The organism is Sphingopyxis sp. NJF-3 (genome assembly GCF_053514865.1).
The window spans coordinates 925,531-980,905 of record NZ_CM130726.1 but is presented as its reverse complement, the minus strand read 5'-3'; the positions used below and the strand labels follow the sequence as shown (position 1 = coordinate 980,905).

52 protein-coding genes and 3 tRNA genes (1 of these 55 cut by a window edge) are annotated in these 55,375 nt (G+C 66.3%); 30 read left to right on the top strand and 25 right to left on the bottom strand.

Annotated features, from left to right (window positions below; translation table 11 throughout):
• Positions 1 to 185: 185 nt before the first annotated feature.
• From ACOTSS_RS04645 to ACOTSS_RS04615, 7 genes are all read right to left on the bottom strand, one after another.
• Positions 186 to 2,012 (bottom strand): ParB/RepB/Spo0J family partition protein, encoded by a 1,827-nt coding sequence (locus ACOTSS_RS04645; RefSeq protein WP_448690361.1) that lies wholly within the window; start codon positions 2,010 to 2,012, stop codon positions 186 to 188.
• Positions 2,013 to 2,099: 87 nt separating this feature from the next.
• The gene (locus ACOTSS_RS04640; protein WP_448690360.1) at positions 2,100 to 2,543 is read right to left on the bottom strand and encodes a DUF2958 domain-containing protein; all 444 of its coding nucleotides are present in this window, start codon (positions 2,541 to 2,543) and stop codon (positions 2,100 to 2,102) included.
• Positions 2,540 to 3,601, bottom strand: a complete 1,062-nt coding sequence (locus ACOTSS_RS04635) for an ArdC family protein (RefSeq protein WP_448690359.1) — start codon at positions 3,599 to 3,601, stop codon at positions 2,540 to 2,542. Before ACOTSS_RS04635 ends, ACOTSS_RS04640 begins: the two co-directional genes overlap by 4 nt.
• 900 nt (positions 3,602 to 4,501) lie before the next feature.
• Positions 4,502 to 4,939 (bottom strand): lytic transglycosylase domain-containing protein, encoded by a 438-nt coding sequence (locus ACOTSS_RS04630; RefSeq protein WP_448690358.1) that lies wholly within the window; start codon positions 4,937 to 4,939, stop codon positions 4,502 to 4,504.
• A 212-nt stretch (positions 4,940 to 5,151) separates the two neighbouring features.
• Positions 5,152 to 5,712: a S26 family signal peptidase gene (locus ACOTSS_RS04625; RefSeq protein ID WP_448690357.1), complete on the bottom strand. Its 561-nt coding sequence runs from the start codon at positions 5,710 to 5,712 to the stop codon at positions 5,152 to 5,154.
• The gene (locus ACOTSS_RS04620) at positions 5,705 to 5,920 is read right to left on the bottom strand and encodes a DNA-binding protein (RefSeq protein ID WP_448690356.1); all 216 of its coding nucleotides are present in this window, start codon (positions 5,918 to 5,920) and stop codon (positions 5,705 to 5,707) included. The genes ACOTSS_RS04625 and ACOTSS_RS04620 overlap by 8 nt, the downstream gene beginning before the upstream one ends.
• Positions 5,921 to 6,037: 117 nt before the next feature.
• Positions 6,038 to 6,805 carry a helix-turn-helix transcriptional regulator gene (locus tag ACOTSS_RS04615; RefSeq protein WP_448690355.1) on the bottom strand — a complete coding sequence of 256 codons (768 nt, stop codon included), beginning with the start codon at positions 6,803 to 6,805 and terminating at the stop codon, positions 6,038 to 6,040.
• Positions 6,806 to 7,084: 279 nt separating this feature from the next.
• Between ACOTSS_RS04615 and ACOTSS_RS04610 the strand changes: the two genes are divergently transcribed.
• The 10 genes from ACOTSS_RS04610 (at position 7,085) to ACOTSS_RS04565 (ending at position 17,801) form a co-directional block, all read left to right on the top strand.
• Positions 7,085 to 7,585 (top strand): sigma factor-like helix-turn-helix DNA-binding protein, encoded by a 501-nt coding sequence (locus tag ACOTSS_RS04610; protein WP_448690354.1) that lies wholly within the window; start codon positions 7,085 to 7,087, stop codon positions 7,583 to 7,585.
• 63 nt (positions 7,586 to 7,648) lie between these two features.
• Positions 7,649 to 7,981, top strand: coding sequence for a hypothetical protein (locus tag ACOTSS_RS04605; RefSeq protein WP_448690353.1), 333 nt, complete (start codon positions 7,649 to 7,651; stop codon positions 7,979 to 7,981).
• A gap of 43 nt (positions 7,982 to 8,024) precedes the next feature.
• A complete protein-coding gene (locus ACOTSS_RS04600; protein ID WP_448690352.1) occupies positions 8,025 to 8,498 on the top strand; it encodes a hypothetical protein in 474 nt (157 codons plus the stop codon).
• Complete coding sequence (locus tag ACOTSS_RS04595) at positions 8,462 to 9,460, top strand: JAB domain-containing protein (RefSeq protein WP_448690351.1); 999 nt, start codon at positions 8,462 to 8,464, stop codon at positions 9,458 to 9,460. The genes ACOTSS_RS04600 and ACOTSS_RS04595 overlap by 37 nt, the downstream gene beginning before the upstream one ends.
• Before the next feature lie 379 nt (positions 9,461 to 9,839).
• Positions 9,840 to 10,511: a LuxR family transcriptional regulator gene (locus ACOTSS_RS04590; RefSeq protein ID WP_448690350.1), complete on the top strand. Its 672-nt coding sequence runs from the start codon at positions 9,840 to 9,842 to the stop codon at positions 10,509 to 10,511.
• Positions 10,499 to 11,239 carry an acyl-homoserine-lactone synthase gene (locus ACOTSS_RS04585; protein ID WP_448690349.1) on the top strand — a complete coding sequence of 247 codons (741 nt, stop codon included), beginning with the start codon at positions 10,499 to 10,501 and terminating at the stop codon, positions 11,237 to 11,239. The genes ACOTSS_RS04590 and ACOTSS_RS04585 overlap by 13 nt, the downstream gene beginning before the upstream one ends.
• Complete coding sequence (locus ACOTSS_RS04580) at positions 11,236 to 12,117, top strand: phytanoyl-CoA dioxygenase family protein (RefSeq protein WP_448690348.1); 882 nt, start codon at positions 11,236 to 11,238, stop codon at positions 12,115 to 12,117. The genes ACOTSS_RS04585 and ACOTSS_RS04580 overlap by 4 nt, the downstream gene beginning before the upstream one ends.
• A 50-nt stretch (positions 12,118 to 12,167) precedes the next feature.
• Positions 12,168 to 12,722 (top strand): GntR family transcriptional regulator, encoded by a 555-nt coding sequence (locus ACOTSS_RS04575; protein WP_448690347.1) that lies wholly within the window; start codon positions 12,168 to 12,170, stop codon positions 12,720 to 12,722.
• A gap of 607 nt (positions 12,723 to 13,329) precedes the next feature.
• Complete coding sequence (locus tag ACOTSS_RS04570) at positions 13,330 to 15,687, top strand: TonB-dependent receptor plug domain-containing protein (protein ID WP_448690346.1); 2,358 nt, start codon at positions 13,330 to 13,332, stop codon at positions 15,685 to 15,687.
• Complete coding sequence (locus ACOTSS_RS04565) at positions 15,681 to 17,801, top strand: Atxe2 family lasso peptide isopeptidase (protein WP_448690345.1); 2,121 nt, start codon at positions 15,681 to 15,683, stop codon at positions 17,799 to 17,801. The genes ACOTSS_RS04570 and ACOTSS_RS04565 overlap by 7 nt, the downstream gene beginning before the upstream one ends.
• On the opposite strand, the gene ACOTSS_RS04560 is transcribed toward ACOTSS_RS04565, so the two are convergent.
• The 4 genes from ACOTSS_RS04560 to ACOTSS_RS04545 form a co-directional block, all read right to left on the bottom strand.
• Positions 17,766 to 19,532, bottom strand: coding sequence for an asparagine synthase-related protein (locus ACOTSS_RS04560; RefSeq protein WP_448690344.1), 1,767 nt, complete (start codon positions 19,530 to 19,532; stop codon positions 17,766 to 17,768). The two genes, ACOTSS_RS04565 and ACOTSS_RS04560, sit on opposite strands and share 36 nt — an antisense overlap.
• Entirely contained in the window at positions 19,529 to 20,185 is a 657-nt protein-coding gene (locus ACOTSS_RS04555; protein ID WP_448690343.1) for a lasso peptide biosynthesis B2 protein, read from the bottom strand. Before ACOTSS_RS04555 ends, ACOTSS_RS04560 begins: the two co-directional genes overlap by 4 nt.
• Positions 20,186 to 20,234: 49 nt before the next feature.
• Positions 20,235 to 20,372, bottom strand: coding sequence for a benenodin family lasso peptide (locus ACOTSS_RS04550; RefSeq protein ID WP_324075312.1), 138 nt, complete (start codon positions 20,370 to 20,372; stop codon positions 20,235 to 20,237).
• Positions 20,373 to 20,601: 229 nt separating this feature from the next.
• The gene (locus ACOTSS_RS04545) at positions 20,602 to 21,102 is read right to left on the bottom strand and encodes a phage integrase central domain-containing protein (protein WP_448690342.1); all 501 of its coding nucleotides are present in this window, start codon (positions 21,100 to 21,102) and stop codon (positions 20,602 to 20,604) included.
• A 144-nt stretch (positions 21,103 to 21,246) separates the two neighbouring features.
• Between ACOTSS_RS04545 and ACOTSS_RS04540 the strand changes: the two genes are divergently transcribed.
• From ACOTSS_RS04540 to ACOTSS_RS04530, 3 genes are all read left to right on the top strand, one after another.
• Complete coding sequence (locus ACOTSS_RS04540; RefSeq protein ID WP_448690341.1) at positions 21,247 to 21,846, top strand: helix-turn-helix domain-containing protein; 600 nt, start codon at positions 21,247 to 21,249, stop codon at positions 21,844 to 21,846.
• Positions 21,843 to 23,054: a type II toxin-antitoxin system HipA family toxin gene (locus tag ACOTSS_RS04535; protein WP_448690340.1), complete on the top strand. Its 1,212-nt coding sequence runs from the start codon at positions 21,843 to 21,845 to the stop codon at positions 23,052 to 23,054. The genes ACOTSS_RS04540 and ACOTSS_RS04535 overlap by 4 nt, the downstream gene beginning before the upstream one ends.
• Before the next feature lie 156 nt (positions 23,055 to 23,210).
• Entirely contained in the window at positions 23,211 to 23,525 is a 315-nt protein-coding gene (locus ACOTSS_RS04530) for a hypothetical protein (RefSeq protein WP_448690339.1), read from the top strand.
• Here the strand turns inward: ACOTSS_RS04530 and ACOTSS_RS04525 are convergent.
• Both ACOTSS_RS04525 and ACOTSS_RS04520 read right to left on the bottom strand, forming a co-directional pair.
• Positions 23,522 to 24,754 carry a tyrosine-type recombinase/integrase gene (locus ACOTSS_RS04525; RefSeq protein WP_448690338.1) on the bottom strand — a complete coding sequence of 411 codons (1,233 nt, stop codon included), beginning with the start codon at positions 24,752 to 24,754 and terminating at the stop codon, positions 23,522 to 23,524. The two genes, ACOTSS_RS04530 and ACOTSS_RS04525, sit on opposite strands and share 4 nt — an antisense overlap.
• 218 nt (positions 24,755 to 24,972) lie before the next feature.
• Positions 24,973 to 25,048, bottom strand: a tRNA-Trp gene (locus ACOTSS_RS04520).
• Positions 25,049 to 25,178: 130 nt separating this feature from the next.
• Between ACOTSS_RS04520 and ACOTSS_RS04515 the strand changes: the two genes are divergently transcribed.
• Together ACOTSS_RS04515 and ACOTSS_RS04510 are read left to right on the top strand one after the other, a co-directional pair.
• Positions 25,179 to 26,111 (top strand): DMT family transporter, encoded by a 933-nt coding sequence (locus ACOTSS_RS04515; protein ID WP_448690337.1) that lies wholly within the window; start codon positions 25,179 to 25,181, stop codon positions 26,109 to 26,111.
• Positions 26,108 to 26,740 carry a glutathione S-transferase family protein gene (locus ACOTSS_RS04510; RefSeq protein ID WP_448690336.1) on the top strand — a complete coding sequence of 211 codons (633 nt, stop codon included), beginning with the start codon at positions 26,108 to 26,110 and terminating at the stop codon, positions 26,738 to 26,740. Before ACOTSS_RS04515 ends, ACOTSS_RS04510 begins: the two co-directional genes overlap by 4 nt.
• 49 nt (positions 26,741 to 26,789) lie before the next feature.
• Here the strand turns inward: ACOTSS_RS04510 and rpoZ are convergent, their stop codons facing one another.
• Positions 26,790 to 27,134, bottom strand: a complete 345-nt coding sequence (gene rpoZ / locus ACOTSS_RS04505; protein WP_448690335.1) for a DNA-directed RNA polymerase subunit omega — start codon at positions 27,132 to 27,134, stop codon at positions 26,790 to 26,792.
• Positions 27,135 to 27,439: 305 nt separating this feature from the next.
• Here rpoZ and ACOTSS_RS04500 point away from each other — a divergent pair, with 305 nt between their 5' ends.
• Positions 27,440 to 28,630 carry a phospholipase D-like domain-containing protein gene (locus ACOTSS_RS04500; RefSeq protein WP_448690334.1) on the top strand — a complete coding sequence of 397 codons (1,191 nt, stop codon included), beginning with the start codon at positions 27,440 to 27,442 and terminating at the stop codon, positions 28,628 to 28,630.
• Positions 28,631 to 28,642: 12 nt separating this feature from the next.
• On the opposite strand, the gene ACOTSS_RS04495 is transcribed toward ACOTSS_RS04500, so the two are convergent.
• Positions 28,643 to 29,281 (bottom strand): class I SAM-dependent methyltransferase, encoded by a 639-nt coding sequence (locus ACOTSS_RS04495; protein ID WP_448690333.1) that lies wholly within the window; start codon positions 29,279 to 29,281, stop codon positions 28,643 to 28,645.
• A 140-nt stretch (positions 29,282 to 29,421) separates the two neighbouring features.
• Between ACOTSS_RS04495 and ACOTSS_RS04490 the strand changes: the two genes are divergently transcribed.
• Positions 29,422 to 30,723 (top strand): MFS transporter, encoded by a 1,302-nt coding sequence (locus ACOTSS_RS04490; protein ID WP_448690332.1) that lies wholly within the window; start codon positions 29,422 to 29,424, stop codon positions 30,721 to 30,723.
• Here ACOTSS_RS04490 and ACOTSS_RS04485 read toward each other — a convergent pair.
• Positions 30,720 to 33,044 (bottom strand): CDC48 family AAA ATPase, encoded by a 2,325-nt coding sequence (locus ACOTSS_RS04485; RefSeq protein ID WP_448690331.1) that lies wholly within the window; start codon positions 33,042 to 33,044, stop codon positions 30,720 to 30,722. The genes ACOTSS_RS04490 and ACOTSS_RS04485 overlap by 4 nt on opposite strands.
• A gap of 164 nt (positions 33,045 to 33,208) precedes the next feature.
• Here ACOTSS_RS04485 and ACOTSS_RS04480 point away from each other — a divergent pair, with 164 nt between their 5' ends.
• Together ACOTSS_RS04480 and ACOTSS_RS04475 are read left to right on the top strand one after the other, a co-directional pair.
• On the top strand, positions 33,209 to 34,087 hold the full coding sequence (locus tag ACOTSS_RS04480; protein WP_448690330.1) for a LysR substrate-binding domain-containing protein: 879 nt from the start codon (positions 33,209 to 33,211) through the stop codon (positions 34,085 to 34,087).
• 112 nt (positions 34,088 to 34,199) lie between these two features.
• A complete protein-coding gene (locus ACOTSS_RS04475; protein WP_448690329.1) occupies positions 34,200 to 34,826 on the top strand; it encodes a NeuD/PglB/VioB family sugar acetyltransferase in 627 nt (208 codons plus the stop codon).
• A gap of 123 nt (positions 34,827 to 34,949) precedes the next feature.
• Here ACOTSS_RS04475 and ACOTSS_RS04470 read toward each other — a convergent pair.
• Positions 34,950 to 35,024, bottom strand: a tRNA-Thr gene (locus tag ACOTSS_RS04470).
• A 116-nt stretch (positions 35,025 to 35,140) separates the two neighbouring features.
• On the opposite strand from ACOTSS_RS04470, the gene ACOTSS_RS04465 reads away from it, so the two are divergent.
• Positions 35,141 to 35,269, top strand: a complete 129-nt coding sequence (locus ACOTSS_RS04465) for a hypothetical protein (RefSeq protein ID WP_448690328.1) — start codon at positions 35,141 to 35,143, stop codon at positions 35,267 to 35,269.
• Here ACOTSS_RS04465 and ACOTSS_RS04460 read toward each other — a convergent pair.
• On the bottom strand, positions 35,259 to 35,573 hold the full coding sequence (locus ACOTSS_RS04460; RefSeq protein ID WP_448690327.1) for a DUF1905 domain-containing protein: 315 nt from the start codon (positions 35,571 to 35,573) through the stop codon (positions 35,259 to 35,261). The two genes, ACOTSS_RS04465 and ACOTSS_RS04460, sit on opposite strands and share 11 nt — an antisense overlap.
• 3 nt (positions 35,574 to 35,576) lie before the next feature.
• Positions 35,577 to 36,554, bottom strand: coding sequence for a peptidylprolyl isomerase (locus ACOTSS_RS04455; protein ID WP_448690326.1), 978 nt, complete (start codon positions 36,552 to 36,554; stop codon positions 35,577 to 35,579).
• A 77-nt stretch (positions 36,555 to 36,631) separates the two neighbouring features.
• Here ACOTSS_RS04455 and ACOTSS_RS04450 point away from each other — a divergent pair.
• Together ACOTSS_RS04450 and ACOTSS_RS04445 are read left to right on the top strand one after the other, a co-directional pair.
• Positions 36,632 to 36,722, top strand: a tRNA-Ser gene (locus tag ACOTSS_RS04450).
• 121 nt (positions 36,723 to 36,843) lie between these two features.
• On the top strand, positions 36,844 to 38,601 hold the full coding sequence (locus ACOTSS_RS04445) for a diguanylate cyclase domain-containing protein (RefSeq protein WP_448690325.1): 1,758 nt from the start codon (positions 36,844 to 36,846) through the stop codon (positions 38,599 to 38,601).
• Positions 38,602 to 38,610: 9 nt separating this feature from the next.
• On the opposite strand, the gene sciP is transcribed toward ACOTSS_RS04445, so the two are convergent.
• From sciP to ACOTSS_RS04430, 3 genes are all read right to left on the bottom strand, one after another.
• On the bottom strand, positions 38,611 to 38,898 hold the full coding sequence (sciP, locus tag ACOTSS_RS04440) for a CtrA inhibitor SciP (protein WP_448690324.1): 288 nt from the start codon (positions 38,896 to 38,898) through the stop codon (positions 38,611 to 38,613).
• 146 nt (positions 38,899 to 39,044) lie between these two features.
• On the bottom strand, positions 39,045 to 40,268 hold the full coding sequence (locus ACOTSS_RS04435) for an NAD(P)/FAD-dependent oxidoreductase (protein WP_448690323.1): 1,224 nt from the start codon (positions 40,266 to 40,268) through the stop codon (positions 39,045 to 39,047).
• A gap of 81 nt (positions 40,269 to 40,349) precedes the next feature.
• Positions 40,350 to 41,090 carry a helix-turn-helix domain-containing protein gene (locus ACOTSS_RS04430; RefSeq protein WP_448690322.1) on the bottom strand — a complete coding sequence of 247 codons (741 nt, stop codon included), beginning with the start codon at positions 41,088 to 41,090 and terminating at the stop codon, positions 40,350 to 40,352.
• A gap of 110 nt (positions 41,091 to 41,200) precedes the next feature.
• On the opposite strand from ACOTSS_RS04430, the gene ACOTSS_RS04425 reads away from it, so the two are divergent.
• The 4 genes from ACOTSS_RS04425 (at position 41,201) to ACOTSS_RS04410 (ending at position 46,775) form a co-directional block, all read left to right on the top strand.
• Positions 41,201 to 42,370 carry an acyl-CoA dehydrogenase family protein gene (locus ACOTSS_RS04425; RefSeq protein ID WP_448690321.1) on the top strand — a complete coding sequence of 390 codons (1,170 nt, stop codon included), beginning with the start codon at positions 41,201 to 41,203 and terminating at the stop codon, positions 42,368 to 42,370.
• Between the two features lie 148 nt (positions 42,371 to 42,518).
• Positions 42,519 to 43,715 carry a CoA transferase gene (locus ACOTSS_RS04420; RefSeq protein WP_448690320.1) on the top strand — a complete coding sequence of 399 codons (1,197 nt, stop codon included), beginning with the start codon at positions 42,519 to 42,521 and terminating at the stop codon, positions 43,713 to 43,715.
• 132 nt (positions 43,716 to 43,847) lie between these two features.
• Positions 43,848 to 45,062, top strand: a complete 1,215-nt coding sequence (locus ACOTSS_RS04415) for an acetyl-CoA C-acetyltransferase (protein WP_448690319.1) — start codon at positions 43,848 to 43,850, stop codon at positions 45,060 to 45,062.
• A 117-nt stretch (positions 45,063 to 45,179) separates the two neighbouring features.
• A complete protein-coding gene (locus ACOTSS_RS04410; RefSeq protein ID WP_448691288.1) occupies positions 45,180 to 46,775 on the top strand; it encodes an acyl-CoA dehydrogenase family protein in 1,596 nt (531 codons plus the stop codon).
• Between the two features lie 9 nt (positions 46,776 to 46,784).
• Here ACOTSS_RS04410 and ACOTSS_RS04405 read toward each other — a convergent pair whose 3' ends face one another.
• Together ACOTSS_RS04405 and ACOTSS_RS04400 are read right to left on the bottom strand one after the other, a co-directional pair.
• Complete coding sequence (locus tag ACOTSS_RS04405) at positions 46,785 to 48,806, bottom strand: transglycosylase domain-containing protein (RefSeq protein WP_448690318.1); 2,022 nt, start codon at positions 48,804 to 48,806, stop codon at positions 46,785 to 46,787.
• 202 nt (positions 48,807 to 49,008) lie between these two features.
• Positions 49,009 to 49,635 carry a TetR/AcrR family transcriptional regulator gene (locus ACOTSS_RS04400; protein WP_448690317.1) on the bottom strand — a complete coding sequence of 209 codons (627 nt, stop codon included), beginning with the start codon at positions 49,633 to 49,635 and terminating at the stop codon, positions 49,009 to 49,011.
• Between the two features lie 149 nt (positions 49,636 to 49,784).
• Between ACOTSS_RS04400 and ACOTSS_RS04395 the strand changes: the two genes are divergently transcribed.
• Both ACOTSS_RS04395 and ACOTSS_RS04390 read left to right on the top strand, forming a co-directional pair.
• Positions 49,785 to 51,998, top strand: a complete 2,214-nt coding sequence (locus tag ACOTSS_RS04395; RefSeq protein WP_448690316.1) for a TonB-dependent receptor — start codon at positions 49,785 to 49,787, stop codon at positions 51,996 to 51,998.
• Between the two features lie 59 nt (positions 51,999 to 52,057).
• On the top strand, positions 52,058 to 52,915 hold the full coding sequence (locus ACOTSS_RS04390; protein ID WP_448690315.1) for a tyrosine-protein phosphatase: 858 nt from the start codon (positions 52,058 to 52,060) through the stop codon (positions 52,913 to 52,915).
• Positions 52,916 to 53,033: 118 nt separating this feature from the next.
• Here the strand turns inward: ACOTSS_RS04390 and ACOTSS_RS04385 are convergent, their stop codons facing one another.
• A complete protein-coding gene (locus ACOTSS_RS04385; RefSeq protein ID WP_448690314.1) occupies positions 53,034 to 53,798 on the bottom strand; it encodes an SDR family oxidoreductase in 765 nt (254 codons plus the stop codon).
• A gap of 132 nt (positions 53,799 to 53,930) precedes the next feature.
• Here ACOTSS_RS04385 and ACOTSS_RS04380 point away from each other — a divergent pair, with 132 nt between their 5' ends.
• Both ACOTSS_RS04380 and ACOTSS_RS04375 read left to right on the top strand, forming a co-directional pair.
• The gene (locus tag ACOTSS_RS04380) at positions 53,931 to 54,806 is read left to right on the top strand and encodes a CoA transferase subunit A (protein WP_448690313.1); all 876 of its coding nucleotides are present in this window, start codon (positions 53,931 to 53,933) and stop codon (positions 54,804 to 54,806) included.
• A gap of 13 nt (positions 54,807 to 54,819) precedes the next feature.
• Positions 54,820 to 55,375, top strand: the 5' portion of a protein-coding gene (locus ACOTSS_RS04375) for a CoA-transferase subunit beta (protein ID WP_448690312.1). It continues 245 nt past the right edge of the window; the window shows 556 of its 801 coding nt (coding positions 1–556); it begins with the start codon at positions 54,820 to 54,822; its stop codon lies beyond the right edge, outside the window.

Sequence of the window (55,375 nt, the reverse complement as noted above, 5' to 3'; positions counted from 1 at the left end):
CGATCCGCACGCCGCTTCTTTCCTTCTGCAATTTCGCGCGCCGAGGCCGCTCACGGCCGAGGCGCGCGCAACGAAAAAGGCCATCGCGCCGATCCGAGCCGCAGCGCGGCGAGGGACGGCGCGATGGCCGTTCGGGATCGAATGCGGCGGAAAAAAGGGCGGGCGGCGAGCCGCCCGCCCTTTCCTCAAGCCGCGAGCGGCGGGGCCTCGGCTTCGGCCTGGCTGCAGTTCCCGGCATCGCCATCGGCATCCATGTCCAGACCGGCGGGACCACCATAGGCCATTTCGGCCTCGATCATCGCTTCGAGATCGGCGCCCCAGCGCGCATGCGCGCGGACACTGCCAACACCGCCGCGCGGCGTATATGCCGCAGGCGGAAAGTTCATCCATCCGGGGACCCACGGCGCGACCTGCGCGCGCCCGTTGGTGCCGTCCAGATGATCGGCGATGATCGCTTTCAGCGCCTTCGCCTTCTCCTTTTCGTTCGCATTCGCGACCTCGGCGCCCGCGACTTCGCCGACGATGGCGAGCAGCACCTCGCGGTCGCGAAGCTGATCGAAGAAGGCCGCGTCGGCGTGCCAGTGCCTGCGCATATCGGTGCCGAGATGGAGCCCGATCGCCTCGACCGCGAGGCTTCCCGCCTGCAATGTTTCGCCCATGACGATCGCGACGACCTCGATCACCACGGGATCGGGAAGTTCGAGCAGACGCGCGAATACGCTGGCGAAGACCGGCCGATCATAGCCCGACCCGGTGACCGTCGGCGCCTCGGGATCGAAGCCGAGGACGCCAAGCACCGCGCGCCGCTGCGCATCGAAGGCGGCCTCGGCGGCAGAGCTTTCGACGCTCTCGGCGATATCCTCCTTCGGCGCGCGCTGGCTCTCGACATCGACGCGGTAATGATCCGTGCCCGCGATGACATGCGCGACCATCGCCCGCAGCGCGACCCCGCCATGGCGCGCGAGGTCGGCGCGAACGGCGGCGTGGCGATGGAGGTCGATATAGGCGTTCATCGCCGATGTGACCTCTGGCCGGGCCGCTTTGACGCTGTCGCCAGACCCGCTCGCGCTGGCGCCGCGCGCGGCTTCCTTCACCGTGACGAAGCCTTCGTGAAAGGTCACTTCGCCGCTGTCGCGGACCTCGACATAGACACGCCCGCCCTTGCGTTTCGAGGCATGGGCATGATCCCACGAGCGGAACCATTCGCCGCGCGCAAGTATGGCGACATCGCTCCAACCCGCGTCGATATAGGCGATCTTGCGCGCCTCGATCTCGGCCATTTGCGCGGTCCAGAAGACATCGCTGTCGGCGAAGAAACGCTCCTCGCCGAACAGGTCGGCGACGATGGCGGCGCCGCTCGCCTCGGCGTCGAACAGCGCATGCTGCACCGCAATCGCACTGCCGCCGAAAAGCCATGCTTTCAATTGATGACCGGTCGGACAATAGGCGTCCTTGTCGTCGTGCAACGCGAGCCAAGCGGTCTGCTGGCTCTTCGAGGCAAGGGTCAGATGGCGCACCGTCGCGGCGTCGATCTCGCCGCCGCGATAGAGAGTGCGAATGCGCGGAAGCAGCGCCCCCAATGCAAGGATGCGCTTCACCGCCGACACCTCGAAGCCGAAGATATCGGCGATTTCTTCGACATTGCGTCCCGCCTTGACCAGCGCGCCGAACGCCTCCCACTGGCTGACTTCGTCGGGCTTCACGCGCGCGAGATTTTCGAGCATCGATGCCTCGATGGCGGCGGCATCGTCGGCGTCGTCGAGAATTGCGCACGGCAGCGGCTTCACCGCCCCGCCTTCGCGCGCAACGGCATTCATGGCTGTGAAGCGGCGGCGCCCGGCGACGATCTCGAAATGACCGGCGGAACAGTTCGGCCGCACGAGCAGCGGCACGAGCACCCCGCGCGCGCGGATGCTCGGCAATATGTCCGCGACGTCGGGGTCCTTGCCCTTGCCGCGCATATTGGTTTTCGCAATCGACAGCTTGTCGAGATCGATAAAATCGAGTTTCATGATAGTTGCTCCGTGTGAGCGCCGGTTCCGTCTCGGGGGCTAGTGGGACGGAACCGGCTTAGATGACGGCGAAAACGCGCCGCCGCGTCAGCTGTCCTCCCCCTCCGCGCCCGGATCGGAGCGAGGGTCGGGTTCGGGCAGAAGCCGGTCGGCCTTGCGGCGCCTGAGCGCCGCTTCGGCGCGCGTGATCGAGCCGAGCCGCTGCGCGGTCTCGGTCCAGACCGAGAGCGGCGCGAGCGGGTCGAAGGTGCGGTCGCGCTCGATGGCGAGGCCGAACGGAAGCCGCACCGCTTTGATTTCGCCGAGCGAAAAGCAGCCAAGTTCGGGGCAGCCGAAGCCGAGATCGGCGAGGCCGAAGAGCGTGTCGCCATCCTCGGCGAGTTCGGTGGCGATCCATGTCGCCGCGCCCACGGGGCTGAAGAATTTGACGACGGGCCACGGGTCGAAGCGCTCATCCCGCGCGGCGTGGATGCGGCTCGTAAGGCCGTTCGCGTGGAGCGCGAAGGCGAGGCTGTGGGGAAGCAGGTTCATTGCCCCTCCCCCGCCGTATCCGCGCCGCGCGCGGCGCGCGCCGCTTCGGGTGCAAAGGTCATGAGATAGTCCGCCGCCTTGCTCGCGAGGCTCGCGGCCTTGAAGATCGCGCGCGTATCGGCGCGCAGGATCGCGAGCCACGCGCCGATATAATCGGCGTGGCGGACCGTCGGTTTGATCCCGAGCGCGGCGCAGAGGAAGGCGCTCGCGAGCTCGGCGCAAAGTTCCTCGCGGCCATAGGCGGCGCTCGCGAAGGCCCCCGACTGGTCGCGGTCCAGCCGCGATGGATGCCCGGTCCAGTGGCCGAGTTCGTGCAGCGCGGTGCGATAATAATCGATCTGGCTGTGGAATGCCTGTTGCGGCGGCACCGCGACAAAATCGTGCGAGGGCGAATAATAGGCTTCATGGCCGCCGATGCGGAAATCGGCGCCGCTCGCCGCGATCAGCGCCTCGGCGATGGGCATTGTTTCGCGCGGCGGGAGCGCCATGTCGGTCAGCAGGCAACGCGGCGGCAGTCCTTCGCACTGATCGACGTTAAAGACAGTGAAGCGCTTGAGAAACGGGACCCCGCGCTCGCCTCCCCGCGCATCGCCGCCGCTGCCGCCGCCGATATCGCCGCTGCTCGCAGCGCGCGCTGCGCCCGGTGCATGCGGCGCGCTCGCGCCGTCTCCTCCGCCGCCTTTCGGCGTGAAGCGCGCGGCATAAAAGATCGTCGTGCCCTTTTCGCCCCGGCGCACCGCGCCGCCCGCGCCAAGCGCCTGACGGAACGTCAGCCAGCGCTGCGCGGCAAAGCCGCGCGCCGCCGCCTCGCTCCAGAGGATCAGGATGTTGATGCCCGAATAGCTGCGCCCGCTATCGGCGTTGCGGGGCAGCCCCGGCGCGAAGGCGGCGGCATCCCATGGCTGAACCCATGGGACGCGCCCGGCTTCCAGCTCGCCGACGATGCGCGCGGTGACCTCGTCGTAGAGCGACGCGCGCGTTGCCGCCGCGTCTCGCTCGCTACGGACCGCCGCGCGACGCCCGCGCCTTTTGGACCTGCGGACCTGAGCGGCATTCATCGGCATTGGCGTTGGAGCCAGTGTCGGCACCGCACCCGATGCGGTTTTTCGTGTCGACGTCGGCGTCAGTGTCGATGCCGCTGTCCCCGACATCTCAGGGCTGTTCGAAAGCGCCTCGCGGCCATCGGCCAAGGCTTGCGGATCATAAACCATCGGTGCGGGTCCTCCTGACCAAAAACCGCCGCGGCCGGCCCCGGACGGCGGGGCGGGCGGCAGATCAGGACAAGGGGGTCGCCCCCGGAGGCGGGTCCGCACCCGCAGGGCCGAAGCGAAGCGGAGGAGCCGGAAGAATGACGGTTTGCGGAACCGCCGGGCGGCCCCATGGCCCTGCGCCGCCCGAACCGCCGTTCCGGTGCGCCGCTTCACAAAGCGCCGCCGCGCGCCGCCAGGCGCGCGGCGTCATCAGAGCGATGCTGTCGCCCGACCCCTTTGTCGTTTCACACCCTCGGTCGGACATGACAGACGACGGGGAATCGAAATGAACCCGGTGGAATGAACCCGGTCGGCCGACGCCGGGATCAAGCAAAGCCCGGCGCAAGCGCCTCCCGATGATCGCCGGCGCGGCGGCCCGTCAGGGCGGCCGCGCCGGCCGGAGCGATAATGGCGCCCTTGGCGAGCCGCAGGCGGAGCGGCGTGCGCACGGATGCGGCGGGTCGGCCGTGGCGCCGCCATGGCCGGAACAGCGCGGCAGCGCTGTTTACCCGCCGCGAGACGTGCGCCGCCGCTGCGTCAAGACAGCGAGCCCAAGAGCGCGTGCGCGGTCGAAAAAGCAAGCGCGCGACCTCTGGCGGCGGCCCGCGCCGCCAGTGTGCGCCCATTTCCCGCCGCGCTCATTTTCAGCCGCACGCAATCGACGACATAACATGCCGGTCGCCTGTTTCCTTCCTGAAACGCGGCCGATCAGCGCCTGATGAAGAAGATGTCGTTCGGGACGGCTGGGGGTTGGTTATCCGGCGATTTCGGCTTGGCCCCGATGACGGCGCGCGCCGGAGTTCCGCGTGGGGGCGGCGGTACGTCGCTCCTCGCGACCCTGCGCAGATAGTCGCGCGTTTCGCCGGGAAGCGCGCGGCGGCCCTCAAGATAGGCCGCGTACCGCGCCGGTCCCGCATTATAGGCGCCAAACAGGCCGGGATAGCCGAAACGATCGTACATCAGGCGCAGATAGAGAGTGCCGGCAAGGATATTGTCGCGCGGCGCATGCGGATCCTGGCCGAGCCCCAAGCGAAGTCGCATCTCGGCCCAGGTGGCCGGCATCAGCTGCATCAATCCCATGGCGCCGGCATGACTGACGGTCGGGCGACCGTGCCAAAGCGTTCGTCCGCCGCTTTCGGCGACCATGACGCGTTCGATCCATGGCACCGGAACGCCAAATCGCCTCGAGGCTTCCTCGATGTGCGACCGCCAAGGCGCCGCCCCGCTTGCCGCTTCGGGCGCTGGCGCGGCGAGCGCGGGCTGTGTCTCCGCCGTTGCCGGCCCCGCCGAAGCCGCCGTTGCAGCCATGGCTGCGGTCGCAGCCACTGCCGCCGCGCCTTTCGTGAGGCCGAGAAGCCTCAGCGCGCCCACAGCAACTGGACCTTGCCGACGATATCGCTCTCAGCGGTCGGACCGAAATAGCGCCCGTCGAACGACGCAGAACCCGGCATGAGCAGCAGATACTCGCCGCGGCGGAGGACGATGCAGCCCGACCAATGCGGCATTGGCCGTCCCGCGCCGTCAAAATCGAGCCGGCGCGCGGCGCGCAGACCGTTGACCGCGATATCGGCGCCGACCGCACAAACACGGTCGCCTGCCGCTGCCGCTACGCGTTTGATCAGCGGGACGTTGGCAGGAATATAGCGGCGCTCGCTGCCCAGGATGCGCCAGCGCGGCTCCAGCCTTGCCGCCACCAGATCGCCCCGGGCAAGGGGCGCCCTGCCCACCGCATAGAGACCGATGGCCGCGCTTTCGGAGACGTTCCAGATAAGCAATGGCCCGGGCGGGTCGAGCAACGTTGCGACGACCGCGGCGCCAACGCATGCGGCGGTGACCGTCAAACAGGATTTCCGGCGAAGGACGGCCGAATTGCGCAGCGGCAGGAGCCCCAGCAATCTCGCGGAGCGGCCGTCACGCATCGCGTTCTCGCTGCGCGATCGTATCGCGGGACCAGGCATCGAGATCCTCGGCGCAATAGAAGACGAGGCGGCCGTGCCTGCGAAAGCGCGGTCCCTGCCCGCTGACGCGCAATTTTCTGAGTTTTCGCCAGCCGATGCAGAGATAGGCGGCGGCCGCGTGGGTGTTCATGAACGGACGGATGTCAGCCATGGCGGCAAATCCCGCCATCGGCATTCCGTCGCGCGGCGCGGCGGCAATGAAGTGCGAAAGGGTGTTCCATGGTCGACTCCAGGCTTGTTGAGCAACAAGTCGACCAGCAATGCGGAACGCTGGGCATCCCCAGATCTAGGGAATAATCTCGTCGACGCCGATCAGCCCATGTCGCTGCGCGATCCGCGCGAGCTGCGTGCGACTGCGGACGGCGTAAGTGTGGCGCAGATATTTCATATGCGTGAGCACGGTTGAGAGCGCGACGCCCATGCGCTGTGCAATCTCGGCGTCGCTGTGCCCCAGGGCCGCGAGGCGAAGGCATTCGAGGCGGCGCGGACTGAGGGGCGGTGGACCGTCTTCGTCGGGGGCGGGATAGCCGTAGATGCGGCGCACTTCAGCGAACGCTTCGTCGACGATCCATGCGGCAGCGCGGCAATAATCGCGTGGAGGAAGCTCGGTGGCTTGGGTGGCGAGCGATCCGCTGCCAGGCGGCTCGCCGGGAACGCCTATGGGAACGGTGATACCCAGGCACAGTCCGTGGCGCGCGGCCTCGTCGAGGATCGGCCGATGAACGCGGCTTCGCCCGAGGATCGAGCCGAGTTCGCTCCATGCGAAACATCGGTTCGTTCGCAGCGAGGCGAGGTGAACCGGATCGCGGCGATAATAATGACGCGCGATGAAGATGTCGTGCCATTCGCCATAATTGTCGAGGCAGAAATAAGCAGGCTCCTGGCGAACGAACCAGACCATCTGAACGAGCGCCACGCGGTCGAAGCCGAGTTCGCCTACAGCATCGACGGTATCGGTCAGGACATCGCGGTCGCGCCGCGCGGCGCGAACCGATTTACGGTGCTGCTCGATCAGCCGCTCGATCGGCACGAGGGAAACGGGCGAAGATCGCACGCACCATCGCCGGGAGGGTGCCCCGACGCATAGACCGAAACGCTGCGCCCGCTATGCCGGGGCCCTATTCGGCAGCCTGGTTCGCGCGCGACCTGCATCTGCCCTCCTCTGGAATGACGACCGACAGGTCTCGACCAGAAGAGCCGCCTCCGCCATCCCAAGAAAAGGGGTGCGAACGGCGGAATTTTTGGGAAGCGTGCCGAGCCCGATTCCGCTCCGGCCGCATCGCCGGCAGCGCATGATCCTTGCCACGGGCGTCTTTTTGACAAGAGTGTAAACATGCTCGATTCGCATGATCTTCTAGCTGAGGACGCCGAGCGCTGGGCGCGACTGACCGCGAAGCATCGCGCCTGCCTCGACCTGCTTCTCGAGCATCGGACGTCCAAACAGATTGCTCGGATACTGGACATTTCGAAGCCGACGGTCGACCAGCGCATCGCGGCGGCGCGGGTCATCCTCGGCGCAAGCGATCGCGGCGATGCCGCTTTGCGCTATGCCCGGCTCAAGGCGATATATGATCAAATCATATATGATCCGATACAGCTTCCCCAGAGCCGCAAGCTTGTGTCATCCGACTTTGCGAACGGTGACCCAGCCAGGACGACAGCGCCCGAAGAACGCGCCTCGCTCCTCGCACAGCCGTTCGGGGATTTTTGGAGGCCCGACCACCCTCCGACGACGCGAGGTACGATAACCGCTGTCATATTGGTCCTGACAGTCTTTCTCGTTCTCGCCGGCCTGGTGATCGGCGACGTCCTGACGCGGCTGATCTCCGGCTGACCCCTCCCACCAACCGCAACCAGCATCGGGGGTCCGTCTGCCGGTCCCCGGAAAGGAGAAGCTATGTCCAGTTCCATCGCAAGCACAGCCGCCCGCCTCCAGCGCGACGTACCCGCCACCGAATTTCGGATCGACGACGCGCTGCTCGCCGTATCCTCGCTCATGACGACGATCGTGACCGCGCGGCGCGACATCGACAACATTCCTGCCGTAGCGGGCCAGGCGACGATCCAGCGCCTCGCAAAGGCGCAGCTCGCGCTCGTCGGCGTGAGCGGGGACGTCTTGCGGGTCCATGGCGAACTCGCGCGCATCGCCACGGAAACCGCGGGGTACGATCTTCACGAATGTCCCGAGGCAGCCCCGTCGGCGGGGCTCCCGCTTCGGAGCGTTGCATAGCGCCATATTGACCCCGGAGCAGCCAGCGTGGAAAAAAGTCCTGATGCGAACCGCCTTGTTTCTGGCTTTCTTGCTGGCTGCGATTGGGTTCGCCGCCTGGCGGGGGGGCGGTCCCGAACGCGCGATGGCCGCAATTGCGCTCGGACTGGTGGGCGCGGACGGGATTCTGCACCGATATATTCCGGTGGAGTTTGCGACGCTCGACGTGGGACATCTGGCGATCGATGTTTTTGGCGTAGCCGCTACCGCAACGCTCGCGCTCTGTGCGCATCGCTTCTGGCCGATGATCGCGGCCGTCCTCCATATCCTCCCACTCATGGCGCACATGAGCCGGGCGCTCGACATGACGCTGCATCCGGCGGCCTATCTCACGATGCAGGTGGCGGCGTCGTGGCTGGTGCCACCCCTGCTCATCCTCGCAACCTGGCGTCACCAGCGGCGCTTGCGGCGGCGGGGCAGCGATCCGTCCTGGCACGCCTGGTGGCGTGCGTCGAACCGGGCAACGCCGAGATCGTAGCGGCGCGGCTCATCACCGAGTTTCGAAGTCTCGCCCGCCTGCTATCGCAAAGCCCGGACGCGATCGCGCGGGTCGTGGGCCGCGACAGTGCGATCATCCCGCTGCTGCTCGCGTCGCGCGACGCCATGAGCGAGGCGATGCGCGGTGAACTGCATGACAGGCGGATTACCGCGTCGAGCCGCAGACTGACCGATTATCTGAAGATTTCGATGGGCGGCCTGCCCGACGAGACGCTGCGCATTCTGTTCCTGGACGCGCGGCACAGATTGATCGCCGACGAGCAGATGCAGCGGGGAACGATCGATCAGGTCGTGCTCTATCCGCGGATCATTCTGCGCCGCGCGATCGAGCTCGATGCGGAGGGGGTCATTCTTGTCCACAATCACCCGAGCGGCGACCCGACCCCGAGCTCCGCCGATCTCTCGGTCACCGAACGGCTCGCCGCAATGGCGCGATCGCTCGATATCGCCGTCGTGGACCACATTGTGGTCACGGCGACATCGCATCGAAGCATCGTGCAACCGAGCGGCGCATCCGGCGACAAAATAGGACAGGCCTTCGGCCTGCGCTCGGGTGGGGACAATTTGCCGCGCGGTGACGGCGCCGGTAGCACCCTCGGCGCCGCCTTGTCGGACGCACTTGCAAACGCGCGGCGATCGGTCCGACGTCTCCTGCTGCGCCGGCAGTTGCTGGATGCCGACAGGCTGTTCGGCGATCCGGCGTGGGATATGCTCGTCGAACTCTTCATCGCTCATTGCGAAGGCGCGGCGGTCCCGACGGGAGCGCTTGGCATCGGTTCCGGACTTTCATCGAGCAGCGCGCAGCGCCTGGTCCAGCGGTTGGTCGACGCAGGGCTCATAGTGCGCGCCCCCGATCCCGACGATGGACGACGCCATTTCGTCAGCCTGGCGCCGGACATCGCGCACCGTCTGACAGCCTATTTCGTCGCGCACGACGAGTAAAAGCCCGCGCACCCCGGGGATGGTCCGGCTATTATAGGAATTGGTTCAAGCAGCTGAATTAGAACCAGTTTCGGGATCGATTTTTCATGGCGGCCCCTTCAATTGCCGGGCTTCATCGGCTACTATTTGGGCGCCGGTTGTCATCTGGCGAAACGGTAGCGGCAAAAGCCGGCCTTGAGATGACAGGACCAATCGCGCGATCGTTCAGCGAGGCCGGACCGGGAGAGGAACCCGGAAAAGCGCCATTGAGGAGCGGCTGCCGGGCGAAGGGTCCGGAACCCGTCGGCGGCCGACGATCCCCACCATGCATAACCGACTGATACAAAAGCTTGCGTCCGGTATCGCTTCATCGGCGACCGAGGACCAACTTTACGGCGCCTTGTCGAGCGCCGCCTCACGGCTCGGCTTCGATCATTTCGCGCTGGCCTACGACCGCCGCGGCGCCAGCGGGCCAGCCTCGCTGCTGATCCACGACTATCCGGAGCACTGGGCCCAGCTATATGTCAAACTCGACCTCGGCGGCATCGATCCGGTCCGGCGCGCCGCCGAGCGATCGATGACCGGTTTCGGCTGGCACGCCCTCGACCAGTATATTCCGCTGACCAAGGGCGATCGCAGGATGCTCGAGGTCGGCCGCGAACATGGGGTGAGCGACGGCTTTACGGTCCCGCGGCATCTCCCCGGCGAAGCGAGCGGGGCCTGTTCTTTCGCGGTCGGTCCCCAAAAGCAGATGCCGTGCGGCATGTTCATGGCCGCCGAGATTATCGGCGCCGTCGCCCTCACTGCCGCGCGGAGCCTGATGGGCGCGCCGAGGCCGAATGATCGGCCAAGGCTCAGCGAGCGGCAACGCGAATGCGTCCTGTGGATCGCACGCGGAAAAACGGCAGGCGAAACGGCCGCGATCCTCGGCATCAGCGAGGAAACCGTTGTCCAGCATCTCAAGGTCGCGCGCGACCGCTACGACGTCCATTGTCGCCAGATGCTGATTCTTTGCGCGCTGTTCGACGGCCTAATCGGCTTTTCGGACATTTACGACTGGTGGCACGACTGACGGATAACCGGGGGTGGCGAGGCGCAAACCATCCCCATTTCTTGGTATCGCCGAAATCCGCCGGACATGGTCTGATTCCGCCTCTCACCAAGCGAGGAAAAGTCATGACCGATCAGCTCACGCGGGCGCAGCAGGCGCCCGGGAATGCGGCGATGCGCGCGATGTTTACGGCCCGGAAGCGGGTCTTTGTCGACATGTTACGGTGGGATCTACCAGTTCTCGAGGACATGTACGAAATCGACCAGTTCGATACGCCCGACGCCGAATATCTCATCCTGCTTGGCGACGGAGGCGACCATCGCGCCTCGGCGCGCCTTCTTCCGACCACTGCGCCGCATCTTCTGGGCGACCTCTATCCCTGGCTGTGCGACGAAGCGGTGCCGCGAGGCCCCTCGATCTGGGAGATCAGCCGGTTTTGCATCGACCCCGGCCAGCCCGCGTCCGAACGCCGCAGCGCGCGCGACGAGCTAGTCAGCGCGCTCGCCGACTATGCGCTGCGCCACGATATCAGCGATTATACCGGCGTTGCCGAGTGGAACTGGTTCCAGAAGATCATGCGCTTCGGCTGGTCTTGCCGACCGCTGGGTCATGCGACCGACGAAGGCGCCTCAAAGCTTGTCGCGCTTCGCATCCGGATCGACGCCGATACCAAAGCCGGCCTGGAAGGTGCCGGAACCTATGTGCCGTCGGGACTTGTCCACTATGAGAGCGGGGAGACGGCCCAATGAAACGCGATCTCTCACCGGACGTGGCCGCGGCAAAACTTGTTCTGGAGCTTTGGGCCAAGGGCTATGCCATCATCAAAAGCTGCAGACCCCCGAAGTTCCTGACCAGCCTCGGCGACGACCTCGGTCCGCTGTTCGCCAAAACGCCCTTTTGCAAAGGGCCATTCTACGGCAACCGGACAAAGCGGATCGGGGGCGTGCTCAAGCGGTCGTCGCGCGTGCGATATCTGGTGCAGGACCCCGTCATCCTGCCCGCGGTCCAGCGAATTCTCGGCGGCGGCTGCGACCGCATCCAGCTCAACGTCGCGCAGGCCATCGAAATCCACCCGGGCGAAGTCCGGCAGTTTCCGCATCGAGATCATGACATGTGGCCGTGCGTCAAGGGCGAGCAGGAATTTCTCGTCAATGTCATCTGGCCGCTGACGCCGTTCACCGCGGACAATGGCGCAACCCAGATTTACCCGAACAGCCACGGCCTCGACGGGATGGAGAAAGCCGATCTCGGATCTCCGGTCGTCGCCGCGTGCGAACCTGGATCGGCGATTTGCTTTCTCGGTTCGACCGCGCATGGTGCGGGATCGAATCTCAGCGCGGACGTCAGACGCGGCCTCGTGATCGGCTACAGTCTCGGCTGGCTCAAGCCCTATGAAAATCCCTGGCTCGCCTACCCGCCCGAGGTGGCCCGGACCTTCAACCCCCAGCTCGCAGCCCTTGCGGGCTACGCGCAGCACCGGCCCAACCTCGGTAATTACGAAGGCAGGTGCCCCTCGGTGCTGCTCGGAGACCATGTGCCCCGCCATTTGGGAGCGATCGATGCGCTTCGCCCTGACCAGGCGTCGGCGGTGGCCGCCTTCGCCGCCGCCGAGCGGCGCGCGCGATGAGTCCCGCGCACGTCATCGAGCCGACCTACGAGGCGATCAAGCGGCGGCTGATGCGCGGCGAATGGGCCGGCGGCGCGCGCCTCGATTCGACCCGGATCGCGGAAACGCTCGGCGTCAGTGTCACCCCGGTGCGCGACAGCCTCTATCGGCTGGCGGGTGAGAGGATGGTCGACTTTACGCACGGCGAGGGTTTCCATGTCCATCGGCTCACCGAAACCGAACTCCGCGACATGCTCGAGCTTAACCTCATTCTGCTTCTCGCCGCGATTGCAACCGCTCGTGGGCAAGGGGAAGAGACGAATCCGGAGTTTGCGGACGATGCCGATCCCGCTGCGGTGCTGTTTGCGGCTGTCGCACTACGCTCCGGCAATGCCGAGATCTCCGCGGCGATCGCGGCGTTGAACGATCGGCTTCACGCAGCGCGCCGCCTGGACGCCGATATATTGGAAGAGGTGGCGACCGAGCATGAAGTGCTCGGCGCCGCACTCGCCGGCGAGATGTATCCAGACGGTTCAGCGCGGGGCATCGTGCTTCGTTATCATGAGCGCCGCGCGCGTGAAGCGGCCACTTATGCGCGTCGGCTCGCCGAACGGGCGAAATCCTGAAATCGCGCGTGGCTCTCGGCACGCGAAGCACGGGGAGGCTCCTGACTTAACCGGCGAACCTGCGCCCGGGACCGGAAAACGAAACAAAGTCGAGCCACGATGACGCAAGCGCCGGGGTCATCACCGTTCCCCTCCGGAGCCAACCTGGGATGGACCGCATCCCTGACCGCCCCCTGCCCGGCGCGACGCAGACCCAGGCGCGGAAACGCCTCGCTATGATTGGCGACCGCAAGGACATATCATCGCCGCCTCCGTACTGCGCGCGGCGTCGCCCCGGCAGCTCGCCGCTTGCGCGACGGACAACGAACGGCTGCACGAATATCCTTGGCCGTCTCAACAGTCGGCACCGGTAACCGTCGCGGGGCCGCATCGCCGATCATCCTCGACCAGACGCCGGCGCCGACCCCGGGGATTTCTCCGCAGCGTGCGGCAGCAAGCCGGATCGGCGGGATTGCGGTGTTTGATCGTCCGGATTTGCGCCGGCTGACGTTGCCGTCACCTTCGCTCAAAAAAAATTCCGCCCCAACTAAGGTAATCTCGCAGGACGCATCTTCCCTCCCCGAAGGTCGTGCGCCGAAAGCGCGGCCCAGACAGAGGGGGAGACCTTATGACGATTTCGAGAAGCCGTGCCGCGCTGGCGTTCCTTGGCAGCAGCGCCCTATCCGCCATGCCGGCGCATGCCGCCCTCCAGCCGTCCGAACCCGGTTACAGTTCCGATCAGCCGAGGCAAGAATCGTCGGAAGATGCCGGCGACGAGCCCATCGTCGTGACCGGTTCGCACATACGCGGCGCCGCAATAGCTTCGCCAGTCATCACCATCGGCCGCGACAGCATCGAAAAGGCGGGGCAGAACGATCTCGGCGAAGTGGTGCGCAACGTTCCCCAGAATTTCAGCGGTGGCCAGAATCCGGGGATCGGAACCGGAGGCGGCCTCGCCAACGGCAATCTCGATTCCTCGTCGCAGCTCAACCTTCGCGGCCTCGGACCCGATGCAACGCTCACCCTGCTCAACGGCCACCGCCTGCCCTATGGCGGCGCTTTCGCCGGGATCGACATCTCGGCGATTCCGGTCGCGGCGGTCGAACGACTCGAAATCGTCCCGGACGGCGCCTCGGCCCAATATGGCTCGGATGCCGTCGCGGGCGTCGCGAACATCATCCTGCGCCGCGACTTCGAAGGCATCACGACGACGGCTCGCCTCGGCGCCGCCTCCTCGGGCGGCCTTCTCCAGCAAGGTGCGGATGCGGTGGCCGGCACGGGCTGGTCGAGCGGCCATGTCATGCTCGCCTATCAGTTCGCGAAAAACAGCGCGATCACGGCCCGGCAGCGCGACTTCGCCGGATCCTTGCCGCAAGGCAATGATCTATATCCCGCCATCCGCCAGCACAGCGCCCTATTGAGCGGTCGCCAGACGCTCGGCGCGGGGGTCGAGTTCGATATCGACATCGTCTTCAGCGACCGTCGCTCGCTGACGGTCGGCGGCAACCTCACCGCCGCCGGGTGGCAGCGCCTGATCTTCTCGCCGACCGCGCGAAGTTTCAGTATCGCCCCAGAACTTGCGGTCGAACTCGGCGGCGACTGGATGGCGCGCGCGTCGATCGTGTATGGCAAAAGCGACAGTCGCTATCATAGCGCGTTCGAGCCGACCGCGGGGCCGCGCACCTTGACGACCGGCTGCTTCTGCAACAGCGCGCTCAACGCCGAACTCCTGTTCGACGGATCGCTGTTCGCGCTCCCCGGCGGCGATGTCCGCGTCGGGTTCGGCGGCGGGTATCGCTCGAACAAGCTGCGCTATTCGCAGGTCCGTGACGGGAGGTTGACCTCGGCTTTCGACGTCAACCGCGACAGCCATTTTGTCTTCGGCGAAGCGAATATCCCGCTCGTCGGCCCGGCGCAGCAGCTCGCGCTCGTCAACCGGCTGACGGTCAGCGCAGCCCTCCGTTACGAAGATTATCCCGGCATGGGCCGCGTCACGACACCGAAGCTCGGGCTGGTGTACGAACCCGTCCACGATATCGCGATCAAAGCGTCGTGGGGCCGATCATTCAAGGCGCCCACGCTCTACCAGCAATATGTTGGCTATGAGACCTATCTCCTACCGGCGAGCAACTATGGTGCCGCGCCCTCGGGCACGATATTGTACGCGAGCGGCGGCAATCCGGCGCTGCGGCCCGAACGGGCACGAAGCTGGTCGGCGGGGATCACCTTCGAGCCGACGCCCGCGCTCCGGCTCTGGGCCAGCTATTTCAACGTCCGCTATCGCGACCGCGTCGCCCAGCCGGTTCCCGGTTCGATCGCCTCGGCCTTCAGCGACCCCGGCTATGCCACGCTGATCGACCGCGATCCGTCGGCAGATCTGCTCACCGATCTCATCGAAGGCTCGATTTCCGGCCTCACCAATTTCACCGACGAAGCCTATGATCCGGCAGCGGTCGCTGCGCTCGTCGACAATCGCAACCGCAACATCGCGCGTCAGCATATCGAAGGCGTCGACCTCGGCGCCTCGTACCGCTTCGACGTCGATAGCGACCGGCGTTTCGATATCAGCGGATCGCTGACCTATCTTAAAAGCGAACAGCAGCTGGCCGACACGCTGCCGGGCAGCCAGCTGGCGGGAACGGTTTTCAACCCGCCGCACTGGCGCGGCCGAGCTGGCGTGTCGTGGCAAGGCTCGGGCTATACGATTTCGGCGTTCGGCAATTATACCGGTAAGCTCGCCGACCGGCGGTTCGCGACCCCGACGATCTTGCCGTCGGCGGTCACGCTCGACCTCACCGCGCAGATCGCCGTCAGCGCGGCGCCCGGCCGCCCGCCGGCCTTCGATCTCACTCTCGTCGTCAACAATCTCTTCAACGACCGGCCGCCGGCCATCGGCACCAATGGGTCGAGCGACACGCCCTATGACTCGACCAACTATTCTCCGATCGGCCGCTTCGTCGGCGTGAAAGTTTCGCGGACATGGTAGTGCTCGCTGTCACCATGTCCGCGGCGCTCGCGGCGCAGGTTCCCCTTGCTTCGGATCCCTGCGCCGCGTTTGCCGACGATAACCCACGCAGCGAGGCCGGGCGACCGGTCGGCGTGCACGACCTCGCCACCATCGCCGACATCGGCCAGGCAAGCCCGCACGATGTCGCGAACTCCCCGTTCGGCGTCTCGCCCGACGGTCGCTCGATTGCCTTCGTCGTGCGCCGCGCGAACCCGGAAACGAACAGCTACTGCCAGCGACTGCTGGTTGCACCGTTGACCGATGCGGGTGCGGTGCGCGAGCTCGACCGCGGCGGCGAATTTATCCGCATGCTCACCCCGGTGCGAAAATTCGCCGCGGTCGAATCGGGCGTCGCCGATGTGATCTCGCCGCGCTGGTCGCCCGACGGGCGGACGGTAGCCTATGCCAAACAGGTCGGCGGCGACGTCCAGATCTGGACCGCAGCGGCTTCGGGCGGTCCGGCGGTCCAGGCCACTAAACTCGACTTCCGGCCCGAAAATTTCACCTGGAGCTCCGACGGCGCGGGTTTCATCGTGGCCGGGCGTCCGGCGATCGCGGCCGAAAAGGCCAGGATCGATGCCGAAGGCCGCAAGGGATGGCTCTACGACGGACGTATCGCCCCGTTCGTGTCGAACCGGCCGCAGGTTCGGGGGACGTTCCCGATGGAATATTTCCATGTCGATGTCCGCACCGGGCAGCGCCGCCCTGCCCGTCCGGACGAGATCGCGCGGGTCGATCCCGAAGCCGATCCGGGCAAACCGGCAGGGGCCGGCCTTTTTGCTGCCGGCAAGTCCGGCGGCCAGACCTGGACCGAAGCCAAATCACCGGACAAGCTCCTCAGTCCCAAGAGGCTCCTCGTGCGATGGCGCGACGGTACCCGCAGCCTCTGCGACGACGATATTTGTTCGACCATTCGCAGGCTGGGATGGTCTGACGATGGCGCGACGATCTACTTCCTCGCGCGCCAGGGCTGGGCGAAATCGGCCACGTCGGTCTTCCAGTGGCGGATGGGCGCGCCGCGTCCGCGCGAACTGCTGTCGACCGAGGATGTGCTGATTGGCTGCGAAGGGCACGGACAAGAGCTGATCTGCGCGCGCGAGGGATCGCGCAGGCCGCGGCGCCTCGTCGCGATCGATCTCGCGAACGGCCAGGAGCGGGTGATCTTCGATCCCAATCCGCAGTTTGCCAACCTGCAGCTCGGCGAGGTGCGCCGCCTGCGCTACAAGACCGCGTTCGGAACCGAGGCCTTCGCCGACCTTGTCCTGCCGCCAGGCTCGAAACCGGGCGACAGGCATCCGCTCGTCGTCGTGCAATATAATAGCGAGGGCTTCCTGCGCGGCGGGACCGGCGACGAGGTGCCGGTCCATGTCCTTGCCGGGCGCGGCATTGCCGTCCTGAGCTTCGAGCGGCCGTTCGGCGCGCCGGGAACAGAGGAGGCGAAGACCGAACTGGAATATCGACAGCTCGTCCGCCGCAACTGGTTCGACCGCCGGAACGTCCAGTCCGCGATCGAGACAGCCATTGCAGGAGCCGTGGCGACCGGCCGGATCGATCCCGACAGGCTTGGCATAAGCGGTTTCAGTGAAGGCACGGCCGCGACCCAATGGGCGCTCATCAACAGCCGGTTGTTCAAGGTCGCCGCGCTCGGCATATGCTGCGAAGACAAGGTCGCAATCGCGATGAACGGCGGAATCGACTATGAGGATTTTTTGCGCGAGATGGGTCAGCCGATCTATTCCTATGAGAAGGAAGATTATTGGGCGCCGCTCTCGCTGATGCAGAATGCCGAACGGATCGACGCGCCGATCCTTGTCCAGAGCGGCGAATATCTTCTGGGCCTCGACGTGCTTGCGGAATTCCGGCGCCTGGGCAAGGTCATGGAGCTGCATGTTTTCGACAATGAGCCGCACGTCAAGTTCCAGCCGCAGCATCGGCTTGCCATGTACGACCGCGTCGTCGACTGGTTCACCTTCTGGTTGAAAGCGGAGCGCGACTGCAACGCGGAAAAGGCCGCGCGATATGAACGGTGGCTCGCGATGCCGGGCGCGCCGCCGACGCTATTGTGCGCCGGAGGAACCCCGCCCATCCCATGACCGTGCCCAGGCTTCAGCCTCGGAGAGTTCGAGCAGCCGGTACAGCAGCTGGCCGCGCGTAACCGCCGGATCATCGAGCGCCGCCTCCACGGCAGCAGCATCGATGATCCGGTTGTCGCGCAGCGCGCCACCCAGAAGGAGGTCGCGGAGGACCGGCCGTCCGAACTCGAAGACCTCCGCGGTCAGGCTTTCGGGTCCGGATTTGGAACGCCGAGCAATCACTGGGGCGGGAAGCGCAGTGCTGAACGCCTCGCGCGCGATAGCGCGGTTGATCCCGCCGCGGCACCAGTCCCACGTCGGGATACGCAGGCAGGTTTCGACGATCGGCTGGGCGAGCAGAACCGGAATGGCGGGCGGAAGGACTCCTCGATCATATCCCTCGAGATGGTTCTGGATCCCGACGATCAAGTCAATGTGAGCGCGTTTGCCGGGGAGGCGGGCAGTTTTGTCCTGACAACACATAACGTCTTCGAGCCAGGGCGTGAGTAGCGGAGACCACTCCATCCCCTGTCGATCGGCATCGATCAGGCGCAGATCGGGGTTCGGTCCGCGTGGCGACCGCCGAACGAGCAACGACAAGGTCGCGCGCATCATCGTTGCGAGATCGCATTGTGTCACCCGGCACATATCGACAAAGGTGCGGGCAACGCCGCGGCGCTCGCGCGCGCTGCGCAACCGGTCGACGATGGGCGCGGCGGAGTGCAGGTAGCAAAAGACATTGTCTCCACCGTTGCCGGTGAAGATGGCATCGAAGCCGTGCGCCCCCACCTCCGCGCGATAAGCGCGCTCGATTTCCTGCATGAACTGCCTGCCGACGGGGCGCGGCAAGTGCGTCGATCCCGACTTGGACAGATCGATCTGCTCAACCTCGTACCGATGCTCGAGCAAGGCCGCGCTGGTCTGTCTCGCGACCAGACGCGCATAAGCGCGCTCGTCGCCGCTCGGATCGTCGGTATACATTGTGAGCGCGGTGAAACGCTGTCCGCTGGCGGCAAGCGCCGCGCAGACGACCGAGGAATCCAGGCCGCCCGACATTCCCACGACGATATTGTCGAATCCGCTTCCGACAGCGGCGATGCTCGAGCAGACGCTGTCGCGCAGCGCAGCAACGGCTTGATCCGAGGATATCCGGCACGCCGCGCCCGTGAAGGTCCAAGGCGTCCAGAGGCGCCGCTCGGACCGCCCTTCTTTGCCGAAGCATGTCAGGACGCCGGGCGGCAGTTCTTCAATGCCTTCGATGCAGGTCGCGCGCCGCCGAATCCCCGGCGTCTGCAGAAATTCGGACAGACGATCCCAGTCGACTGTGCCTCGCGCTATCCGAGCCGCCTCGAGCGTGGCAATGTCCGAGGCCAGGAAGATGATGTCCCCGAACTGGCGGATGTAGCAAGGCATGAGTCCTGTTGGATCGCGCAATATTCGCCAGCCCTCCGCCCCGGAGACGAGCGCCAGATAAGACCCCCAAAAATCCTCGACAAGAATCGCGGGCGATGTGTCCACCCGCGCCGCAACGTTATCCGCTATCGCAGCGACTGGACGGGACCCGCTGCGGTCGAACAGCTGCCCGAGGACGACCGTGCGGCGATCTGACGCCCAGACCAGCGTCGATGCGTCGCTGCACCAGAGCGCCGGCGCAGCCGCGCGCGTCAGTTCGGAGCTGCCGACCAGCGAAATCGGCTTGCCGCCTTTTCCGGGGCGCCGCGGGAGTGCGAGCAGATAGCGAAACGCGCTCATGCAAAGAAGATCGGCGTGTAGCGCGCGACTTCATCGGGCGTCTCGTTCAGGACGATGTCACCCGACTGCACCCAGGCATGCGCGGCAAAAGGCTGGGCGCGAACGCCGATAACGAGCAGGGCATCGCATCGCAGGTCGGCAAGCCGGCGCGCCATCGCGAGCGAACGCGACAGACAGCGGTTTGCCGGCGCTCGAAAGAGCTTGGCCCTTTCATAGGCCCGCACGGCGCGAGCGGGCGCGTCATCCAGTAGCGGAGTCGCCAAGGTCCGCCCGACTTTCGCTTTTTCATAGGATGCAATGAGCGCCCCCAGCCGCCCCAGTCGCAATTGCTGCGACACGCCGATGTCCGAGACGAGGGCCCGTGCCACCTCGAAACCGCCCGGCCCTCCTGCGCCGAGCGCGTCGAGACCGGACGTGCCGGCGACGAGCCGCGGGCGGGACAGGCTCTGTCTGAAAATCGCCGGGCGCAGCAGCCCCGCTTCGATCAGCGGCGGTGCCGTCGATCCGGCAGAAAGGGGGTCGTCGACCAGATTGCGGAAATGATCCTCCAACCGGGCCGGAAGGCGAAAATAGCGATCCGTCTTGAGGTCGAGAAAGATGAAGGCTGAAGCCGCCTCGCAAAAATGGAGGCCGGGACGAAGCGCAAAGCCCATGTCGAAGCCAAGAACGGGCGCGCGCCGGTGAAACGCGCGCCCGATCCCCTCAGTCCTCGGCGATGCCCGAGACGAACTTCAGCAGGGTGCCGCCCGGATCCTGGTCGATCCGCCCCTGCCCCTTGGTTTCTTCCGAAGCGACCCCGAGTTCGATGAGGTCATCGTCACGATCATGGACATTCTGCATGGCATGTTTCCTTTCCAATCTGCGACCGGAATGAGTCGCAAGGAAAAGTTATGCCGAGGCAAAAGGGCATTCCATTTTATAAACTGTTTATTTTCTCGGTAGCCCATACCCGAAAAAGGTGACCGGGCTGAGAAAACACGCTTCCGGAGCGCGTACTGGCGCCTTTAGCGATAGGCTTGGACATTCGCGTCAGAACCCGGTCACGCTCCTTTACTGCAAAGGTGCTGTTTTAATGTGATGACGTAGCCGAACTACCGCAACCGAAACTGGACCCGTTGATGGGTCGATCTTGGGACGCGGCCGCTCCGGCGCATCGTGCGGCAACGACGATGCCGAATAGAACAAGCAGCGTAGGCTCGCTGTCGCAGCGCCCGTCGGGAATGGCGTAGCGAAAGGCCTCGCTGCCATCGTTCTTGATCCGGTACGCTATTTCGAGGGAAATGTGCGCCCGGATCGCCCGGAAGATGTCGAGCAGGTCGCACGGCGTGATTTCGCACATGTCCTTGTCGCCGATGATTGGGAACTCGTCCCATTCGAGAGGGCGGATGATATGCGCGGCATATTCGAGAACCCAGGCGAGCTGACGCGCGACCAGCCATTCGCGGGCGATCTCCTCGAAGCTGTTGCCGTCCGCTACGGGCGTGGCAGCGGCTTCCTTCAGCCGTTCTAATGGGCGGCTCGAACAGTTTCCCCGGCTTTTTGCGGCGCATTTGCAAGCCGAGCCTTCCATGACGGAAAGCCCGCGTATCAGAAATAATATATTTCAGTATATATTTTTACCAGTCCATATGCCTTAGCATATGTTTCTTGCCAAATGCTCACATATCATATATCCAGGCATATTCTTTGACGTGATTATATGTTAGAAAATATAATGAACGACGATCTGAGCTTTGCCGAGACCTTCAAACGGGCCCGGCGCGCGCGCGGACTGACGCAAGCCGAACTCGGCGCACGGGTCGGCATCCCACAGAGCCATATTTCAAAGATCGAAAAGGGCAGCGTCGACATCAAGCTGTCGAGTCTGACCGAAATCGCGCGCGCGCTCGATCTTGAAGTGACGCTCGTCCCGCGCCGCGCGCTCCCCGCGATCGAAAGCAGCGTGCGAGCACTCGGCGGCGCGGACGAAACCAGCCGTGCGATCGCCGCGCTGGATGAGCAACTCGATCTTGCCGAAAGGATCGAGCAGAAATTCCCGGAGCTTAGCGAAACCGAGAAGTTCGAGACCGCGGTCCGCAATCTCAAATATCTCTCCTACACCCCGCCGCTGTGGAAGGCGCTGAACGAGATCCTGCGCCCCTCCCGCGAAATCCGCAAGACGCTCGACGCGCTCGGGCATCCCGGGACGCTGGCACCCTATCTCAGCAGCACCACCGCCGCGCTGCGCTCGCTGCGCAACGAAGCCGCGCATCAGCCGGCCCTCCCCGCTCCCCAGCGTCCCGCGCACCGTCTCGACGACGAGGATGACGCATGATCGATGCCGCCGCCCTCGACATTCTCCTCCACGGCACGCGGATCGGTACGATCGCGCGGCTCGATGGCGACAGGAGCATCTTCTCGTTCGACGCGGCCTATGCTGTCGATCCCGAGCGCGCGACGCTATCGCTCGCCTATCGCGACACCCATGGCGCGCTCATCGACCAGCCGCGCGCCTATCAGACGCGGATCGAGCCCTTCTTCTCGAACCTCCTCCCCGAGGGAACGCTTCGCGATTATCTCGCGCGGCGCGCCGGCGTCAAAAGCCTCCGCGAATATCTCCTCCTCGCGCAACTGGGGGCCGATCTTCCGGGCGCGGTCACGGCGGTGCCGGTCGAGGGTTGGGATGCTCCGGGCGAGGCCAATGCGGAAGGTATCGCGGCTGAGGCCAGGCATGCGCTCCGCTTCTCGCTCGCCGGCGTGCAGCTCAAATTCTCGGCGGTGAAAAACCAGGGACGCGGCGGCGGTCTCACCATCCCGGTGACCGGCACCGGCGGCGACTGGATCATCAAGCTGCCCTCGGCGCGTTTCCCGAGCGTCCCCGAGAATGAATATGCCGCCATGCTGCTCGCGCGCCGCATCGGCATCCATGTTCCCGATGTCGACCTCGTCGCGATCGACAGCATCGCGGGCCTGCCCGAAGGCATCCACCGCTACGGCGCCACGGCCTTTGCGATCCGGCGCTTCGACCGCAGCCCCGACGGCCCGGTGCATATCGAGGATTTCGCGCAGGTCTTCGGCGTCTACGCCGACGATAAATATGAGAATGCGAGCTATCGCAGCATCCTCTCCGTGCTCGCGATCGAGAGCGATGAGGAAAGCGCCGTCCAATTCATTCGCCGCCTCACCTATTCGGTGCTGATCGGCAATGGCGACATGCATCTCAAGAACTGGTCGCTGATCTATCCCGACCGGCGGCGCCCGATCCTGGCGCCCGCCTATGATCTGCTTTCGACGCTGCCCTATACCGCCGACGAGGAGGCCGCGCTCAAATTCCATCGTTCGCGCGCATGGGAGAGCTTCACCTTCGGCGAGCTCGAGGCGATCGCCGGCAGGGCGCGACTCCCGGCGGCACTAATCGTCCGGACAGCGCAAGAAACGGCCGAGCATTTCGATGCGGTATGGAGCGAGGAGAAAGACCAACTTAGCTTCACGCCCGATGTCATCGAAGCGATCGAACGACACCGCAGGCGCCTTGCCATCTGACGGCCGGGCTCGCCGGGCGCTGGATCTGGCCCGGGATCCGAACACTTCCCGACGTGGGTGTCGCGGGCACCTGCCAAATCCCGCCGCCGCCTGGCCAGACCGGGGCCGATCCTCGATCGCCTTGGCGCCAACGGCGGCGCGCGGTAGGATCGCCATATGCACGGAACCAACCTCCCCGCCGAATTCGACGCCATCCGCGAGCGGCTCCAATATCGCGAGATCCTCACGATCCTCGACGAACAAGGCACGACCAACGACAAGCTCCTCTATCGCTGGCTGATCCATGTTGGCATTGCCGTACCCGCGCGAAAACTGGAGACGATGTTTGATCGCCTCGACAATGAGGGCCTGACCCGATCGCAGCGTATCGAGACGACAAGGGTGATCGAGATGACGCGCGAGGGCAAGGAAGTGGCCAGCGGCATCACGAACCTCGACTGGGTCGAGCCGCCCGAGCCGCCGGCCCTCTAGAGGCCGCGGCCGGACATGCCCTTTGCCTCGGCCTCGTCGAGATAGTCTGCCCACCATTGCATCATCGGGCGGCGATGCGCGAGATAGCGCGCCGAATTATAAGCCGCGCGTACGCCCTGGGGCTGGTGCGCGAGTTGCATCTCGATCCAGTCGGGCTCGAACAGGCCGCTTTCGTTGAGCACTGTGCTCGCGAGCGACCGGAACCCGTGCACGGTCGCTTTCCCGCGAAGGCCCATGCGGTACATGATGTCGAGCATGCGGTTCTCGCTGATCACGAGCGATTTTGAAATGGGGACCGGGAAGAGATAACGGCCGAGCCGCCTGTTGCCGGCGGCACGATAGACGTTGAGCTCTTGTATCTCATGATAGAGCGAGATCGCTTGCCGCGGCAGCGGCACCAGATGCTCGCTCCGCATCTTCATCCGCTCGGGCGAGATGCGCCACATCGCGTTGTCGCCATCCATATCCTCGAACTCTTCGAATTCGGCGAAACGCGTTTCCTGGGTGCGCACCATGGTCATGATGGTCCAGCGCAGCGCCAGATGACTGAGCCGCTCGCCGGTGTCGGCGTTGAACTTCACGAAGAAGTCCGGGAGATCCTTGGCCGCCACCTTCGAGTGGTGCCTGACCGGCTTTTTCTTCGCCATCGCCGGGCTGAGATCGCGACAGGGGTCGCTGTCGCAGCGCCCGTCGGGAATGGCGTAGCGAAAGACCTCGCTGCAGTAATTCTTGATCCGGTGTGCCGTCTCGAACGACCCCCGCGCCTGTATCGAGCGAAAGATGTCAAGCATCTCGCGCGGAGTGATCGCGGCGATGTCCTTGTCGCCAATGACGGGAAACACGTCATTCTCGAGGCGGCTCACGATCCGCGAGCCATATTTGGGGACCCAGGAGAGCATGCGCGCCTCCAGCCATTCACGCGCGACCTCTTCGAAGGTGCTACCCCGGGCAACGACAGCGGCAGCCGCTTCCTTTTTCCGCTCCTTGGACGGGTCGAGACCAAGGGCGAGTTGATGTTTCATCTTGTCGCGCCAGGCCCGGGCGTCGGCGAGCGTCGTCTGGGGATATCGTCCACCTGAAAGGAGCTTGGCTTTGCCCGCATGGCGATAGGCGAAGCGCCACAGCTTCGACCCATTGGCCTCGACGTAAATGAAGAGGCCGCCGCCGTCGGCCTTCTTGTATCGCTTCGCCTCCGGCCTCAGCGCCTTCAACGCAATATTGGTGAGCATGAACCTGTCTCCACACATGGGTGAAACCGGCTCGAATTTCCTACCCCAAAAAACTGGGGTAGGACCCGATTTCCTACCCCAAAAATGACAAAAACAGGCTTAGGCTGCAAGGGGGGCAGCTGGGACGAACTGGGACTAGCCCATTATGTAACCCGCTGATTTCCTTGTTTTTACGTGGGACGTCCTGGGTCCCTGTGGGCCCCCTTGGGACCCCGGCCTGGCAGGGGCAGCAGGATTCGAACCCGCGACCCTCGGTTTTGGAGACCGATGCTCTACCAGCTGAGCTATACCCCTAGGCCGGACGCCGCCCTTAGCCGCATCGGGGGCGGGTGCGCAAGGGGATTGCATCGGCACGTCACAATGCGCCGACCGGCAAGATCGATAGCTTGCAAAGCATTCTCAGGCTGATATGCGCTGGCCGCACATGACCGCCGCCCCGCATCCCGAGGTTCCGCAACATTATCTGGGCGGCATCGCGCTCCGCCTGCTCGCGATGGCGAGCCTGTCGGCCATGTTCGTGCTGGTGAAGATGGCCGCGGAGGCGGACATCCACATCGTCGAAAGCCTGTTCTGGCGGCAGGCCATCGTGCTCCCGCTACTCGTCGGCTGGGCGATGACGCATGGCGGGCTGTCGATGTTCCGCACCCACCGCCCCGGCACCCACGCGCGCCGCGCGATGATGGGGCTGACCGGCATGGCGCTCAATTTCGGCGGCATGATTTTTCTGCCGATGGCCGAGGCGACGACGATCAACCTGTCGGTGCCGATCTTCGCGGTGATCTTTGCCGCGCTGTTCCTCCGCGAGCCGACCGGCTGGCAGCGCTGGAGCGCCGTGCTCATCGGCTTTCTCGGCGTGCTCGTCGTGCTCAACCCGACCACGGTCGTCGCGAGCGGATTTCGCGGCGACCATGGCCTCGGCACGCTGATCGCGCTCGGCGGCGCGATCATGACCGCGCTCATCACCATCCAGGTCCGCGACCTCAGCCGCACCGAAAGCCCGATGTCGATCGTCTTCTGGTTCAGCCTGATCTCGCTCGTCCCGCTGAGCGTGGCGCTGCCCTTCGTGATGACGCCGCATAGCGCGTCCGAATGGGCGATACTGATCGGGCTCGGCCTGCTCGGCGCGGTCGTGCAGATGTCGCTGACCGGGGCGCTGCGGCTCGCCCCCGTGGCGGTGGTGACGCCGATGGACTATTCGAGCCTGCTGTGGGCAATCGCCTTCGGCTGGTATTTCTTCGGCACCTTCCCCGCCGACACGACCTGGGTGGGTGCGCCGTTGATCATCGCGAGCGGGCTGTTCATCGCCTGGCGCGAGCACCGGCTGCACATCGAACGGCAGAAGGACATCACCGCATGAACCCCGCGCCCATCCTCTATCATTGCCCCGACGCGCGGTCGCTGCGCTGCCTGTGGGCGGCCGAAGAGGCGGGGATGGAGATCGACCTTCGCGTCCTGCCCTTCCCGCCGCGCGCCTTCGCCCCCGACTATCGCGCGGTGAACCCGCTGATGACGGTGCCGGGCTGGGTCGAGAACGGGCGGCTGATGACCGAATCGGCGGCGATCTGCGAGCGCATCGCCGACGGGACGCCGCTCGAGGTGTGCCGAAACGAGGCCGATTACTGGGCCTATCGCAACTGGCTGCACCGGAGCGACGCGACGCTGACCTTCCCGCTCGCGATCATGATCCGCTACACGCGTGTCGAGCCCGAGCGACGCCGGCTCGCGCAGGCGGTCGAGGATTACAGGGCCTTCTTCGGCGGCCGGGCCAAAAGCATCGAGGCGGCGCTGGCCGACGGGCGCGAGTGGCTCGTCGCGGGGCGCTTCACCATCGCCGACATCGCGATCGGCTATGCGGTCTTCCTCGCGACCACGCTGGATGCCGAGGATATGCTGGGCGAAGCCACGAAGTCATGGCTGGCGCGCTGCATGGCGCGCGACGGCTTCGCGCGGGCGCGTGCGAGGCAGAACGTGGGCCAAGCGGAATGAAAAAGGGCCGCGGTTTCCCGCGGCCCTTCGATTTTCTCGTCGCCGACGCTTATTCGAAATCGGCGCCACCACCGGCCGGACTGCGCGGCGGAGCCGCGGCGGTCAGGCGCAGCGCTTCGGCCGACCGGCTGATCGAGCTGATTTCGTCGGGGGTGTCGTCGTCGTCGACCACGACCTTCTGCAGCGTGCCGACGAGCGATTCCTGCAGTTCCTTCGGGCGCACGGTCTGCTCGGCGATCTCGCGCAGCGCGACGACCGGATTCTTGTCGCGGTCGCGATCGACGGTCAGTTCCGAACCGCCCGAAATCTCGCGGGCGCGATGCGCCGAGAGCAAAACCAGATCGAAACGGTTGGACACTTTGTCGACGCAATCTTCGACGGTAACGCGGGCCATGGTAATTCCTTGATCGAGGAGAGGCCAGCACCCCTGTGGGTCTGGCGGCAAGCGCTGCGCGCTAGCAGCAGGCCCCGCAAATGTCAATCGAACCGCTCGCTTGGTGGTGACTCGGTTTGAAGGCAAGCGTGCGATTTTTCTTTCTTCGTCACCCCGGACTTGATCCGGGGTCCCGCTAAACGACGGGAAAGCGGGACCCCGGATCAAGTCCGGGGTGACGAGGCAGGGAACGGCGCCTTCCAAATCCAAACGGAGTCACCACCGCTCGCTTGCCCGCGCCGCGGCGCGCGGCCTATGAGCGGGACATGATCGACGCCGCTTCCGCTCCGCCGCCGCAAAGACTGACGGCCGACGTGGCGGGGCACCGGCTCGAGCTGCTTTTCGACGGCACCGACCGGCTGGCGCGGCTGCGCGCGCTGATCGACGGCGCGGCGCGCAGCATCGACATCATCATGTATATCTTCCACGACGATCCCGCCGGGCGCGAGATCGTCGATCGGCTGGTCGGTGCCGCAGAGCGCGGCGTGCGGGTACGCGCGGTGATCGACAGCTTCGGATCATCGAACACGCCCGACAGCCTGTTCGCGCCGCTCCGCGCCGCGGGCGGCGAGGTCATCTTCTTTTCGCGCCGCTGGCGATCGAGCTATCTGATCCGCAATCACCAGAAGCTGATCCTGTTCGACGGGCGGATCGCCGTCACCGGCGGCTTCAACATCGCCGAACATTATCTGGGCCCGCCGGGCCGGAAATGCTGGTTCGACCTCGGATTGGTGGTCGAAGGGCCGTCGGTCGCCAGGGCCGAGGCATGGTTCGAGCAGATCCACGCCTATACCGTGACGAAGGACGGCAAGCTCCTGGTGCTGCGCCGGATGATCCGCGAGTGGCCGGTCGCGAGCGGTCCGGTCGCATGGCTCGTCGGAGGGCCCACGCAGCGGCTTTCGCCCTGGGCGCGCGCGGTGCGGCGCGATCTCGACCAGGCCCGGCGGCTCGACATGGCGATGGCCTATTTCTCGCCCGGCCAGGGCATGCTCCGACGGCTCGGGCGCGTCGCGCGGCAGGGCCATGCCCGCTTCGTCATGGCCGGCAAGTCGGACAATGCCGCGACCGTCGGCGCGTCGCGGCTGCTCTACGGCTATCTGCTGCGCAAGCGGGCCGAGATCTGGGAATATCAGCCGTGCAAGCTGCACCTGAAGCTGATCGTGATCGACAATGTCACCTATATCGGATCGGCCAATTTCGACGCGCGCAGCCTGTTCGTAAACGTCGAGGTCATGCTGCGCATCGACGATGCCGAATTCGCCGCGACGATGCGCGATTTCGTCGCCGGGCTGGAACCCGATTGCGAGGTGATAACGCGCCAGTCGCACAAGGCCCGCGCTGGCTGGCTTACGCGACTGCGCTGGACGCTTGCCTGGTTCGTCGTCGGGGTTGCCGACTATACGGTGTCGCGCCGACTCAATTTCGGGCTCGCCGAACCCGACCTCGAAACGGTCTGAACCCTCGCGGTCCTAGTCTTTCCAGCCCCAGAAGAGGAAGCAGGGTGGGACATTCACCCACTCGAACGCATTGTCGATGCGCTGGAAATGCGCCGCGAGGAAATCGCGCGCGCGCGCGCGGAACTGATAGACGAGAAAGGCGCCGCCGGGGCGCAGGACGCGGTGCGTCGCCGATGCGATCGCCGGGCCGACGCCGGCAGGGAGGGTCGAGAAGGGCAGCCCCGAGAGGACATAGTCGGCCTGCTCGAAACCATGCGCCGCGATGATATCCTCGACGTCGGCCGCCGATCCATGAACCGCGATGAAGCGGCTGTCGCGAATGTCCTTGCGCAGATAGTCGATGAAATCCTCGTTGGTGTCGATCGCGATCAGCGTCGCGTCGCCGGGGAGCCGTTCGAGCACCGGGCGGCAGAAGGTTCCGACGCCGGGGCCATATTCGACGAACAATTTGGTGTTCTTCCAGTCGACCGGCCGCAGCATGTGCCGGATCAGCGTCGGCGAGGACGGGACGATCGAACCCACCATGACCGGATGCTTGATGAAGCCGCGGACGAACATGCCCCACGGCCCGAAAAAGCGTTTGAGCCGCTCGCGCACCCGGCGGGGCAGCGCGATCTTCGAGTCTTGGGCCTGCGCCCGCGGATTGGTCATGGTGGCTTTCGCGTTGTTGCGGTTTCCTCGTCGGTGGCAAAATCGGCGGCCCAGCGCAAGGAAAGATATGGGCTTGGCGCTGGACAGATCGCGCATCGCGTGTAGGGAGAGGCGGGTTTGCGGCGAACGGAAGGGGCGGCATGACGGCGATATCGCGTTCGATCCCCAGTGACCGGATGGCCGTCCTCTTCGCGATCATGCTCGTCGCGGCCGCGGGTAACACCGCGATGCAGTCGATCCTCCCCGCGATCGGCGCCAAGCTGCATATTCCCGACGTCTGGGTCAGCCTCGCCTTCAGCTGGTCGGCGCTGCTCTGGGTGCTCACCGCGCCGCATTGGGCGCGCCAGTCGGACAAGCGCGGGCGCAAGGCGCTGATGGCGCTCGGGCTGATCGGCTTCCTCTCGTCGATGGCGCTGTGCGGTCTGACCCTGTGGGCGGGCCTGTCGGGCTGGCTGGCTGGCGGCGCGACCTTCATCATCTTCGCGCTGTTCCGCAGCCTCTATGGCGGGTTCGGATCGGCCTCGCCGCCCGCGGTGCAGGCCTATGTCGCCGCCCGCACCGACCCCGAGGAACGCACGCAGGCGCTGTCGCTCGTCTCCTCATCCTTCGGGCTCGGGACGGTGATCGGCCCCGCGGTCGCGCCCTTCTTCATCCTGCCCGTCGTCGGGCTCGCCGGGCCGCTGCTCGTCTTCGCGCTGATCGGCCTCGCCGTCCTCGTCACTCTGCGCTGGCGGCTTCCCAACGACACGCCGCGCTTCGCCGCACGCGGGTCGATCGCGCCCTACCCTGCCTCGGGCCTCGCCGACACCGCGCGCCGCGACGAGGAAGAAGACGCCGACGAAGCGCCGCTGCCGCCGCTGCGCTGGACCGACCGCCGGGTGCGGCCGTGGCTGCTCGCCGGGCTGTTCGGCGGCCAGGCGCAGGCGATGATGCTCGGCGTCATCGGCTTCCTGATCCTCGACCGGCTGCATCTCAGGGCCAACCCCGACGAGGCCGCCGCGATCACCGGCATCGTGCTGATGGCAGGCGCCTTCGCGACCCTCCTCGCGCAATGGGGGCTGATCCCGCTGCTCAAGATGACACCGCGCGCCACCGTTCTGGTCGGCGCGGCGCTCGGCGCGGCGGGCACGGTGATGACCGGCCTCGCGCAGGACCTCCACGCGATCGTCATCGGCTTTGCGGCCGGATCGCTCGGCTTCGGCCTGTTCCGCCCCGGCTTCACCGCGGGCGCTTCGCTCGCGGTCACCGGGCGGCACCAGGGCGCGGTCGCGGGGATGACCGCATCGATCAACGGCTCGGCCTACATCGTCTCGCCGGCGATCGGCGTGCTGCTCTATAATTGGCACGCGATGGTCGCCTACGGCCTGATGGCCGGTTTCTGCGCCTGGCTGGTGGCGTGGGGCTGGTCCGCGCTCCGGCAGGACCAGCCCTCGCACTCCTAATCCTGCGGCTCGTCGCCGTGCTTCTGCTCGCGCACGGGCTTGAGCATGCCCGGCGCGAAAAAGCCGATCGGGTTGACGCTCATCGCCTGCTGCTTGATCTCGCCCTGGATCTTTTCATAGTCGCGCTCCATCGCCTCGGTCACCGAGGCGCGGGTATCCTTGAGCGCCGCTTCGAAATCCTCCATCGTCACGCTGTCGCTCGCCATCGAGCGCTTGAGCGCCGCGAGCCCCGCGCGGCGGACGAGATCTTCGAGATCGGCACCGGTGAAGCGGTCGGTGCGCCCGGCGAGCGCGTCAAGATCGACATCCTTCGCCAGCGGCATCTTCGCGGTGTGGATTTCGAGGATGCGCTTGCGGCCGCCCGCGTCGGGGACGGTCACATAGATCAGCTCGTCGAGCCGCCCGGGGCGGAGCAGCGCGGGGTCGATCAGGTTCGGCCGGTTGGTCGCCCCGATGACGACGACCGACTGCATCTCCTCGATCCCGTCCATCTCGGCGAGGATCGTGTTGACGACGCGCTCGGTCACCTGCGGCTCGCCCGCGGTGCCGCTGCCGCGCGCGGGCACCAGGCTGTCGAGTTCGTCGATGAAGACGATCGTCGGCGCCACCGCCCGCGCCCGCGCGAACAGCCGGGCGATCTGCTGCTCGCTCTCGCCATACCATTTGGAGAGCAGGTCCGACGATTTGATCGCGATGAAATTGGCGTCGGACTCGCGCGCCGCCGCCTTGGCGAGCAGCGTCTTGCCCGTGCCGGGCGGGCCATAGAGCAGAAAGCCCTTGGCCGGACGGATGCCGAGCCGGCGGAACGCCTCGGGATGCTTCAGGGGAAGCTCGATCCCCTCGATCATCTTGTCGCGCGCCGCGTCGAGCCCGCCGATGTCGCTCCACCGCGTCTTCGGCGCCTGCACCATCACCTCGCGCATCGCCGAGGGCTGGACGCGCTTCAGCGCATTGTTGAAGTCCTCGCGCGTGACGCGGAGTTCGTCGAGCACCTCGGGCGGGATCGTGCCCTCTTCCAGATTGAGCTTGGGCATGATCCGCCGCACCGCCTCGATCGCCGCCTCGCGGGTCAGCGCCGCCATGTCGGCGCCGACGAAGCCGAAGGTCGTGCGCGCCAGTTCCGCGAGGTCGACATCCTCGGCGAGCGGCATGCCGCGCGTATGGATGCCGAGGATTTCGCGCCGCCCGCTTTCGTCGGGCACGCCGATCACGATCTCGCGGTCGAAGCGGCCCGGACGCCGCAGCGCCTCGTCGATCGCGTCGGGGCGATTGGTCGCGGCGATGACGACGAGGTTGGTGCGCGGTTCGAGCCCGTCCATCAGCGTCAGGAGCTGCGCGACGAGGCGCTTTTCGGCCTCGCCCTGCACCTGCCCGCGTTTGGGCGCGATCGAATCGATCTCGTCGATGAACAGGATCGACGGCGCGGCCTTCGCCGCAGCCTCGAACACATCGCGCAGGCGCTTTTCGGATTCGCCATAGGCCGACCCCATGATCTCCGGGCCGTTGATCAGGAAGAATTGCGCCTCGCTCTCGTTCGCGACGGCGCGCGCCAGCCGCGTCTTGCCGGTTCCCGGCGGGCCGTGGAGCAGCACCCCGCGCGGCGGATCGACGCCCAGGCGGCGGAACAGTTCGGGGTAGCGGAGCGGCAGTTCGACCATCTCGCGGAGCTGGTCGATCGTCTCGCCGAGCCCGCCGAGATCGTCGTAGGTGACGTCGGTGCGCCGCGTATCCTGCGGTTCCTGATATTCGGGGAGCAGCTCGACCTCGGTATTCTCGTCGATGAAGACGACGCCCTTGGGGCTCGCCGACACGACGCTGAGCCGCACTTCCGCGAGCGCATAGGCGGGCGCGTTGAGCATCTGGCGAAGCTGCGGCGGCATGTCGCCCGCCGACACGCGCTGCTGTCCCGCGGTCGCGACGGTATCGCCGGCGACCAGCGGGCGGCCGAAGAAGCTCCGCTTGAGCGCATTCGCAGAACCCTGCAGCCGCAGATTCTCCTGCGCCGGCGCAAACACGACGCGCGTCGCGGGGCGCGTCTCGACGCGGTTCAGCATCACCATGTCGCCCGCGCCGGCGCCGGCATTGGCGCGCTGAAGGCCGTCGAGGCGGACGACTTCAAGTCCCTCGTCCTCGGCATAGGGCGCCATGACGCGCGACGCCGTCGCCCGCTTGCCGCTGATCTGGATCACGTCGCCCTCGGTCACCCCGAGCTCGGCCATCGCCGAGCGCGGGATACGGGCGATCCCGCCCCCGCTTTCCTCGGCCCTCGCATTCGCCACCTGGAGCTTGACTTGCTTTTCTTTAACCGGTGCGTCGGCCAAGGCGTGTCTCCCGCAAAATAGTCAGAATGCCGAAGATAGGGCGGTCGTTCCGTGATTTCGACCCCCCACCGCTCGAACGCAATATAGAAGCGTTTCATACCGCACTGCACAAATGCCTCTGGCGCGCGCGGCGGTCTCATGCCATCACACCGGCGAGAGACATCATGGCACGCCTCCCTCCCCTCAGCAGCATGGAAGCCTTTCTGGAGGTCGCCCGTCACGGCACGGTGAAGGCGGCCGCGAGCGAGCTCGGCCTGTCGATGCCGGCGCTGTCGCGGCGGATCCAGACGCTCGAACATTCGGTCGGGCGCCCGCTGTTCGACCGCCATCATCACGGGCTGCGACTGACCGAGGCCGGCCGCACGCTGCAGGGGCAATTGTCGCCGATCCTCGACGATCTGCGCGGGGTCATCGCGCGCGTCGGCAGCCCCGACGCATCGCTCCGGCTCCACCTCAACGTCCTGCCGCTCTTCGCGCAGCAGCGGCTCTTTCCGCGCCTGCCCGAACTGCGTCAGCAATATCCCGAACTGCATATCGACATCGATACGCTCTCGCATGGCGAGGCGCGGCTCGGCGAAGGCATCGACGCGGCGATCGCGCTGGCGCGCGCGATCGACCCCGCGCTCTATGCGGCGCGGCTCGATCAGGACAAGGTTTTCCCGATCGCGGCGCGTGCGCTCACCGACGGCGAGCGGCCGATCACCGTGCCCGAACAGCTCCAGCGGCTGACCATTCTCCTCCACCGCGAAATGCCCGAGACCTTCGCCGAGTGGAAGCAGGCGATCGGCATGCCCTATCTCGAACCCGCGGGAATCGATTTCTTCGATTCGGGCCCGCTGATGCTCGAAGCCGCGGCGCAGGGTATCGGGGTCGCCTTCATGCACGGCCATCATTTCGACGACGCGCAGGACGCCCGCCTTGCCCGCCTGTTCGATTTCGACGTCGACAGCCCCTACAGCTACTGGTTCGTGTGCCGCCCGCGCGCGCTGCGCCAGCCGGCGGTCAAGCTGTTCCACGACTGGCTGCTCGGGGCGAAGATCTGACCTGCGATCATCCGAAGGGCCTGCGCGACCAGTTGCGCCGGCTGTCTCCAAAGCTTCACATCCATCGCGAATAAGCAAGCCGATATTCGATCATCAAGAGGAACCTCGATCGATGCGGTACGTCATTTATGGCGCGGGCGGATGCGGGCGCGACATTCACGCGTCGCTGGTCAGATTTCTGGCCGTGCGAAACCTCCGATCGGAGATCGCCTTCTGCGACGGCCGGCTTGCGGGCCAGAAGATGCTGGGCGCTCCCGTGATCGCGCCGTCCGATATCCGCGATTCGGACCAGGTCCTGATCGCGATCAACGATGGTCGCACCAGGCAGCGGCTGGCGAGCGAGGTCGCAGCCGGCTCGTTTACCGCCGCCACCTCGCTGGTCAGCGAGCAGGGGGAAATCGGACAAGGCGCGCTGATCTCCGATTTTGTCATCGTCGGCCCGTCCACACGGATCGGGAAGCAGTTTCATGCCAACTACTACAGCTATGTCGCCCATGACTGCATCATCGGCGACTTCGTGACCTTCGGTCCCAGCGTCCGGTGCAACGGCAATGTGCGGATCGGCGATCACGCCTATATCGGGGCCAACGCCTCGATCAAACAAGGTGTCTCGATCGGCGAGAATGCGGTGGTGGGAATGGGCGCCGTCGTGATTCGGGACGTTCCGCCCAACACCGTGGTCGTCGGGAATCCCGCGCAGGCGAAGCACCCGCTTCCCCTGCTCAAACGGGCTTCCTGATCGCCCGATCGAGCTTTGGATTGCTGCCCTGACGCGACGGCGAGCCGTACGCGCAAGGGACAGTGCCGGCAATGCCATCCGCACCCGAACTTGCTGAAACGATCAGGATATCAGGTTCGGGAATGGTGCTGCTGGAGAGGATTGAACTCTCGACCTCACCCTTACCAAGGGTGCGCTCTACCACTGAGCTACAGCAGCATCCGGAGCCCCTGCGGCGCATCGCCGCCGGGCAGGCGCGGCCTATGGCGGGGAGCCCCGCCGCTGTCAAGGTGCGAGGCTTGACGATCGGGCGATTTCACAGGCATGGCGCGGCGATGAGCAAGCCGCCCTCCTCTGCCGACCTCGAACGCGAGCGCCGCCTGGCCGAGGCGCTGCGCGCCAACCTTCGGAAACGCAAGGCGCGGGCGCGCGAAGAGAAGGCGGAAAACCCGGCTAAAGACTGACGGTCACCGTCACTGCTTCGCCCTCGACCAGTCCTTCGGCCTTTCGGATCGCTGCCTTGACCGGCAGCAGCCAGCCGCCGCTTTCGCGATGCGGAAAGACCGAGGTTTTCCACACGCTGCCGCCGATCCGCGCCTCGACCCGCGCCGATCCGAACCCGCGCCGGCCGTCGAGCCACTGCCCGGTCATCGCCGCCACGCGAACCGCATCGGCGGCCTCGCCCTCTATGGTCAGGAAATACCAGGCGGCGGGCGCAGTCGCCGATTGCCAGCGCCACAGCGGCGTCGTGACGGTGATGCGGTCCAACGTCTATTTCGCCGGAATGGCGCGGATCGGCACGGGAATATTGCAGATATCCGCCCCGCCCGCCGGCCGGATGAAGAAGGGATCGCGCCGGTTGACGCGCGCCTCGGCATAGCGCGCGAAACTCTCGCTGTCGCTCGACAGATATTCGAAACGCGGCCGCCCGGCCTCGGGCAGTTCGCTCGCGAGGCGCACCGAGACGATCGGCACGCGCTGCGCCGGGTCTTCGTAGACGCCCAGCGGGGCCGGCCCGCGCGGCAGGCTCGACAGATATTCGATCCCGCTGATCACGCGGCCGACGAGCGCGATGTTGCGGTCGAGGTGCCGCGGCGCATGGCCGATGACCGTGTAGAGTTCGGACCCGCTGCCCGTGTTCGGCGACATGTCGCGCGCGATGCCGACCATCGCGTAGCAATGGACGGGCCAGATCGATCCACTGTCGTTCGCGAGCGGCCATCCGGCCCAATGCCCCTGTCCGCCCGCATAGGCATCGCGCAGCGGATTGGGGGTGTGCCACCGCCAGAATTTGGCGACGGCTGACGCATAATCGTTCGACCTGATCCTTTTGTCGTCCCGGCTCACGGCATAGTCGCTCTCCGGCACCGTCGCCAAACCCTCGGGAAGCGGCTTGGCCTTCGCGGGATCCTCGCCATCGGCGTCACCCCATTGCGCGACATAATTGTCCTGCACGCGGTAGACGCTGGTACCGTCCCACCAGTGCGCGGCGGCGAGCTTGCGGATATTGCCGATCCAGCCCTGGCCGAACGGCGCAGGCATCAATTGGATCACGACGCGGCGGGCCTTTCCAGCCGCATCGGGCGCAAGGTCCATCACCAGCAGGTCGGCGGGCGCGATCGCGGTCCATTCGTCGGCTTTCGCCGCATCGACGATCTGCCCCGGCGAAAGCGCGGGCTCCGGGTCTTGCGCATGGGCGACGGACAAGAGCGCGAAGGCGGCGGCGGCCGCGAAGAGCAGTTGCTTCATCGCGCCTGTCTGCCACGCCCAACCGGCTTGCGAAAGCCCCGGCGAACGACTAGGGCGCGCCTTCATCCAGTGCATGCGGAGCGGTGGCCGAGTGGTCGAAGGCGCTCGCCTGGAAAGTGAGTATACGGCAAAACCGTATCGAGGGTTCGAATCCCTCCCGCTCCGCCATTGCCCGCCTTCCGGGCCGCGCCGTCGCGGCGGGTATCGCCCCGGCCCCGGCCCCAGCTTATTGTCCGCTCCGGTAAGCCTTTCCAAAGACATGGATGCCATAGCCTTCGCGATGGCGTCGATGACGAACCTTCCGATTCGCTTTTGCGTCCGGCTGCTGCTTGCGCTGGTGGGCGCGGCCGCGCTGACGGGCACGGCGCCGGCGGGCGCGGCGACGCTTCGTCTCAACCAGTCGATGTGCCACGCGGTAAGCAGCCTCGGAACGGAGGATGCCCGTTTGCCGGAGCTTCGCTTTTCCTGCATGGGAACGCCCGCGGGCTATCAGCGGAGCAGCCTGTGGCTTCGCACCGACATGCGCACCCACCCTGCCCCGCGCGGCGGCGTCGCGCTGATGGTGCATCATTCGCGCTTCGACCGGCTCGCGGTCGGCTTTTCCTATGCCGACGGCGCGGTGCGTTGGCAGCAGGTCCGGCAGGGCGACTATGGATCGCACTGGCGCGCGGGCGGGCAAATCGTGTTCGACGCGCCCGAGCTCCCGGCCCCGCTGACCGCGGTGACGATGCGCTTCGACCGCCTTGCCAGCCACGAGCTGGTGCGCGCACGGCTGCTGCCGAGCGACGAAGCCCCGATGCAATCGGCGGGCATGGCGGCGGCGGTCGGCGCCGCTTTGACGCTGCTGCTGGTCAGCGGAATCTACAGCCTCTCGCTCGCGGTCGCGGTGCGTCGCCAATATCTCGCCTGGCAGGCGGCGTGGGCGGCGGCGATGCTGCTCTGGGGCACCTTGTGGTCTCAGGTACACCTCGCCTGGCTGCCCTTCATGGCGGGCACGGTGTCGGCGCAGATCTGCACCTTCCTCGCCTGTCTCGCCATTGCGCTCGCCACAGCCAGCGCGGTGACCGCACTCGACCGAAGCGGGGTGCCGAAAGGGTGGAGACGCGCCACGCTCGGCCTCGGCCTATGCGTCGGTCTCGCCGGTATCCCGCTCGCGCTGATGCGGAGCGGCGATATCGGGCTTTGGGCCGAATTGCTGGGTTTCGTGATCCTTGCCGATCTCGCCGCGGTCACGCTCTGCCTGATCGCGGGCTGGCGGCGCGGCTCGGTCGAGGCGCGCGATTTCGCCGCGGCCTGGGGCCTGCCGATGGCGGTGCTCGCCTTCATCAATCTGGTCGATGTCGAGGACGGCCTGTGGGGCGGCGGCTCGAAACTCCTCATTCTGATCGCCGCGACCTGGCAGGCGCTCTGGCTCTCGGCCGCGGCGACGCGCCGGCTCGCGCACCTGCGCATCGAACGCGACCGCGCCCGCGTCGCGGAAGCGCAGGCCCGCGAACTCGCGCGGCGCGACCCGCTGACCGGCTTGCCCAACCGCCGCGGCTTCATCGAAAGCGTCACCCCGCTGCTCGACCGGGCCCGGTTGGGCGATTTGCCCGCGGCGCTGCTGCTCGTCGACATCGACCGCTTCAAATCGATCAACGACGACTACGGCCACGACGCCGGCGATGCCGTATTATGCCGGATCGCGCGGCGCATCGCGCGGTGGGAGGGGCCCATCTGCACCGTCGCGCGCCTCGGCGGCGAGGAATTCGGGCTGCTGACCATCGGAATGGACGGCATCGTCCTCGACCGGTTCGCCGAAAGCATCCGGCGCGAAATCGCCGCCTGCGATCATAGCGAGACGATCGGTGACCGCCTTGTCACCGCCAGCATCGGGGTGGCCGAGGTGCGGCCCGCGTGCGACTTTCAACGACTGTACAAGATCGCCGACGATGCCCTCTATGAGGCGAAGCACGCGGGCCGCAATCAGGTCGCGCTGCAACGCCACGCAGGTCCCGGCGGCCCGTCTCCCGACGCCCCCGATCGCGAGGCCGCTCTGCTGCGCTGAGCCCTCCGCTCAGATTCCGAATCGATCGCGGTAGAATTGGACGCGGGTCGCACGCAGCGCCGGCACGCCGAGCCGGTCATAGGCACGCTGCCACGATGCGAATTCCTCAAGGCTCAGATTATACCGGTCGCACGCTTCGTCGACGGTGATCAGGCCGCCTTCGACCGCGGCGACGACCTCAGCCTTGCGGCGGCTGACCCAGCGCCGCGTATCGCGCTTGGGCAGATCCTTCAACGTCAATTTCCCGCCCATGGGTCCGATCACCGATACCGGGCGAATCCTCTGATTTTCAAGCACTATGGCACTCCGACATTACGGCTCGTCGCCGCGGTGTGCCCCCCTCGTTTCCCGCATGGGCGAGGTGTATCGGATCGTCGTAAAGGAAGGGTTAGAAAGGTCGATCGCCCTGCCGCATTGGCGGCACGGCGCGGCGCGGAAGCGCGCTAGCTGACGAGCAGATCCTTAAGCGGCGTGCTGGTGTCGGCGAGCTGCCCGGCGCTGGCAGCGAGGCCCGCGGTGACGATCATGCGGCCCTGGACATAGTCCTTGGTCGCGTTGACGCAGTCGAGCGCAATCACCCGTCCCGCTTTCAGATAGACGATCGAGAAGCTGCGGCTGGCGATGTCGCCGCGCACCACCGTCTGATCGTGCCCGGTCGAGAGGCCGGCGGTCTGGAGCTTGAGGTCATATTGGTTCGACCAGAACCAGGGGATCGCGTGATAGGGCGCCTCGTCGCCGACGATGCCCTTCGCAACGACATTCGCCTGATCATTGGCGTTCTGCACCGATTCGAGCCGGATCGTCGCGCCCTCGGCGAAGTGGTTTTCATGCGCCGCGCAATCGCCGATCGCGTAGATGTCGGGGAGGCTCGTCTTGCAATGCCGGTCGACGAGCACACCGTTGCCGCCCTCGGCCCCCGCGGCGATCAGCGGTTCGACGGCCGGGACGATGCCGATGCCGACAATCACGAGGTCAGCCGGGATGACTTCGCCGTCCGCCAGACGCACGCCGGTGACATGATCCTCCCCCTCGATCGCCTCGACCGAAACGCCGAGCCTGAGGTCGACGCCATGCTCGCGATGCTCCTTCTCGTAGAAGCGCGACAAATCCTCGCCCGCGACGCGCGCGAGCACGCGGTCGAGCGCTTCCAAGAGCACGACCTTCTTCCCCGCCTTGGTCAGCACCGCCGCCGCCTCGAGCCCGATATAGCCGCCGCCGATGACGACGATCTGCTTCGCGGTTTCGGACGCCGCCTTCATCGCATCGGCATCGGCGCGCGTCCGCACGCCTTGCACACCGGGCAGGTCGCCGCCAGGGATCGGCAGCATCCGCGGGGCTCCGCCGGTGGCCCAGACGAGCTTGCCATAGCCGATCGTCTCGCCGTCGCCGGTCGTGACGCTGTGCGCGGCCGGATCGACGCTGACGACGCGCTTGCCGAGCAGCATCGTCACCTCGCGCTCGTCCCAATATTTGGCGGGGCGCAGCTGAATGCGCTCGAATTCCTTTTCGCCCGCGAAATATTCCTTCGACAGCGGCGGGCGTTCATAGGGCAGTTCGGGCTCGTCGCCGATGATCGCGATGCTGCCTTCGAACTTCTGCGTGCGCAACATCACCGCGACCTGCGCCCCGCCGTGCCCGGCCCCCACGATCACCACGTCGAACTGCATCGCTTCCTCTCTCCGATACGGATTTTGCGCTTATCGCCGGCGTCCCTGACATGGCGGGCGCGGCGAGACAAGAAACATTGCCTATCCGGCACCCATGGCCAGTTGGTCGCGCAGCGCGATCAGTTCCGCACCCAGCGCGTCGACCCCGGTATCGCTGCGCGATCCGGCGAAGATCGACGCCGACAGGCAAAAGCCGGGCGCGATGTCGACCAGCCCGACCGCGACGGTGCAGACCCCGCGATGCGCATGGCCCTGATCGACCGCGAAGCCCTTTTCCGCGGCTTCGCGCACCTGCGCGGCATAGGTTTCGAACGGCAGCTCCGCCTGCCAGCGCACCGGGGCGTGGCGGCGCGCCAGTTCGGCGACGCCGACGCCCTGCGCCGCGGCGATCGCCCGACCCGCCGCGCCGCCGCCGAGCGGCTGGCGCTGCGCATCGGCGAGGCGCAGCCGCATCCCCGCTTCGCTTTCGGCATGCGCCGCGAGCTGCATGCGGTCGCGCGAGACGATTTTCCAGAGCCCGACCGCGGCTTCCGAAGCCTGGGCGAAGCGCGTCATCAACGGCTGCGCGCGTTCGGCGAGCCGCCGCGTCGTTCCATCGCGCAGCCCTTCCGATCCGGCCCACGCAGCGGCCAGGCGATATTGCTTGCTGCGCGCATCGCGCTCGATCGCGCCCTCGGCCGCCAGCGTCTTCAGGAGGTTGAGACAACTCGATGGACTGAGCTCCAGCACCCGGCCGATATCGGACAGCGATAGCGGACTGGTGTCGGCGAGCAGCCGAAGGATGGCGAACGCCTGCGAAACGGAGCGAACCGGACCGGTCATGCCATCGGTCTAGTTTTCATTATTATGAAAATCAATTCTCAATATTGAAAATAATACCTGAAGCCGCTAGCCCTCCCCAATCGAATCGCGCGCAGGAAGGGATCGTGAGGATGCAGAACCCCGGCATGGACCAGGAGGTGTTCGACCAGTTCATCGAACAGCTCGAACGCTATGTCCGCGAGCGGCTGATCCCCGCCGAGAAGGAGATCATCGAGACCGATGCGATCCCCGCCGACATCCTGTCCGAAATGCGCGACATGGGGCTGTTCGGCCTGACGATCCCCGAAGAATATGGCGGTGCGGGCATGAGCGTCAGCCAGTATATCCGCACCATCCATACCCTGTCCTATGCGATGCCGGCGTTCCGCTCGATCATCTCGATCAACATCGGCATGTTCACTTCGGCGCTGAAGAACGGCGGGACCGAGGCGCAGAAGGCCGAATGGCTGCCGCGCGTCGCCGCGGGTGAGATCGCCTGCTTCGGGCTGACCGAGCCGGGGTCGGGGTCGGATTCGGCGGGGCTGCAGACGACCGCGACGCAGACCGACAACGGCTGGGTGCTGAACGGCACCAAACGCTATATCACCAATTCGCCCTTCGCGAAGATCGGCCTGATCATGGCGCGCACCTCGAAGGAGAATTTGCCCAAGAACGCCCATGTCTCGGCCTTCGTCGTGCCGATGGACGCGCCGGGCGTGTCGATCGGCAAGTCGGACAAGAAAATGGGCCAGTCGGGCAGCCATATCGCCGATATCGTCATGGACGACGTTCGCGTCGGCGGCGAGGCGCTGCTCGGCGGCGAGCTCGGCAAAGGGTTCGCTTTTGCGATGATGAGCCTCGACAACGGCCGCATGTCGGTCGGCGCCGCCGCGACCGCCTACGCCCGCCGCGCGCTCGACAGCGCGATTCGTTATGCGACCGAGCGCAAGGCGTTCGGCGAGCCGATCGCCAACTTCCAGCTCATCCAGCAGATGCTCGCGCAGAGCGAGATCGACATCTACGCCGCCGAATGCATGATGGAGGACGTCACGCGCCGCGCCGACGCGGGCGAGAATGTCCTGCGCAAGGCCGCGGCGTTCAAGGTCTTCGCCAGCGAGATGTGCGGCCGCGTCGTCGACGCCTGTGTCCAGGTCTATGGCGGCGCGGGCTATCTTGCCGAATATGACGCCGAGCGCTTCTTCCGCGACGCGCGCATCTATCGCATCTACGAAGGCACGACGCAGATCCTCCAGCTCCAGATCGCCAAGCATATGCTGCGCGAGTTCGCGGCGGCGAACTGAGCACCGATGATGCAGGACCTGCCTAACATTCCGCATCCCCGAGCGAAGACGAGGGGCTCGTTCGAGCGAAGCGAGAACCCGCACCGCCGCAGCCTCGACTTCGCTCGGCATAGCCCCTCGTCTTCGCTCGGGGACGCGGAGGTTGGAAATGTATAACCTCCTCTCCGCCCTCCCCGTCATCGAGGCGTCGTCCTTCGTCGCCTCGCCCACCGCGGGCCTCTACCTCGCGCAGTTCGGGGCCGAGGTGATCCGCGTCGACCAGATCGGCGGCGGCCCCGATTTCCGGCGCTGGCCGGTGACGGCGGAGAACAACTCGCTCTATTGGGAAAATCTCAACCGCGCGAAAAAGTCGGTCGCGCTCGATCTCGGCCGGCCCGAGGGGCGCGAGTTGCTGCAGGCGCTGGTGCGCGCGACCGGCCAGTTCGTCACCAATTTCCCCGCCAGCGGCTTCCTGTCGCACGACACGCTCGCCGAAGGCCGCCCCGACCTGATCACCGTGCGCGTGATGGGCTGGGCCGACGGGTCCCCTGCGCTCGACTATACGGTCAACAACAGCGTCGGCTATCCGATGCTCACCGGCGCGGGACCCGAGCCGGTCAATCACGTGCTGCCCGCGTGGGACCTGCTCACCGGCGCCTATGCCGCCTTCGCGCTGCTCGCCGCGATCCAGCGCCGCGCCGCGACCGGCGAGGGCGGCGAGGTGCGCCTACCGCTCTCCGACGTCGCGATCGGCACCATCGCCAATATGGGCGGGATCGCCGAGGTGCTTTATACCGGCGAGAATCGACCACGCCTCGGCAACGCCGTTTACGGGCTGTTCGGGCGCGACTTCACGACGCGCGACGGGCAGCGGACGATGATCGTCGTCGTCACGCCGCGCCAGTGGGCTAACCTGATCGCCGCGCTGAATCTCGGCGAGGCGGTCGCGGCGGTCGAGGCGGCGCGCGGCGTCTCCTTCGCGAAGGACGACGGCCTCCGCTTCACCCATCGCGACGCGCTCTATCCGCTGTTCGAGCGGGCGATCGCTGCACGCGACCATGCCGACCTCGCCGCCGCCTTCGACGCAGGCGGGATCGTCCATTCGCCCTACCGCACGATGCTCGATGCGGCGAACGACCCGACACTCGTCGCGAACAATCCGATCTTCGGCGGCACCGTCAACCCGAGCGGCTTCGCTTACCCGGCCGCAGGTGCCTTCGCGACTATCCCGCAGATGGAGCGGCAGTCGCCTCGGCCTGCCCCGCACAACGGCGCGCATAGCGAAGAGATACTCGCGACCCGCCTTTCGCTTTCCTCGGGCGAGATCGCCCGCCTGATCGATGCCGGCATCGTCGGTGTCGGCTGAGATCGCCTTCCCCTTTTCCGTCACCCCGGACTTGATCCGGGGTCCCGCTTCTCACCGTCGCTTAGCGGGACCCCGGATCAAGTCCGGGGTGACGGAGCAGTTGAATGCCCCCGCCCAAACCGGAGACCAGACATGACCCTGCGCCGCGCCGCCATCGTCGCCCCCATCCGTACCGCCGTCGGCAAATTCGGCGGTGCCCTTTCCTCGATGACCGCCGGCGACCTCGGCGCGGTCATTCTGAAGGCGCTGATCGAGCGTACGAAGATCGACCCCGCGCGCGTCGATGACGTCGTCTTTTCGCAGGGCTATGGCAATGGCGAAGCGCCCTGCATCGGCCATTGGTCGTGGCTCGCCGCGGGCCTGCCGCTGGAGGTGCCGGGCTATCAGCTCGACCGCCGCTGCGGCTCGGGGCTGCAGGCCATCGTCAACGCCGCGATGATGGTCCAGACCGGCATGTCCGACGTCGTCGTCGCGGGCGGCGTCGAATCGATGTCGAATGTCGAGCATTACAGCACCGATGTCCGGAAAGGCGTTCGCGCGGGCAACCTCATGCTCCACGACCGCCTGACGCGCGGCCGTGTCATGTCGCAGCCGGTCGAGCGCTTCGGCGTCATCACCGGCATGATCGAGACCGCTGAAAATCTGGCGAAGGACTATGATATCAGCCGCGAGGCGTGCGATGCCTATGCCGTGCGCAGCCACCAGCGCGCTGCAGCGGCCTGGGCCAACGGCCTGTTCGACGACGAACTGGTGCCCGTCCCCGTCCCGCAGAAGAAGGGCGATCCCATCGTCTTCGCGCACGACGAGGGCTATCGCGCCGATGCGAGCATGGAAACGCTCGGCAAGCTGCGCGCGCTGGAGGGCGGCGTCGTCACCGCGGGCAATGCGAGCCAGCAGAATGACGCCGCCGCGGCGTGCCTCGTCGTCGCCGAGGACAAGCTCGAGGAACTCGGGCTCACGCCCATAGCCTGGTATCACAGCTCGGCCGCCGCCGGCTGCGACCCGAGCCGCATGGGCATCGGCCCCGTCCCTGCGGTCGAGCGCCTGTTCGCGCGGGGCGGCCTTGGCTGGGACGACATCGACCTCGTCGAACTCAACGAAGCCTTCGCGCCGCAGGTGCTCGCGGTGCTGAAGGGTTGGGGCTGGTCCGAAGACGACAGCCGCAACGACATCCTCAACGTCAACGGCTCGGGCATCTCGCTCGGTCACCCGATCGGTGCGACCGGCGGACGCATTCTCGCCAATCTGACGCGCGAACTGGTGCGCAGGGATGGCCGCTATGGTCTTGAAACCATGTGCATCGGCGGCGGCCAGGGCATCGCGGCGATCTTCGAGCGCGCGACGTGAGCACAGCCCCTCTTCCTCGTCACCCCGGACTTGATCCGGGGTCCAGCTTTCACCGTTGCATAGCTGGACCCCGGATCAAGTCCGGGGTGACGATGAAAAAGAGGACCGGCTATGAAGATGTGCGCCGATCTGAACAATGCTCTCATCGCCGCCCAGGCCTATCGCGGCACCGCGCAAGCCGCGCTCGCCGAACGACTGGCCGCCAGCCCGATCGATCGCGAGCAGCGCGCGGCGCATGGTTTCGCGTGGGTCGCGACGACGGTGGCGGCGCTCGAAGCGGTGCTGGAGTGGTTCGATTCCGGCTCGGGCTCGAATCCCCTCGACGCCAGAATCACCACCCTCGCCTTCGCCGAGGGCATCGGCCAACTCACCGGCGGCCTGCCGATGGGGCAGAACGAGATATTCCGCCCTGCCGACCTTGGCCTTGGCGCGGCGGCGCGAGCGCTCGCGGACGCCTGCGCCGACCTTCTCGACGCCGACCATGCCGCGACGCGCGCCGAAGTCGCCGCCGCGCTCGCCGAGGGTCATTGGCCGAGCGAGACGCTACACGACGCCGATCTCGACGCGATCCGCGAGCAATATCGCCGTTTCACCGACGCCGCGATCATCCCCAACGCGCACGGCTGGCATCTTGCCAACGACCTGATCCCCGACGCCACGGTGCAGGCGATGGCGGACCTCGGCACCTTTGGGGTCTGTATTTCCGAGGAATTCGGCGGGCTCGGCCTTGGCAAGCTCGTCATGTGCATCATCACCGAAGAACTGTCGCGCGGCTGGATCGGCGCCGGATCGCTCGGCACGCGGTCGGAGATCGCGGGCGAGCTGATCGCGATGGGCGGCACCGACGCGCAAAAGGCCGAATGGCTGCCGAAGATCGCCAGCGGCGAAATTCTCCCCACCGCGGTTTTCACCGAACCCGACGTCGGTTCGGATCTCGGCTCGCTGCAAACCCGCGCCTGCCGCGAGGGCGCGAGCTGGGTCATCAACGGCGCGAAGACCTGGATCACCCACGCGAGCCGTTCCGACCTGATGACGCTGCTCGCGCGCACCGTGCCCGACACGAAGGGCTATGCGGGCCTCTCGATGCTGCTCGTCCCCAAGCCGCGCGGGACCGAGGCCGATCCCTTCCCCGCCAATGGCATGACCGGCAGCGAGATCGAGGTGCTCGGCTATCGCGGGATGCGCGAATATGCGCTGCAGTTCGATGGGCTTACGGCGCCCGCCGATGCCCTGCTCGGCGGCGAGGAAGGGCAAGGCTTCAAGCAGCTCATGCGCACCTTCGAGGGCGCGCGCATCCAGACCGCCGCCCGCGCGGTCGGCGTCGCGCGCCGCGCGCTCGAACTCGGGCTGGATTATGCGCTCGCCCGCAAGCAGTTCGGCAAGGCGATCGTCCATTTCCCGCGCGTCGCCGACAAGCTGGCGATGAGCCTGGTCGATTTCGTCATGGCGCGCGAACTGAGCTATGCCGCCGCGCGCGCCAAAGACAGCGGCAAACGTTGTGACATCGAGGCGGGGATGGCCAAGCTGCTCGGCGCCCGCGCCGCCTGGTCGAACGCCGACGCCGCGCTGCAGATCCACGGCGGCAACGGCTATGCGCTCGAATATGAGATCAGCCGCGTGCTGTGCGACGCGCGCATCCTCAACATCTTCGAGGGCGCGGCCGAAATCCAGGCGCAGGTCATCGCGCGCGGATTGACGAGCGGTCGTAACTGACCGCTCGCGTCACGGCGGCGGCGGCGCTTCCTCGGGCGGGCGATTGCCGCCGACCGGAAGCCGAAGGTCGATGCGGTTGCCGCCGATTTCGGTCGAGATCACCGCCTCGCCGCCTTCGACGCCAATCTGCGTCTTTTCGCCGATCGGGACCGCCGGGATGTCGGGAATGTCAGGCAAATCCTGCGGCTGCACCGGCCCGCGCGGGTTGTGCGCGGGGCGCGGCTTCGCCCGTTCGCCCTTCGCATCGACCATGAAGTCGCGCCAGATGCGCGCCGGCACGCCGCCGCCCGCGATCCCCGCCAGCGGCGAATTATCGTCGTTGCCGATCCACACGCCGACGACGAGACCGTTCGCGTAGCCGACGAACAGCGCATCGCGATTGTCCTGGCTCGTCCCCGTCTTGCCGAAATTGGGAACCCGCAGCATCGCCGCGCGACCCGTCCCATGATTGATCGCGCCGCGCAGCAGCTGCTCCATATCCTCATGCTCGCGCGACCCGAAGCTGTCGGGGCCGAAGAAAAGCCGGTCGAACCAGCCCATCTCCTCCGCCTTGAAGGCGCGCGGCACCACCGGATAGCTGTCGGCCGCCACCGCCGCATAAGCCGCCGTCAACTCGAGCAGCGTCATGCTCGACGTGCCGAGCGCGAGGCTGGGGTCGCCCTCGGGAAGCGGCGCGGTCACGCCGAGGTCGCGCGCCATGGCGATGACCTTGTCGCTGCCGACCTCCTGGAACAATCGCACCGCGGCGACATTGCTCGACGACGCGAAGGCGCGCTCGAGGCTGATCGTGTCCGAATAGGCGCCGCCCGCATTTTTGGGCCGATAGGAGCCGGCCTCGATCGGCCCGTTGTCGATCTCGTCGTCGGGCCGCCAGCCCTCGCGCAGCGCCGCGAGATAGACGAACAGCTTGAAGGTCGAACCGGGCTGCCGCCGCGCTTGGGTCACGCGGTTGAAGGGCGACGCGGCATAGTTGCGCCCGCCGACCATCGCGACGACCTCGCCATTGGGGCGCATCGCGACCAGCGCGACCTGCGCCTTGCCGAGCCCCGCCCCGCTCACCGCGCGCCGCGCCGCCGCCTGCAACCGCGCATCGAGGGTGGTCTTGATCGTCTGCCGCGCATAGCCGACATCGCTGAGCTTGCGCGCTTCGGGCAATGCCCAGTCGGCGAAATAGGTGCCCGTCGGCAGGTCGCTCTGCGTGCGGACATCGACCCGCGGTGCGCGCAGGCCTTTCGCCTCGCGCTCGGTCAGATAGCCTTCCCCGGCCATCGCGCCGAGCACCAGTCGCATCCGCTTTTCGGCGAGATCGAAATTCCGCGTCGGTGCAAGCCGCGACGGCGCCTTGACCAGCCCCGCGAGCATCGCCGCCTGCGCCGCGGTCAGCTTTTCGGGCTGGCGATCGAAATAATGGAGCGACGCGGCGCGCAATCCATAGGTGTTGTCGCCGAAATAGGCGTTCGACAGATAGCGTTCGAGAATCTCGTCCTTGCTCAGCCAGGCTTCGAGCCAGAAGGCGATCAGCGCCTCGCGCGCCTTACGCCCCAGCGTCTGCTTGGGCGACAGGAAGGTGAATTTGGCGAGCTGCTGGGTGATCGTGCTGCCCCCCTGCGTTCGTCCCGTCGTCAGGTTGCTCCACGCCGCACGCGCAATGCTGCGCGGGTCGATGCCCCAATGGGTGTAGAAACGCCGGTCCTCGATCGCGAGGAAGGCGCCCGTCACATGCCTGGGCAGGTCCTTCACCCGCACCGGCGCCTCTACGATCGCCCCCATGCGCGCGATCGGCGTGCCGTCGGACGCGAGCAGCGTGATCTGCGGCGGCGCGATCGGTTCGAGCGATTTCGAAAGCGGCGCGGTCAGCGCGAGCCAGCCCACGAGGAGCAGGAACAGTAGCACGAAGGCGGTAAGTCCGCGCAGCGTCCAGCGCAGCCACCGCGGGCGGCGGCGCGGAGCGGAATCGACCGGGGCGCCCGGACCAGGCGTAACCGGATCGAATTGCGAAGACGAAGTGCCGGGATGATCGAACGCGTTCATGCCGAGACCGTGTTACACCAACAATACAGCGTTAGCAAATGCCGACCCGCCCTCATACGCCGCCCCGTTTTCGTGGGAGGCTTGAACCTGGCGACAAGCTTTTGCTCCTTCCGTTCGGCGAGCGTACGGACAAATTGCTACGCTTGTTGCTCTTTCGATGCAAATATCGGGAAAGGATCGTCGCAGCACGAAGCCAAGGCAATCACGGCAGCACGGCCGTGCGCGCAAGCTTGTGGAGCAGCGCCCTGAAGGTTGCAAGATCAGCGGGATTGGATGGCTCGTAATTCCGTTGCTCGCCGACCTGGCTGCTGTTGCAGATATAAAAGAGAATGCCGGCTCCCACTCCATTGACGAACATCATCGTCGAAATGGGCCGGAAGGCCCCCTTCTCGATTCCGTAAGCCAGCGTGCGGTCCATATTCTCGAGCACGAGATAGGAAAATTCGACCGGATTGCCCTGCCGCACCGCAGTGTCGGCGACCAGTCGCTGCAGAATCCGCGCCGCCGAGGGGCGATCGACGAAGAAGTCGAGCCATGCGTCCAGGTGCGCGAGAAGCCGCGCGGTCGGGTCCGCGACCCCCGCGATCCGCGCCTCGCTCGCGGCATTCATATCGGCGAAGATGCGCTGCTCGACGGCGTCGTAGAGCATCTTCTTGGTCGCGAAATGGTGCAGCAGCGAGGGCCGGCGGATGCCGACCGCATCGGCGATGTCTTCGAGCCGGGACGCCCGGAACCCCGTAAGCGCGAACATATGCTCGGCCTCGCGCAGGATCGCCTCACGGGTCGCATCGGCGCGCTCCTTGCGCGTTCCCGGCGTGGGTAGGGTCATGTGCATGGCCCTTCTGTGGCCGATTTTCTTTGCCCTTGCAATTCGCCGACTCGCGGGTAGATATTTCATCTACTCGTGAGTAGGTGAGTTAAAGCGGGCAAACCGCGTCAAATGGGAGGGTGTCTATGTTCAGGGATAAAATGGGTCCAATGTGCGCGGCTTTGATGGCGTCGACCGCCGCCGGGCTGGTCGCGGCACCGGCAGCGGCGCAGGAAAGCGGAACCGGACAGGACGTCGGCGTCGCCGACATCGTGGTGACCGCGCAGAAGCGCGAGGAAAATCTTCAGGACACGCCGATCTCGATGGTCGCGCTCGGGTCGGAGGCACTCGAGCAAAAGGGCATCGGCTCGCTGACCGACCTGTTCACCGGCGCGGTGCCGTCGATCCGCATCGCGCCCTTCGTCGGCCGCGTGTCGGCGGTCAGCATCGGGATGCGCGGACTGGTTCCCGTCGACGCGACGCAGGTCACGCGCGACGCCACGGTCGGCGTCTATGTCGACAGCGTCTATCTGGGCCGCGTGTCGGGGCTCGGCATGGAACTCGCCGATATCGAACGCATCGAGGTGCTCCGCGGCCCGCAGGGCACATTGTTCGGACGCAACACCATCGGCGGCGCGATCAGCGTCGTGTCGAAGCGCCCGACCGGCGAGGCAAGCGTCGACATGAAGGCCGGGATCGGCAACTACCGCGGCCGGTCTTTCGCGGCGCACGTCAACCTGCCCGAGGCGGCGGGGATCAGCGTCAAGGTCGACGGCGTCTTCGAAGGGCGCGGCGGACTGGTCCAGAACCCCCTCGGCGGCGACGCGCGCGACTATGGCGAGATCAAGAAATACGGCTTCAAAATCTCGGCACTGTGGCGCCCCGCCGACGATATCTCGCTGCTCTATTCCTATGACCTGTCGCGCGACAAATCGACGGGACTCTATCATTATATCACGGCGTCGAGCCAGCCGGCCGCCAATACGCCGTCCTTCATCACGCTCGACACCGGGCGGGTCAAAACCGGGCGGATCGGTCTTCCTCTCTTCCGCAATCCGCAGCGCGCGGACGGCCACAGCCTGACCGCCGAATGGGATGTCAGCGATGCGCTGACGCTGCGTTCGATCTCCGCGTGGCGGAGCCTCGATTCGACGCAGATGGACGGCGACGAGGGGTCGAACACGACCTGGGGACCGAACCGCCGCTTCGGCCGGTTGAGCTATGCCAATGTGAAGCAGAACCAGTTCAGCCAGGAAGTGCAGCTCGTCGGCGACCTCGGCGAACTCGAATTCGTCGTCGGCGGCTATTATTTCAAGGAAAACGGGCGCGACGAAGCGATCGTCTACTCGCTGGGCACGCTCAATCCGACGCTGACGGGGGTCAACCTCTTCCCCGAACCGTCGCCTGATGGCGGCGCCGCGCGTCTGCCCGATCGCGCCGCCGACGTCCGCGTCCGATCGAAGGCATTGTTCGGCCAGGCCACCTGGTCGCCCGAGGCGGTTCGCGGGCTGCATATCACCGCAGGCGCTCGCTACACCGACGATCACAAGGACGGCCGCCTGCTGTTCATCGCTGGCGCCGACCCCGACCTCTCGTTCGTCTTCAACTCGAGCCGCGTCGACCCGATGGCGACCATCGCCTATGATTTCAGCGACGACATCAACGCCTATGTGAAATGGAGCCGCGCCTATCGCGCCGGCGGCGCCAACACGCGATCGACGATCCTGCGCACCTTCGGCGAAGAGGAATTGACCGCGTGGGAAGCGGGGGTGAAGGCCGACCTGTTCGACCGCCGGCTGCGCGTCAACCTCGCCGCCTATGCCAGCCGCCTGTCGAACCAGCAGGTCGATTTCCTGAACCCGGCCTTCATTTCGAACACCGAAACGGTGAACGCGCCCGAAAAGCGTCACATCAAGGGCGTCGAGGCCGACATCACTCTCGTTCCGGTGCGCGGCCTGTCGCTGGCGGTCAACTATGTCTACACCGACGCGCCGCCGACGCCGGTGCGGAACATCTTCACCGGCGTGATCGAGGAGACATTTTCGGCCTTCACGCCGAAGCATAGCGCGTCCTTCTCGGCCGACTATGCCTTCCCCGCCTTCTCCTTCGGACAGCTTCGCGCGCATGTCGGGCTCGACACCGCGGGCAATTATATTCCGAACGGCACGGTGGACGTGAAGGCGGACAAGGCGCTGCTGCTGAACGGCCGGCTGTCGCTTGGCGAGATCACGCTCGGCGGCGGCGAGATGGAGATTGCGGTCTGGGGCAAGAATCTGACCAACACGACCTATAATCTGCTCGATTTCCGTATTCCGGGCCGCGTGACCGCGACATTCTATAACGAACCGCGTACCTATGGCCTCGAAGCCCGGATGAAGTTCTGAAGGGGGATGCCGCCCGGCGGGGTGGTTGCCGCCGGGCGGTCTTTGAAAAGGGACAGGATATGAAAAAGGCATTTCTCGCGCTGCTGATGCTCTCGCCCGCGACGGCGATGGCGCAAGCTGCGCCCGGCCCCGTGTCGGCCGATCCTGCGACGTCGGTGACGCGCGAATTTGCGATGACCGGCGGCGACAATTTCCGCGATGTCGGCGGTTATCGCACCGCGGATGGCCGCAAGGTGATGTGGGGCAAGCTCTACCGCTCGGCGTCGGTCGGGCGCTACACCGCCGAGGATCAGGCATTGATCCGCGGCCTGTCGGTGGGGTCGATCATCGACCTGCGCTCGACGCGCGAGCGGCAGGCCGACAAGTCGCCGTGGATGCAGGGTGCCGACGTCGGATATTGGACGCGCGATTATGACCTGTCGGCCGGCAACCTCGGCGCGCTGTTCGCCAAGGGCGCCAAGATCGACGCCGCGACGATGCGCGGCGCGATGATCGAGGGCTATCGCGGCTTTCCCAGGGAGCAGGCGGCGTCCTATCGAATGCTGTTCGACCGACTGCTGAATTCCGACAAGGCGGTCATCGTCAACTGCACCGCGGGCAAGGATCGCACCGGCCTTGCCACCGCGCTCGTGCTGAGCGCGCTCGGCGTTCCGCGCGACACGATCATGCGCGACTATCTGCTGAGCAACAGCGCGCTCGACATGGACAAGCTGCGCGCCGATGCCGGGCTGAACGCCGCGACGGCGGCGCTGCCCGCCGACGCCGTCAAGCCGCTGCTCGACGTCGAGCCCGCCTATCTCAACGCCGCCTTCGACCAGATCGACAAGGATTATGGCAGCGTCGAAAATTATCTGAAGCGCGAACTGGGGGTCGACCGCGCCGCGATCCAGCGCCTGCGCCAGCGGATGCTGCGCTGACGGAAAACTGGATTCCATAGATCGTCATCCCGGCGAAGGCCGGGATCTCGCCGGTGCGTTAGATTGCGACGATGAGATCCCGGCCTTCGCCGGGATGACGAGATGAAGGAGCGTACTTTTACCCGCTGCTTGCCAGCGTCAGAAACACTGGCCGCTCGCCGCCGCCGTGCGCCGCGATCCGCGCGCCACTAACATAAGCGGCGTCGGCCGAGGCGAGGAAGCTCACCACCCCCGCGATGTCCGCGCCCGTTGCCATGCGGCCGAGCGGCAGCATCGCGTCGATGCGCTTCATGCCCTCGGCGCCGCCATAATGATCGACCGCCGCCTCGGTCGCGACGAGCCCGACGACGACCGCGTTGACGCGCACCTTCGGCCCCCATTCCATCGCGAGCGATTCGGTGAGGCTGAGCAGCCCCGCCTTCGCCGCGCCATAGACCGCGGTCCCCGGCGAGGGGCGCACCCCCGACACGCTGGCGATGTTGACGATGGCGCCGCCTTCGGCCTGCCCTTGCATGATCCTGTTCGCCGCCTGCGCGACGTGCAGCGGACCGAGCAGGTTGAGCGCAAGGACGCGTTCGGAAAAGCGCGGCGAGGCGGTCGCGGCATCGGCCTCGGGCGAGCCGCCGGCGTTGTTGACGGCCAGATCGAGCCGCCCGTGACGCGCGACAATGCGCTCGACCATCGCCTGCACCGCATCGGCCTCGCGCACGTCGCACGCCTCGAACTTGGCGATCGCCCCATCAAGCGACGGCAGTTCATCGGGCGCATTGCGGCCGCAGATCACGGCGTCGAAGCCGTCGGCGAGCAGGCGCTCCGTGATCGCGCGGCCGATGCCCTTGCCGCCCCCGGTGACGAGCGCCACGCGCCGATTTCCGTCCGCCATATCCGCCTCCATCCTTCGACCGATCTCTTCGCACCGGCAGCAAGAAAGTCTCCCCCCATATGGCGGTATCGGACCCGCCGCCAGAGTCCCTAATCCAGCCTCGCAAATGCCCCATGCGTGTTGGAGAGGGAATTGAACAAGCAAGTGACCATCGAGCAGTTCGTCGCCTCGCTGAAAAGCGGGATGACGATCGGAATCGCCGGCTGGGGGCCGCGGCGCAAGCCGATGGCGCTGGTCCGCGCGATCCTGCGCTCCGACCTCAAGGATCTCACCATCGTCGCCTATGGCGGCCCCGACGTCGGGATGCTGTGCGCCGCGGGCAAGGTGAAGAAGGTCGTTTTCGGTTTCGTCTCGATGGACGCGATCCCGCTCGAACCCTATTTCCGCAAGGCGCGCGAGGCCGGCGGGCTCGACATCCTCGAACTCGACGAGGGGATGCTGCAATGGGGCCTCAAGGCCGCGGCGTTCCGCCTGCCCTTCCTGCCCACGCACGTCGGGCTCGGCACCGACGTGATGACGCACGGCGGCTTCAAGACGGTGCAGTCGCCCTATGCCGACGGCGAGGTGTTGCTCGCGATGCCGGCGCTGAAGCTCGACGCGGCGCTGCTCCACGTCCAGCGCGCCGACAGGCTCGGCAATATCCAGGCCCTCGGCCCCGACACCTATTATGACGAATGGTTCGCGCGCGCTGCCGACCGGACCTTCGTCTCGGCCGAGGAAGTCGTCGACCGCATGGACCATAGCTATCCCGAGGACGCGCGCGCCAACATCGTCGAGCGCTGCTTCGTCCACGGCGTGATCGCGGCACCGCTCGGCGCGCACCCCACCTCGATGCCGCCCGCCTATGGCTGGGACATGAAGCAGCTCAAGGCCTATGCCGCGAGCGCACGCGAAGAAGCCGGCTGGGACGCCTATGCCGCCGACGTCATCGGCGCCGACGAGGCGGGCTATCTCGACCGCGTCGGCGGCAAGGACGCCGTCGCCGCCCTTCCCCTTCCCATCTTCTGAGGCGGCCGAGACCATGACCACCGCACCCGACTTCACCCTTTGCGAACAGCTCATCGTCGCCGCGTCCGAAGCATGGCGCGGCAACGGCGAACTCGTCGCGACCGGCATCGGCCCCGCGCCGCGCCTCGCCGCCAGCCTCGCCAAGCTGACGCACACCCCCGAGCTGATGATGACCGACGGCGAGGCCTATCTGGTCGAGGACCCGGTGCCGCTCGGCCCGCGCGGCTATGACGACCGCAAGGCGGCGGGCTACCTCCCCTTCTCGCGCTTCTTCGATGCCGCGGTGTGGTCCGGCAAGCGTCACGCGATGGTGACGCCGAGCCAAATCGACCGCTTCGGCCAGACGAACATCTCCTACCTCGGCGGCACCTATGACCAGCCTAAGGTGCAGATGCTCGGCGCGCGGGGCTTTCCGGGCAACAGCATCTGCCACATCAATTCGATGTTCGTCCCCGCCCACTCGAAGCGCGTCTTCGTCGAGGGCGAAGTCGATATGGTGTCGAGCGTCGGCTATAATCCCGCACGCCGCACACCGGGCGTCAATTTCAGCCGCGTCGATCTGCGGCTGA

Excerpts from the sequence above, each read along its gene's own strand:
- ACOTSS_RS04645 (WP_448690361.1), bottom strand. The coding sequence starts at position 2,012 with ATGAAACTCGATTTTATCGATCTCGACAAGCTGTCGATTGCGAAAACC.
- ACOTSS_RS04640 (WP_448690360.1), bottom strand. The coding sequence starts at position 2,543 with ATGAACCTGCTTCCCCACAGCCTCGCCTTCGCGCTCCACGCGAACGGC.
- ACOTSS_RS04635 (WP_448690359.1), bottom strand. The coding sequence starts at position 3,601 with ATGAATGCCGCTCAGGTCCGCAGGTCCAAAAGGCGCGGGCGTCGCGCG.
- ACOTSS_RS04630 (WP_448690358.1), bottom strand. The coding sequence starts at position 4,939 with ATGGTCGCCGAAAGCGGCGGACGAACGCTTTGGCACGGTCGCCCGACC.
- ACOTSS_RS04625 (WP_448690357.1), bottom strand. The coding sequence starts at position 5,712 with ATGCGTGACGGCCGCTCCGCGAGATTGCTGGGGCTCCTGCCGCTGCGC.
- ACOTSS_RS04620 (WP_448690356.1), bottom strand. The coding sequence starts at position 5,920 with ATGGCGGGATTTGCCGCCATGGCTGACATCCGTCCGTTCATGAACACC.
- ACOTSS_RS04610 (WP_448690354.1), top strand. The coding sequence starts at position 7,085 with ATGCTCGATTCGCATGATCTTCTAGCTGAGGACGCCGAGCGCTGGGCG.
- ACOTSS_RS04605 (WP_448690353.1), top strand. The coding sequence starts at position 7,649 with ATGTCCAGTTCCATCGCAAGCACAGCCGCCCGCCTCCAGCGCGACGTA.
- ACOTSS_RS04600 (WP_448690352.1), top strand. The coding sequence starts at position 8,025 with ATGCGAACCGCCTTGTTTCTGGCTTTCTTGCTGGCTGCGATTGGGTTC.
- ACOTSS_RS04580 (WP_448690348.1), top strand. The coding sequence starts at position 11,236 with ATGAAACGCGATCTCTCACCGGACGTGGCCGCGGCAAAACTTGTTCTG.
- ACOTSS_RS04575 (WP_448690347.1), top strand. The coding sequence starts at position 12,168 with ATGCGCGGCGAATGGGCCGGCGGCGCGCGCCTCGATTCGACCCGGATC.
- ACOTSS_RS04570 (WP_448690346.1), top strand. The coding sequence starts at position 13,330 with ATGACGATTTCGAGAAGCCGTGCCGCGCTGGCGTTCCTTGGCAGCAGC.
- ACOTSS_RS04565 (WP_448690345.1), top strand. The coding sequence starts at position 15,681 with ATGGTAGTGCTCGCTGTCACCATGTCCGCGGCGCTCGCGGCGCAGGTT.
- ACOTSS_RS04560 (WP_448690344.1), bottom strand. The coding sequence starts at position 19,532 with ATGAGCGCGTTTCGCTATCTGCTCGCACTCCCGCGGCGCCCCGGAAAA.
- ACOTSS_RS04555 (WP_448690343.1), bottom strand. The coding sequence starts at position 20,185 with ATGGGCTTTGCGCTTCGTCCCGGCCTCCATTTTTGCGAGGCGGCTTCA.
- ACOTSS_RS04550 (WP_324075312.1), bottom strand. The coding sequence starts at position 20,372 with ATGCAGAATGTCCATGATCGTGACGATGACCTCATCGAACTCGGGGTC.
- ACOTSS_RS04545 (WP_448690342.1), bottom strand. The coding sequence starts at position 21,102 with ATGGAAGGCTCGGCTTGCAAATGCGCCGCAAAAAGCCGGGGAAACTGT.
- ACOTSS_RS04540 (WP_448690341.1), top strand. The coding sequence starts at position 21,247 with ATGAACGACGATCTGAGCTTTGCCGAGACCTTCAAACGGGCCCGGCGC.
- ACOTSS_RS04535 (WP_448690340.1), top strand. The coding sequence starts at position 21,843 with ATGATCGATGCCGCCGCCCTCGACATTCTCCTCCACGGCACGCGGATC.
- ACOTSS_RS04530 (WP_448690339.1), top strand. The coding sequence starts at position 23,211 with ATGCACGGAACCAACCTCCCCGCCGAATTCGACGCCATCCGCGAGCGG.
- ACOTSS_RS04525 (WP_448690338.1), bottom strand. The coding sequence starts at position 24,754 with ATGCTCACCAATATTGCGTTGAAGGCGCTGAGGCCGGAGGCGAAGCGA.
- ACOTSS_RS04515 (WP_448690337.1), top strand. The coding sequence starts at position 25,179 with ATGACCGCCGCCCCGCATCCCGAGGTTCCGCAACATTATCTGGGCGGC.
- ACOTSS_RS04510 (WP_448690336.1), top strand. The coding sequence starts at position 26,108 with ATGAACCCCGCGCCCATCCTCTATCATTGCCCCGACGCGCGGTCGCTG.
- rpoZ (WP_448690335.1), bottom strand. The coding sequence starts at position 27,134 with ATGGCCCGCGTTACCGTCGAAGATTGCGTCGACAAAGTGTCCAACCGT.
- ACOTSS_RS04500 (WP_448690334.1), top strand. The coding sequence starts at position 27,440 with ATGATCGACGCCGCTTCCGCTCCGCCGCCGCAAAGACTGACGGCCGAC.
- ACOTSS_RS04495 (WP_448690333.1), bottom strand. The coding sequence starts at position 29,281 with ATGACCAATCCGCGGGCGCAGGCCCAAGACTCGAAGATCGCGCTGCCC.
- ACOTSS_RS04490 (WP_448690332.1), top strand. The coding sequence starts at position 29,422 with ATGACGGCGATATCGCGTTCGATCCCCAGTGACCGGATGGCCGTCCTC.
- ACOTSS_RS04480 (WP_448690330.1), top strand. The coding sequence starts at position 33,209 with ATGGCACGCCTCCCTCCCCTCAGCAGCATGGAAGCCTTTCTGGAGGTC.
- ACOTSS_RS04475 (WP_448690329.1), top strand. The coding sequence starts at position 34,200 with ATGCGGTACGTCATTTATGGCGCGGGCGGATGCGGGCGCGACATTCAC.
- ACOTSS_RS04465 (WP_448690328.1), top strand. The coding sequence starts at position 35,141 with ATGAGCAAGCCGCCCTCCTCTGCCGACCTCGAACGCGAGCGCCGCCTG.
- ACOTSS_RS04455 (WP_448690326.1), bottom strand. The coding sequence starts at position 36,554 with ATGAAGCAACTGCTCTTCGCGGCCGCCGCCGCCTTCGCGCTCTTGTCC.
- ACOTSS_RS04445 (WP_448690325.1), top strand. The coding sequence starts at position 36,844 with ATGACGAACCTTCCGATTCGCTTTTGCGTCCGGCTGCTGCTTGCGCTG.
- ACOTSS_RS04435 (WP_448690323.1), bottom strand. The coding sequence starts at position 40,268 with ATGCAGTTCGACGTGGTGATCGTGGGGGCCGGGCACGGCGGGGCGCAG.
- ACOTSS_RS04430 (WP_448690322.1), bottom strand. The coding sequence starts at position 41,090 with ATGACCGGTCCGGTTCGCTCCGTTTCGCAGGCGTTCGCCATCCTTCGG.
- ACOTSS_RS04425 (WP_448690321.1), top strand. The coding sequence starts at position 41,201 with ATGCAGAACCCCGGCATGGACCAGGAGGTGTTCGACCAGTTCATCGAA.
- ACOTSS_RS04420 (WP_448690320.1), top strand. The coding sequence starts at position 42,519 with ATGTATAACCTCCTCTCCGCCCTCCCCGTCATCGAGGCGTCGTCCTTC.
- ACOTSS_RS04415 (WP_448690319.1), top strand. The coding sequence starts at position 43,848 with ATGACCCTGCGCCGCGCCGCCATCGTCGCCCCCATCCGTACCGCCGTC.
- ACOTSS_RS04410 (WP_448691288.1), top strand. The coding sequence starts at position 45,180 with ATGTGCGCCGATCTGAACAATGCTCTCATCGCCGCCCAGGCCTATCGC.
- ACOTSS_RS04405 (WP_448690318.1), bottom strand. The coding sequence starts at position 48,806 with ATGAACGCGTTCGATCATCCCGGCACTTCGTCTTCGCAATTCGATCCG.
- ACOTSS_RS04400 (WP_448690317.1), bottom strand. The coding sequence starts at position 49,635 with ATGACCCTACCCACGCCGGGAACGCGCAAGGAGCGCGCCGATGCGACC.
- ACOTSS_RS04395 (WP_448690316.1), top strand. The coding sequence starts at position 49,785 with ATGTGCGCGGCTTTGATGGCGTCGACCGCCGCCGGGCTGGTCGCGGCA.
- ACOTSS_RS04390 (WP_448690315.1), top strand. The coding sequence starts at position 52,058 with ATGAAAAAGGCATTTCTCGCGCTGCTGATGCTCTCGCCCGCGACGGCG.
- ACOTSS_RS04385 (WP_448690314.1), bottom strand. The coding sequence starts at position 53,798 with ATGGCGGACGGAAATCGGCGCGTGGCGCTCGTCACCGGGGGCGGCAAG.